This window comes from Nocardioides sp. GCM10027114 (assembly GCF_042659625.1).
Lineage (GTDB): Bacteria > Actinomycetota > Actinomycetes > Propionibacteriales > Nocardioidaceae > Nocardioides.
Map to the genome: position 1 here is coordinate 137,942 of NZ_JBHSSS010000022.1, position 54,187 is coordinate 192,128.

Sequence of the window (54,187 nt, forward strand, 5' to 3'; positions counted from 1 at the left end):
CCTGGTGGCCGCCGTGGACTGGCAGCGGCTGGTCGTGCTCGCCGTCGCCGCAGCCGTGGTGCTGGGCGCGGTCGCGCTGGCCAGCGCGGGGCTGACCGTGCGCGGCGCCCGCGGCGCTACCTTGCGGGAGACCGCTCGCTGACGGCGGTCTCCGGCGCCGGGCCCTGGGCCCCGGAGACCGGAGTCGTCAGGGCCAGGTAGTTCCAGCCCAGCCCCACGGCCAGCATCGCCAGCGCGGGGCGCAGGCGGCGCAGGCGGGTCGTGGGGGTCATGCCCAGCAGGCTAGGCCGGTCCCGGCCGCCCCGGGACCGTTTCGGGCGGGACCCGGGACCTTGTACCCGCCCCGGAGCGTGTCGCCGGTCTGGACGGCTGGCGGTCGCCCGGGCCGAGCCCTTGTCCGGCGCCGACCCTCGACGTACTGTCGCGATATTCAGACGATATTCAGACGATATATCGCGACGGTGTCGCGACACGGTCGGGAGGGATCGGGATGGGACACGGACACGGGTTCAACCGGCAGTGGGCACGGCACGTCGAGCAGCCGTGGGGGATGCACGGCCAGCGGGGCGGCTGGGGCGGCTGGGAGAGCGGCTTCGGTGGCGGCTGGGGTGACTGGGGCGGCCGGTCGAGCCGGCCGGGCCCGCCGCCGTGGGTGGCCGGCCTGTTCGGCCTCGCCCAGACCGAGAGCGGCCAGCGCGGGCCGCGGGTGCGGCGCGGCGACGTCCGCTCCGCCATCCTCGACGTGCTGCGCGAGGACGCAATGAACGGCTACCAGGTGATGTCGCAGATCGCCGAGCGCACCGGCGGCGCGTGGAAGCCCAGCCCCGGCTCGGTCTACCCGACCATCCAGCAGCTCGAGGACGAGGGCCTCATCGAGGCCGTCGACGGGTCGGGCCAGCGCAAGCTCAAGCCGACCCACGCCGGCTGGGAGTACATCAACGAGCACGCCGACGAGCTCGCCGCGGTCTGGGAGCCGTTCGCCGGGCCGCGCGGCAGCGAGGGCCGGGAGGGGCGCGAGGGGGGCGCGGACTTCTCCTCGCTCAAGCCCGAGATCGGCCAGGTCATGAACGCCGTGTGGCAGATCATCACCACCGGCACCGACCAGCAGCGGCGGGCCGCCATCGACGTGCTCGTCGACACCCGCCGCCGGCTCTACGGCATCCTCGCGGAGGGAGAGGCGGAATGACCGGGTCGTGGGGCCACTCGCGGGGCGGCACGCCCGACCCCTGGGACCGCCGCCAGCAGCGGCCGTGGGGTCAGGTGCCGTGGGCCCAGAACCCGTGGAACCAGCACCTGCGCATCGGTGACGCCGAGCGCGAGCGCGCGGCCGCGGAGCTGGCCGAGCACTACGCGGCCGGCCGGATCACCACCGAGGAGCACTCCGAGCGGCTCGACCAGATCTGGGGCGCCCGGACCCCGGCCGACCTCGCGCCGGTCTTCGCGGACCTGCCCCGCGGCGACCGGCCGCCGTGGGTGCCGCCGGGCGCCCCGGTCGGCCACCACGCGCGCCCGTCCCCGCCCCGGCGGCGCGGCGGCGTCCCGGCGCCGCTGGTCATGCTGTTCGTCGTGCTGCTCCTGGTGACGGTGGTGACCCACCTGCCGGTGATCCTCATCGCCGTGGCGCTGTGGTTCCTGCTCAGCCGCGCGGGGCGCTGGCGCTGACGGTCTCCCCGGCCGGTACCCCGAGCAGCTCGCCCAGCCACGCGAAGCAGGCCGCGACGTCGGCGGGCAGGTCCTCCTCGAGGTAGCGCAGCCCGAAGTCGTGGCGCCACGGGCAGTGCCGGGCCCGGAGCTCGCCGGCCAGCGGGTCCAGCCCGAAGCGGAGGAACAGGCCGACCCCCTCGGCGAGGCGGCCGCGGGCCAACGACCGCCGCACCAGCCACTCCCCGGTGGCCCAGCGCTGCCGGCGCTGCTCCGTCGCCTGTGCCGCGCCCTCGGCGAGCGCGGCATCGTCGTCGTTCCTGAGCACCAGCAGCCCGTTCGGGTCGGGCAGCACCAGCGGCGTGCCGTGCCGGCGGACGTCCACGTGCCGGTGCTCGTCGGAGCTGGAGAACACGCACAGGTCCACCAGGCGGGTCGGCTCGGCCGGCAGCTCCCACAAGTGGTCGACGTCGAGGTCGGCGCGCGGCTGCGGCCGGGCGGGGTCTGCACGCCCGCAGCCTGGCACTCGCCCGGGGAGCGATGGCCTGCCGATTCCGGCGGCCGCGTCCCACCGCGAGACCCCGGGGTTTCGACCGGTCGGGCGCCGGGCAATGATCTGCGTCGGTCGATCCTCGGGAGGTTCCATGTCCGACCAGATGTCCGAGCCAGCCACCGGCTCGCGCCCACCACGACCCACGTCCTCGACGCGGCGCACCTGGCTGCTCATCGGCCTCGTGCTCAGCCCGGCCGTCGTGCTGCCGCTGCTGGTGCCGCTCTTCGACTCGGTCGAGCCGACCCTGCTCGGCTTCCCGTTCTACTTCTGGTTCCAGATGGCGCTGATCCCGGTGGCGGTCGTGCTCACCGTGATCGCCTACTACCTCGCCAAGGGCGCCGACCGGCGCGAGCGGGCCGCGCGTGAGCAGGAGGCCCGCCGGTGAACGACGTCAGCACGGTCGCGTTCAGCGTCTTCATCTTCTTCTTCCTGCTGGTCACGGTCCTCGGCTTCGCCGCGTCGAGGTGGCGGCGGGCGCAGGAGCTCGACAACCTCGACGAGTGGGGGCTCGGCGGCCGCGGGTTCGGCACCTTCATCGCCTGGTTCCTCATCGGCGGCGACCTCTACACGGCGTACACGTTCGTGGCGGTGCCCGCGCTGCTGTACGCCGGCAGCGCGATCGGCTTCTTCGCGGTGCCGTACACGATCGTGGTCTACCCGCTGATCTTCATGTTCCTGCCGCGGCTCTGGTCGGTCTCGCACCGGCACGGCTACGTCACGCCGGCCGACTTCGTGCAGGGCCGCTACGACAGCCGGCCGCTCGCGCTGGCGATCGCGCTGACCGGCATCCTCGCGACGATGCCCTACATCGCGCTGCAGCTGGTGGGCATCGAGGTGGTGCTCGAGGTCATGGGCATCGGCTCCGAGGAGAGCAGCTGGCTGGTCAACCACATCCCGCTGTTCGTCGCGTTCACCGTGCTGGCCGCCTACACCTACTCGTCCGGGCTGCGGGCGCCGGCGCTGATCGCGTTCGTCAAGGACACGCTGATCTACCTTGTCATCTTCGTGGCGATCCTCTACATCCCCTCGCAGGTCGGCGGCTGGGACGCGATCTTCGCCGCGGCCACCGACAGCTTCGACTCGTTCAACAGCGAGAACGCGTCCGCCATCGCGAACGGCGAGGCGGCGCCGAAGAGCGCGATCCCCGCGCCGCTGCTGCACTGGGCCTACGCATCGCTGGCGCTCGGCTCGGCGCTGGCGCTGTTCATGTACCCGCACTCGGTCACCGCGGTGCTCTCGACGCGGGAGCGCTCGGTGATCCGGCGCAACGCGGCGCTGCTGCCGGCGTACTCCTTCCTGCTCGGCCTGCTCGCGCTGCTCGGCTTCGTCGCCATCGCCGCGGGCGTCCAGGTGTCGAACCCGCAGCACGCCGTGCCACAGCTGTTCGAGGACCAGTTCCCCGACTGGTTCGCCGGCGTCGCCTTCGCGGCGATCGCGATCGGTGCACTCGTCCCGGCGGCGATCATGTCGATCGCGGCCGCCAACCTGTGGACTCGCAACGTCTACAAGGCCTTCATCAACCGCGCCGCCACCCCGGCGCAGGAGGCGCAGCAGTCCAAGGTCGCCTCGCTGCTGGTGAAGTTCGGCGCGCTGGCGTTCGTGCTGTTCGTGTCGACGACCTACGCCCTCGACCTGCAGCTGCTCGGCGGCGTCTGGATCCTGCAGACCTTCCCGGCGATCGTCGTGGGCCTCTACACCCGGTTCTTCCACCGGTGGGCGCTGCTCGCCGGCTGGGCGGTCGGCATGCTCTACGGCACCGTCACCGCCTACGCCAACCCGAAGATCGGCCAGCCGGGCAGCCACTTCGGCAGCCCGCTGAACGAGTTCCCGTTCACCGACACGCTCGTCTACATCGGGTTCACGGCGCTCATCCTCAACGTCATCGTCAGCGTGGTGCTGACGCTGGCGTTCCGGGCGGCCGGGGTCGACGAGGGGGTCGACCAGACCCGCCCCGTGGACTACCGGGCCGACGCCGGCGACGAGGGCGTCGAGGAGGACCTCGACCCGTTCGAGACCACCGCCCACGCGTAGTCGGGGGCTGCGGCTTCACCAAGGTCCCGTGGTGTACCCGCACTTCCCGTGGTTTCTGCACCACGGGAGGCGCGGGTTCGACCACATACCGTGGTGAAGCCGCAGCGCTAGGGTCGAGCACGTGACCGGCACCCCGTCGTTCGAGCTCGGGCAGGACCTGCTCGACCTGCGCGCGTGGGTCCACGAGTTCGCGGCGAACGTCGTCCGGCCGGCGGCGGCGGAGTGGGACGAACGCGAGGAGTTTCCCTGGCCGGTGCTGGAGGAGGCCGCGAAGATCGGGCTCTACTCCCTCGACTTCTTCGCCACCCAGGCCTACGAGGAGACCGGGCTCGGGATCCCGGTCGCCATGGAGGAGCTCTTCTGGGGCGACGCCGGGATCGGCCTCTGCATCGTCGGCACGGCGCTGGCCGCCGCGGGGGTCCGCGCCAACGGCACCGACGAGCAGGTCATGGAGTGGGTGCCGCAGATGTTCGGCGGCCCGGGCGACCTGAAGCTGGCGGCGTTCTGCTCGTCCGAGCCCGACGCCGGCAGCGACGTCGGCGCGATGCGCACCCGCGCGACGTACGACGAGGCGACCGACGAGTGGGTCCTCGACGGCACCAAGACCTGGGCCACCCACGGCGGCATCGCCGACGTGCATGTGGTCACCTGCGTGGTCGACCCGGAGCTGCGGGCCCGCGGGCAGGCGAGCTTCGTGGTGCCGCCGGGCACGCCCGGGCTGAGCCAGGGGCAGAAGTTCCACAAGCACGGCATCCGCGCCTCGCACACCGCCGAGGTGGTCCTCGACGACGTGCGTGTCCCCGGCCGCTGCCTGCTCGGCGGCAAGGAGAAGCTCGACGAGCGGCTCGCCCGCGCCCGGGAGGGCTCCGGCAGCGGCCGTAGCCAGCCGTCGATGGCGACCTTCGAACGGACCCGCCCATCGGTCGGCGCGCAGGCGGTCGGCATCGCCCGCGCGGCGTACGAGGTGGCGCTCGACTACGCGCAGACGCGCGAGCAGTTCGACAGACCGATCATCGAGAACCAGGGGATCGCCTTCCAGCTGGCCGACATGGCCACCTCGATCGAGGCGTCCCGGCTGCTGGTGTGGCGGGCGGCGTGGATGGCCCGGCACGGCGAACGGTTCCACCGGGCCGAGGGGTCGATGTCCAAGCTCTTCGCCGGCGAGACGGCAGTCAAGGTGACTGGGCAGGCGATGCAGATCCTCGGCGGCAACGGCTACACCCGTGAGTACCCGGTCGAGCGGATGGCCCGCGACGCCCGCATCTACACGATCTTCGAGGGCACCTCGGAGATCCAGCGACTCGTCATCGCCCGCACGATCTCGGGCGCCCCCATCCGGTGAGGGGGGAGAAGCGCCGCGCGAGGTTCCGCGGGTCCATCGCCGGGGTCGGCTCGACCTCGGGCACCCGGGTGGTCGTCGGCCACTGGCCGGTGACCCCCTACGGCCCGTTCTCGGACGCCATGGTCGCGACGGTGACGGGCCACCGGGTGCTGCTGGCGCCGACCCAGCAGGTGGCGGACTTCATCGCCGAGACCTACCTCTTCGACGAGGTGCGGGTGGAGCCGTTCGAGGCGGCCGCGTCGAGCGACGGCTGGCGCGTCCGGGCGGCGTCGCTGTCGCTGGACCTCACGCTCGGGTCGCGGACCCCCGTCGGGTGGGCGCTGCGGGCGGTCCCGGCCCGGCTCGCGGAGTCGCCGGCGTGGTGCGCGGTCACCGACCCGGTCGCCCGGTTCGTGATGCGCGGGGTGCGGACCCGCGGCACCGCCCGCGAGGGCAGGCGTGAGTGGTACGGCGCCACCGACAGCATCGCGGTCACCTCGCTGGCCGGCTCCTTCGACGGCGCCGCCCTGGGGACCCTGGCCCCGGTCGACCCGCCCCCGCGCTTCGGCTTCTCGTCGGCGCCGCGACGGCCGTCGGTCACCCGGGTGGTCACGACCGTCGAGCTGGCATCCGGCGTCAGTGGGTGAGCTTCAGCCCCACGACGCAGCCGACGATCCCGGCCAGCAGCAGAACCCGCGCCACGGTCACCGGCTCGCCGCCGGTCGCCATCGCATAGGCGGCGGTGAGGGTGGCGCCGATCCCCACCCACACGGCGTACGACGTGCCGACCGGCAGCTCCTTCATCGCCCAGCCCAGCCCGGCCATGCTCAGCACGAGCGCGACGCCGAAGACGACGGAGGGGACGGGGCGGCTGAGGCCGTCGGAGCGGTCGAGCGCGGTGGCCCACACCGCCTCGAGGACTCCTGACAGCACGAGGACGAACCACGACATGGTCACTCCCGAAGGTCGCCGTCTTGTCGCTGACCGGGTACGGCGCCGCTCGTCCGGGGGCCCGCGGACGAGGCCCTGCCGGGCAGGGTCGCACGCCCGGCCCGGCGGGGCAATTCCAGATCAACCGGTCAGTCGGGGTCGGCCGGGGTCAGCCGGCCCCGGGACCGGTCCGGGCGGCCGGGCTCCCCGAGGGAGGCCGCGCCGCGCGGGCGACCTTGCGGTCGGTGAGCAGGATCCACACCGCGAGCGCGACGCCGGCGAGCACCGCGAAGAGGAAGCAGACCATGGCGAGCGCCGGGTAGCCGAGGAGCCGCTGCTCGGTCTCCACCCGCATCATCAGCGCCGCGCCGAGCACGGTGGCGCCGATGATGATGCCGAGGGTGACCCGGTTCGCGACCCGGTGCAGCACCCGGTGCAGCCGTTCCTCGTCCAGCGCCCGCACCCGGACCGTGAGCTCGCCGTCGGCGAGGCTGTCGAGGATCTGGTTGCCCCGCTTGGGGAGGAGCGTCGCGAACTCCTTGGCCTCGATGGCGGCCGCCATCACCCCGGCCGGGCTGACGCTGAGGCCGCTCGTCAGCAGGTGGGTCAGGTTGTCGCGGATCGCGCAGGCGGGGTCGAAGTCCGGGTGGAGGTGGAGGGTCGACTGGTCGAGGTTGAGCAGCGCCTTGCCGATCATGGACATCTCCGCCGGCGGCCGCAGCCCGTGCCCCCCGCTGGTGCGGCTCAGCTCGACCAGCACCGCACCGACCTGCTGGTCGGGGCCGGCCGCGGCGGCCTCGGTGACCAGGTGGGACACCTCGGCGCGGAAGGCGGCCGGGTCGTACTCCGGCAGCGGGTGGCCGAGCCCGGCGAGGATGCCGGCGGCCTCCTCGCCGTCGCCGTCCCCGATCGCGAGCAGCAGCTTGAGCACGCGCTCCTGGATCCGGGGCGGGACCGCCGAGACCATCCCGAGGTCGAGCAGCGCCAGCCGGCCGTCGTCGGTGAGGACGAGGTTGCCCGGGTGCGGGTCGGCGTGCAGCACGCCGTGGTCGAGCATCAGCGTCAGGTAGCAGCGGAACAGCTGGTCGACGATCGGCTCCGTGTCGGTGTCGAGGATCCCCAGTGGGCCGACGTCGGTGACCTTGCGCCCCTCGATCCGCTCCATGGTCAGCACCCGCGAGGAGGAGTGGGTCAGGATCGGCTCCGGCACCACGAGCAGGTCGTAGCCCTTCGTCAGGTCCCGGAACTTCAGCAGGTTCCGCGCCTCGCGCCGGTAGTCGAGCTCGCCGGACAACGACCGCCGGAACTGCGCGAGCAGCTGCTCGAAGCCGAACCGGCGGCCGGCCTCGGTGTGCCGGTCGGCCAGCCCGGCGAGCCGGGCGAGGGTCTCCATGTCCTCGCGGGCGACCTTCCGCGCCTCGGGGCGCTGCACCTTGACGACCACCTTGCGGCCGCTGGGCAGCGTGGCCCGGTGCACCTGCCCGAGGGAGGCGGCCGCGAACGGTACGGTCTCGAAGTCGGCGAAGAGGTGCCGCACCCGGCCGCCGAGCTCGGCCTCGATGATCTCCTCGACGTCCTCGAACGGGAACGGCTCGGCGTCGTCCTGCAGCCGCGCCAGTGCGGTGGTGTACGCCGGCGGCAGCAGGTCGAAGCGCGTCGACAGCAGCTGGCCGAGCTTGATGAAGGTCGGCCCGAGCTCCTCGAGGTCGCAGGCGAAGGCCTCCGCCTGCTCGCGGTTCCCCGCCGGGGGCTCGGCGTCCACGGCGAACTCGTCGAGCTCCATCCCGGTGACCAGGTCGGAGCGGCCGTGGCGCAGCAGCAGCCGGGCCAGCGCGGCGTACCGGGCGAGGCGGGGCGTCGAGGTGTCGGCGTCCATGCCCACGCCTGTTCCCAGCAACGGCGGGTCCCAAGCATGCCCGCGGCGATCCGGCGTTCCCGGTGGGTTGTCGGCCCGCGGGCTACAGGTCGATCGCGCGGTTCACCCAGGTCGACGTGACGACCATGCCGACCTTCTCGTAGACCGCGCGGGCGCCCGCCCGGGTGTCGGTCGAGAGGTAGCAGCGCACCGCGCCGTGCTCCCGGGCCCGGGCGAAGGCGTCGGCGAGCATCGCGGTGGCCAGCCCGCGGCCCCGGTGGTCGCGGCGGACGGCGATCTTCGCGACGTACCCACTGTCACCGCTGAGGTGCACGTGGGTGGCCCCGACGAGGGTGCCGTCACCGGTCTCCAGCAGTCGGAGGTTCCACGGCGCGTAGCTCGCCCGGCCCCAGACCCGCGCCCCGAAGTCCTCGAGGCCCTGCCGGTCGCGGTCGGCCCACTCGAGGAAGGCGTCCTCGATGAGCGTCCACGCGGCTTCGCGGTCGGCCTCGGCGGCGTCGCGGATCCGGAAGCCGTCGGGCAGCGGCTGCGGCACGATCTCGGCGCCCTCGGGCAGCTCGAGGTCCCAGGCGGTCCAGCGGACCCCGTAGCCGAGGTCGGCCATCAGCCGGTCGGCGGCGCTGCCCTCGGGGACCTGCGCGCCGATCCGGGTCGAGCCCGCGGCCCGCGCCTTCTGCTGGACCCAGTGCGCGAGCGCGGTGCCGATGCCGCGGCCCTGGTGCTCCGGGTGCACGGCGGTGTACGCCGTGTCCGGACCGGCGAGGTCGGCGTACGCGACCAGGGTGTCGCCGGCGAAGACCCCGACGGTGCTGGCCGTGATGTCGTAGCTCGGCACCTGCCAGTCGCTGACGATGTCCTCGAGGGTCAGGTCGGGCTCGCCGAGGTCGACGGTCTCCTCGGCGGCGACGACGGCGTGCACCGCCTCGGCGTCGTCGAGGGTCAGCGGCCGGCTGGTGAGGCCGGCCGGCAGGGCCAGTGCCGGGGCCTGTGCCGGGGCCTGGGCGGAGGCGCTCATCGGTGGCCGTCCAGGGCGCCGTCGAGGGAGATCGCGCGGTTGACCCAGGTCGAGGTGACCTTCATGCCGACCTTCTCGTAGAGCGCGAGCGCGCCGGTGCGCGAGTCGGTCGAGAGCCCGGCCCGTGGTGCGCCGTGCTCGCGGGCGACCCGGAAGGCGTCGACGAGCAGTGCCTGGGCGAGCCCCTTGCCGCGCTGGTCGCGGCGGGTGGCGAGCCGGTCGACGTACCCCTCGTCGCCGGCCTTGAGCACGAAGCACATGGCGACCACGTCGCCGGCGGGGTCAGTGACGGCGCGGAGGTTCCACGGCTCGAAGCCGGGGCGGTCGATGGTGGCGGAGCGCCACTGCTCGAACGTGTCGCGCTCGCGCGAGGTCCACTCGAGGAAGGCATCCTCCTGGACCGCGTAGCACTGCTCGTAGCGGGTCGGATCGGCCTCGCCGACGGCGTACCCCTCGGGCAGCGGGCGGTCGGGGATGCTGGCGCCCTCGGGGAGCTCGAGCACCCAGCTGGTCCACCGGACGTGGTAGCCGAGGGCCTCGAGCAGGCGGTCGCCGCCGGAGCCCTGCGGCACCGGCATGCCGACCTCGGTCCAGCCGTGCTCGGCGGCTCGCTCCCGCATCCAGCGGGCGAGGGCGGTGCCGAGGCCGCGGCCGCGGTGGTCGGGGACGACGGCGGCGTCGCCGCGGGTGCTGGTGGAGACGTCGGCGAAGGCGACCAGGGTGTCACCAGCGAAGATGCCGACGGAGTTCTCGGAGACGTCGTACCCGGGCCGCTGCCAGTCGGCCACGATGTCGGCCTCCTCGATGGCGACCTCGCCGGTGTCCGCCAGATCCTGGGCGGCGATCACGGCGGTCACGGCGGCCTCGTCACCGTGCGCCAGCGGGCGCACGGTGTAGGTCCCGGCGAGGTCGACGGGGAGGGTGAGGGATCGGGTCATGCCGACCATGGTGCGGTCGCTCCCGCTCGGCCGGCACCCGATTTATCGCCGGGACGACGCTGACCCGTCCGAAACTGCGCGCTGACCCGCCCGAAGCTTTCGGGCGGGTCAGCGTCGGCAGGGCATGGTCAGGCGTTGCGGACGGCCGAGACGTCGAACTCGAGCTTGATCTTCTCGGAGACGAGGACGCCGCCGGTCTCGAGGACGGCGTTCCAGGTCAGGCCCCAGTCCTTGCGGTTGATGGTGGTCGAGCCCTCGAAGCCGACGCGGGTCGAGCCCCAGGGGTCCTGCGCCGAGCCGGCCTCCTCGAAGAGGACCGTGACCGGCTTGGTGACGTCCTTGATGGTCAGGTCGCCGGTGATCGCCCACTCCGAACCGTCGCGCTCGACCTTGGTGGAGACGAAGCGGATGGTCGGGTAGGCCTCGGCGTCGAAGAAGTCGCCGGAGACGAGGTGGCCGTCGCGGTCGGCGACGCCGGTGTCCACGCTGGCGACCTTGATGGTCAGGTCGACCTTGGAGTTCGCGGGGGTCGCGGTGTCGATGACGGCCGTGCCCTCGAAGTCCTTGAAGGCACCGCGCACGGTGGTGACCATCGCGTGGCGGGCCGAGAAGCCGAGGCGGGTGTGGGTGGTGTCGAGGGTGTACTCGCCCGAGATGTCCTCGAGGGCCGTGGTGCCGGCGTCGAAGACGCGGGGGGCCTCGGCGACGGCGGACTTGCGGCTGAAGATGCTCATGGTGGTTGCTCCTGGAGGGGGTCCGTTCAGTGGTTGAACTTTCAAGCGTCTGAAACGGACCGCGGTCCGGATGCATTCCGGTGGAGTGCCTGGTCTGGACGTGACCCCGGTCACAGTACCGGGGGCGCCCGTAGGATCGCCGCGATGATCGACCCGCTCCAGACCGCGCTGATCGCGTTCTCCCTGCTGCTCGCCGCCGTCGCCACGGCGTACGTCGTGCTGAACCGGACGACGGGTCCGGTGCTGCTGTGGATGCTGGTGATCCTCGAGATCGGCCTGCTCGTGCAGGCGGTCGTGGGGATCGCGCAGTTCGTCGGCGGCGACCGCGACGTCAACGGTCTCGTCTTCGTCGGCTACCTGCTCGGCACGCTGTTCTTCGTGCCCGCTGCCGCCATCTGGGCGCTCGGCGAGCGGAGCCGCGCCGGCACCGCCGCGCTCATCGTGCTGGGCCTGGTCGTGCCGGTCCTGGTGCTGCGGGTGCAGCAGGTCTGGAGCGCAGGTGCCTGAGCCGACCGCCCCGGCCGCCCGGACCGACCAGGGGCTGGGCCGGGTCCTCGTCCTCGTCTACGCCGTCTTCGCGATCTCGGCGACCGGCCGGTCCACGGTGCAGCTGCTGCAGAAGGCCGACGAGGCACCGCTCGCCTACGGCCTGTCCGGCTTCGCCGCGGCCGTGTACGTCGTCGCCACGGTCTGCCTCGCCCGGCCCGGACCGTTCACCACCCGGCTGGCCTGGGCCGCGGTCGTCCTCGAGCTCGTCGGGGTCGTCGTGGTCGGCGCGCTGACGATCGCCGTGCCGGACCTGTTCCCGGACGACACGGTGTGGTCGCGGTTCGGCAGCGGCTACGGCTACGTGCCGGCGGCGCTGCCGCTGCTGGGCCTCGCCTGGCTGTGGCGGACGGCGCCGCTCAGCGGAACGCCGGCTCGCCGGTGAGCGCCTGCCCGATGACGAGCTGGTGCACCTCGGAGGTGCCCTCGTAGGTCAGCACCGACTCGAGGTTGTTGGCGTGCCGCAGCGGCGGGTGGTCGAGCGTGATCCCGGCCGCGCCCAAGAGGGTGCGGCACTCGCGGGCGATCGCCAGCGCCTCGCGGGTGCTGTTGAGCTTGCCGACGCTGACGGCCTGCGGCGTGAGCCGGCCCTGCTCCTTGAGACGGCCGAGGTGCAGCGCGAGCAGCTGCGCCTTCGCCAGCTCCACGGTCATGTCGGCCAGCTTGGCCTGGGTGAGCTGGAAACCCGCCAGCCGACGGCCGAAGATCTCCCGCTCCCGCACGTAGGCGACGGTGGTCTCCAGGCAGTCGCGGGCCGCGCCGAGGGCGCCGAAGACGATCCCGAACCGGGCCTCGGTCAGGCACGACAACGGGGCCGACAGTCCGACGGCGCCCGGGAGCACGGCGTCGGCGGGCAGGCGCACCCCGTCGAGCGCGAGCTCGCTGGTGACCGAGGCACGCAGCGAGAGCTTGTGCTCGAGCGCGGTGGCGGTGAAGCCGGGCGTGTCGGTCGGCACGACGAAGCCGCGGATCCCCTCGTCGGTGCGGGCCCACACCAAGGCGACGTCGGCGACCGAGCCGTTGGTGATCCACAGCTTGGTGCCGTCGAGGACCCAGTCGCCGCCGGCGTCGCGCCGGGCCCGGGTCCGCATCGCGCCGGGGTCGGACCCCGCCTCGGGCTCGGTCAGCCCGAAGCAGCCGATGGCCTCGCCGGCCGCCATCCGCGGCAGCCAGGTGTCCTTGTGCTCGTCGGAGCCGTGCTTCCACAGCGCGTACATCGCCAGCGACCCCTGCACGCTGACGATCGAGCGCAGCCCGGAGTCGCCGGCCTCGAGCTCCTGGCAGGCCAGGCCGTACGCCGTGGCGCTGGTGCCGGCGCAGCCGTAGCCGGTGAGGTGCATCCCGAGCAGGCCGAGGGCGCCGAACTCCTTGGCGAGCTCGCGGACCGGGACGTCGCCGGACTCGAACCAGTCGCCGATCCGCGGGCGGAGCCGGTCGTCGACGAGGCGGCGCACGGTCTCGCGGATCGCGCGCTCGTCGTCGGCGAGCAGCGAGTCGGTGTCGACGAGGTCCAGCGGGGCGCGCTCGGTCATGCGCCCATCCTGCCGGGCGGGTCAGTGAGCCTGGGTCAGGCGTGCGTCATGCGGCGTGGGCGGGGGTGTGGCGCCGGTGGTCGGCCGTCGCGGCCAGGGGTGCCTGCGTGCGGGCTGCAGGGGCGACGCTCCACCGCATTTCGAACCGGGTCCGACCGTCATTCCCGGTCACCGGAACCCAACGCATGACGAGGGCCCCCTGAGCCACCTGCGATTCCTGCATCTGACACCTCCCGTTCACCTTCTGTTCACCAACTATAGACCCTCCCCACGCCGACGTCCGCAGGACCCCCGAACTCGGCGGGTCCGCCCCACCCGGCACCCAGGATCGGCCCCTTGCTGCGACAGGTCGCTCCACCCACGCGGGGCCACGTGAGGGCGACTCCCCGGCTCCACCGCGAGCTGCCACCAGTTCCCCTCGCCAACCCGCCGAGCTGCCACCAGTTGCCGACGTACCGCCGTGGTCACGACGCCAAGGCAAAGATATCTGCCCGATTTCGGGCAGGAAGTTGCGGGAAGGGGCCTGGGTTCGCCACGCTCTCGGGGTGCGGGTCGAGCAGGAGCTGGTCGAGCGGGTCACGGCGAGCACCGGGCTGGCGCCCGGTGAGGCGGCGCGGGTGGTGGAGGACGTCCTGGCGTTCTACGCCGAGCCGGTCGAGGAGTACGTCCGCCGCCGCCACGCCCAGCTGAAGACGTACGGCGCGCGCAACGGCGAGATCTTCGCCCGGCTGGCCGACGAGCTGCAGCACCGCCTGGTGGCGGCGCCGCGGCTCACCGAGCGGCAGCTGCGGCGGCTCATCTACGGGTGAGCGGCAGGGACCACAGGGAACGACGAGAGGGGACGAACGACATGTGCGGAATCGTGGGGTACATCGGCGGGCAGCAGGCCGCGCCGATCCTGGTCGAGGGACTGACCCGGCTGGAGCACCGGGGTTACGACTCGGCCGGCGTGGCGGTGCTCGGCAGCAGCGGGCTGCGGACGGCCAAGCGGGCCGGCCGGGTCCGGGACCTGGCGGACGAGCTGCCGAAGCGGTTCGCCGGCAAGGTCGGCGTCGGCCACACCCGCTGGGCCACCCACGGCCCGGCGAACGACGTCAACGCCCACCCGCACACCGACACCAGCGGCCGGGTCGCCGTGGTCCACAACGGCATCATCGACAACGCCGCCACGCTGCGGCGGCGACTGAGCGACCGGGGCGTGGAGCTGGTCTCCGACACCGACACCGAGGTGGTTGCCCACCTCGTCGCCGCCTCCGACGCCGACACCCTCGAGGGCCGGGTCCGCGACGCGATCGCCCAGATCGACGGCACCTACGGCATCGCGGTCGTGCACGCCGACTTCCCCGACCGGATCGTCGTCGCCCGCAACGGCAGCCCACTGATCGTCGGGGTGGGGGACCGCGAGATGTTCGTGGCCTCCGACCTCGCCGCGCTGGTGCGCCACACCACGACCGTCGCCCACCTCGAGGACGGCGAGCTCGCGACCCTGACCGCATCGGGCTTCACCACCTTCCGCGAGGACCTCAGTGCGACGGGTACCGAGGCCACGCAGCTCGACATCGACCCCTCCATCTACGACGCCGGCGACCACGACTCCTACATGCACAAGGAGATGCTCGAGCAGCCCGAGTCGGCGGAGCGGGTGCTCCGCGGCCGGCTCGACGAGAAGTTCGGTACCGCCCACCTCGGCGGCCTCAACATGGACGCCCGCGAGACCCGCGCGATCCGCCGGGTGAAGATCCTCGGCTGCGGGTCGGCGTACTACGTCGGCCAGATGGGCGCCTCCCTGATCGAGGAGCTGGCGCGGATCCCCGCCGACGCCGAGGCGGCCAGCGAGTTCCGCTACCGCAACCCGATCATCGAGCCCGACACGCTCTACGTCGCGGTGAGCCAGTCCGGCGAGACCCTGGACACCCTGCTGGCGGTCCAGGAGATCCGCCGCAAGGGCGGCCGGGTCGTCGGCCTCGTCAACGTCGTCGGCAGCGCCATCGCCCGCGAGTGCGACGGCGGCATCTACCTGCACGCCGGCCCCGAGGTCGCGGTCGCCTCCACCAAGGCGCTCACCAACATGTTCCTCGGCTTCGCGCTGCTCGCGCTGCAGCTCGGCCGGGTGCGGGACCTGTCGATCGCCGACGGCCGCCGGCTCATCGCCGGGCTGCAGGCGATCCCCGGCCAGGTCGCCGAGGTGCTCGCCCAGGAGGAGCGGCTCGCCGAGGTCGCGAGGGAGCTGTCGAAGGCGGAGAGCCTGTTCTTCGTCGGCCGGGTGCGCGGTTTCCCGGTCGCGCGTGAGGGGGCGCAGAAGTTCAAGGAGATCTCCTACCGGCACGCCGAGGCCTACCAGACCTCCGAGCTCAAGCACGGCCCGCTGGCGCTGATCTCCCCGGAGGTGCCGACGGTCGCGATCGTCCCCGAGGACGAGCTCGCCGACCGCAACGCCGGCGCGCTGCACGAGATCGCCGCCCGCGGCGGCCCGCTCGTGGTCGTCACCCACGAGGGCGTCGACCTCGGGGGGCTCGAGGCCACCCGGATCGACGTGCCCCGCAACGAGCGGGAGCTCGACCCGATCCTGCTGACGCTGCCGCTGCAGCTGCTCGCCTACCACGCGGCGCTGCACCTCGGCCACGACATCGACAAGCCGCGCAACCTCGCCAAGTCGGTCACCGTCGAGTAGCCGGGCCCCTCGAGGGGTCCTCTCGCGGGGGCCAGGAGGGCCCGCCGCCGCAGGGGTAGTGACGGACGTCGCCGCGACGACGAATCACACCCCCGGGCGTGCGGGCCCTACCGTGGTGTGCATGTCTGACGCGCCCGATGCCCCCGAGATCACCTTCGACGACCTCGGGCTCGACGACCGCGTCCTCAAGGCCCTCAAGGAGGTCGGCTACGAGACGCCGTCCCCGATCCAGGCCGCCACCATCCCGACCCTGCTCGACGGCCGCGACGTCGTCGGCCTCGCGCAGACCGGCACCGGCAAGACCGCGGCGTTCGCGCTGCCGGTCCTCTCGCGCCTCGACGTGAAGCAGAAGAGCCCGCAGGCGCTCGTCCTCGCGCCCACGCGCGAGCTCGCGCTGCAGGTCTGCGAGGCGTTCGAGCGGTACGCCGCCCACCTGCGCGGCGTCCACGTCCTGCCGGTCTACGGCGGTCAGGGGTACGGCGTACAGCTCTCGGCCCTGCGCCGGGGCGTCCACATCGTCGTCGGCACCCCCGGCCGGATCATGGACCACCTGGAGAAGGGCACCCTCGACCTCTCCGAGCTGCGCTACCTCGTCCTCGACGAGGCCGACGAGATGCTCAACATGGGCTTCGCCGAGGACGTCGAGACGATCCTCGCCAGCACCCCCGCGGAGAAGCAGGTGGCGCTGTTCTCGGCGACCATGCCGTCGACGATCCGCCGGATGTCGAAGCAGTACCTCAACGATCCGGCCGAGATCACGGTCAAGAACCGCACCGCCACCGCCGCGAACATCAAGCAGCGCTACCTGATGGTGTCCTACCCGCAGAAGGTGGACGCGCTGACCCGGATCCTCGAGGTCGAGAACTTCGAGGCGACCATCGTCTTCGTCCGTACCAAGAACGAGACCGAGACCGTCGCCGAGAAGCTGCGCGCCCGAGGCTTCTCCGCCGCCGCGATCAACGGCGACGTCGCGCAGCAGCAGCGCGAGCGGACCGTCAACCAGCTCAAGGACGGCAAGCTCGACATCCTCGTCGCCACCGACGTGGCCGCCCGCGGCCTCGACGTCGAGCGGATCAGCCACGTCATCAACTTCGACATCCCGACCGACCCGGAGTCCTACGTGCACCGGATCGGCCGCACCGGCCGCGCCGGCCGCAGCGGCGACGCGATCTCGTTCGTCACCCCGCGCGAGCGCTACCTGCTCCGGTCCATCGAGAAGACGACGAAGTCGACGCTCGAGGAGATGCCGCTGCCGTCGGTGGAGGACGTCAACGTCACCCGCCTCGCGCGGTTCGACGACGCCATCACCGCGGCACTCGCCGACCAGGAGAAGGTCGCCTTCTTCCGCGACGTGGTCGACCACTACGTCCGCAACCACGACGTGCCCGCCGGCGACGTCGCGGCCGCGCTGGCCGTCGTGCAGCAGGGCGGCACCCCGCTGCTGATGGAGCCCGAGCCCGAGCGGCCCGCGCGTCGCGAGCGCCCGGACCGCGACGGCGGCGACCGCGGCGGCCGTCCGGGTCGTGGTGACCGGGGCGACCGTGGTGACCGCGGCCCCGCCGAGGGGATGGCGGTCTACCGGATCTCCGTCGGCAAGCGGCACAAGGTCGAGCCACGCCAGATCGTCGGCGCGATCGCCAACGAGGGCGGCCTGAACCGCGGCGACTTCGGCAACATCACCATCCGGCCGGACTTCTCGCTGGTCGAGCTGCCCGCCGACCTGCCGCCCGGCACCGAGGACCGGCTCTCCGGCACCCGCATCTCCGGCAAGCTGATCGAGCTGCAGCGCGACCAGGGCCGCCCGCCGCACCGCGGTGGCGACCGCGGACGCGGCCCCCGCGCCGGTGGCCGCCCCGACACCCGCAAGAAGCCGCGCCACAAGGACCGCTGAGGCCTGCACCCGCTGATGCCTGGGCCCGCCGCCGACCGGCGGCGGGCGGTTCGGCGGCTGCTGGTACAACTTCGCCCCATGGGGGCTCGTCGTTCGACCGCACTCGCCGCGCTGGCGCTCGTCCCGGGCCTGCTCGCCGGCTGCTCGTTCGGTGACGACGGACCGGAGATCGTCGGACCCGACTTCTCCGAGGTCTCAGAGCAGCTCGCCGACGGCTTGTCGCGCGGCAAGCTCGGCCGGGTCCCGTACGCCGACGGCGTCACCGCCCTGCAGGCGAAGGACGACTACGACGCCGTCCTCGAGGGCATGGGCGGGCTGGACCCGATCGTGATCGCCGCCGGGACCGGGCCGCTCGACGAGGAGACGCTGACCGTCCCGGTCACCCTGTCGTGGCAGTGGCCGGTCGGCGAGCAGGAGTGGTCCTACGAGACCGACCTGTCGCTCGAGCTGGAGGCCGACCGCTGGGTCGTCCCGTGGTCACGCGCCCTCATCGAGCCGTCGCTGGCCGACGGCGACGTCCTCGAGCTGCGCCGGTCGCTGCCCGAGCGGGCCGACATCAGGGGCGCAGGCGGGCTGGCGCTGGTCGCCGACCGCCCGGTCGTCCGGTTCGGCATCGACCGCTCCCAGGTCGGCGCCGTGAAGGCCGGCGCCGCCGCGAGGCGGCTCGCGCAGCTGCTCGGCATCGACGCGAAGTCCTACGCCGAGCGCGTCACCGCGGCCGGCGACCTCGCGTTCGTCGAGGGCATCGTCTACCGCCGCGACGAGGTGCCGTCGCGGGTGCTCGGCGGCTACGACCGGATCCCCGGTGCGCTGGCCGTCACGGGCGAGCTGCCGCTGGCGCCGAGCCGCGAGTTCGCGGCCCCCATCCTCGGCCGGGTGGGCGAGGTGACCGCCGAGATGATCGAGAAGGAGCCCGACCTCTACTCCGTCGGTGACCGGGCGGGGGTGTCCGGGTTGCAGGCGCGGTACGACGAGCAGCTGCGCGGCACGCCCGGCGTGACCGTGGTGGCGGTGCCCTCGGCGGAGGCGTCCGGGGACGAGTCCTCCGACGGCGGGTCCGGGGAGGAGGCCGAGGAGCGGGAGCTCTTCCGCGAGCCGCCGGTCAAGGGCCGGCCGCTCAAGCTGACGCTCGACATCGACCTGCAGCTCGCGGCTGAGCGGCTGCTCGCCGGGGTGGGTCCCGCCAGCGCGCTGGTGGCGCTGCGACCCTCGGACGGCCACGTCCTCGCTGCGGCCAACGGCCCCGGCAACGACGGCTACAACATGGCCACCTTCGGCCAGTTCGCGCCGGGCTCGACCTTCAAGGCGGTCAGCTCGCTGGCGCTGCTCCGCGCCGGGCTCACCCCGGAGTCGACCGTGCGCTGCACCGACTCCGTCGTGGTCGACGGCAAGCGGTTCGAGAACTACGACGACTACCCCGCCTCCGGGCTGGGCCGGATCAGTCTGCGCACCGCGATCGCCAACTCCTGCAACACCGCGCTGATCGCCGCGGCCGACCGGCTCGGGGAGGGCGACCTCGCCGACGCCGCCGCGTCGCTCGGCCTCGGGGTCGACCACGACCTCGGCTTCCCGGCGTACTTCGGCCAGGTCGAGCCGCCCGCGTCGGCCACCCAGAAGGCCGCCGACATGATCGGCCAGGGCAAGGTCCTGGCCTCGCCGATGGCGATGGCCGCCGTCGTCGGGTCGGTCCAGTCCGGGAAGACCGTGCTGCCGCGGCTGGTGAAGGGCTGGTCGCAGCGGCAGCAGGCCGCCCCCGAGCTCACCGGGCAGGAGGCGGCCGCCCTGCGCGACCTGCTCCGCGCGGTGGTGACCTCCGGCAGCGGCCGGTTCCTCGCCGACGTCCCCGGCCAGCCGGTGATCGGCAAGACCGGCACCGCCGAGTTCGAGCGCGACGGCAGGCTCCGCAACCACGCCTGGATGGTCGCCGCCCAGGGCGACCTCGCCGTCGCGGTGTTCGTCGAGGAGGGCCAGTCCGGCTCCGGCACCGCCGGCCCGATCCTCGAGGCGTTCCTCCGCCAGGTCCCGTAGTCAGGCAGGGGGCGCGGGGAGCAGCAGTCACCGCGAGCTGCCAGCAGTTGCCCCCGGATCAACGCCGAGTGGTCCCCAGTTGCACGTGAAACCAGGCCGAGCTGCCACGAGTTACCCACGGGGCGGGACAACTGGCGACAGCACGGCGTACGGCGTGGGGGAACTGCTGGCAGCTCGGCGTACGGCGGGGGTGAACTGCTGGCAGCTCGCGGGTCAGCGCTCGCGCGGGGGGACCTTGGCGGCGACGTCCTCGGGCATCGGCTCGTAGTGGGCGAAGGTGCGGGTGAAGGTGCCGGCGCCGTGGGAGGCCGAGCGCAGGTCGACGGCGTAGTGGACCAGCTCGGTCTGCGGGACCTCCGCCTTGACGAGGGTGCGGTCCTCGCCGACCTTGTCCGTGCCGAGCACCCGGGCCCGCCGCGACGACAGGTCGCTCATCACGCCGCCCACCTGGTCGTCGGGGATGATCACGTCGACGGTGTCGTAGGGCTCGAGCAGCGTCACCGTGGTGGCCTCAGCCGCCTCCCGCAGCGCCAGCGCGCCCGCGGTCTGGAAGGCCATGTCGGAGGAGTCGACGCTGTGGGCCTTGCCGTCGGTGAGCGTCACCCGGAGGTCGACCACGGGGTAGCCGGCGCGCACGCCCTTCTCCATCTGCGCACGGACCCCCTTCTCGACGCTGGGGATGAACTGCCGCGGCACCGCACCGCCGACGACCTTGTCGACGAACTCGAAGCCGGAGCCCTCGGGCAGCGGCTCGACGGTGATGTCGCAGACGGCGTACTGGCCGTGACCGCCGGACTGCTTGACGTGCCGCCCCTTGCCCTCGGCCGGGCCGGCGAAGGTCTCGCGCAGCGACACGATGAACGGCTCGGTGTCGACGTTGACGCCGTACCGGCCGGCGAGCCGCTCCAGCGCGACGTCGGCGTGCGCCTCGCCCATGCACCACAGCACGAGCTGGTGGGTCTCGGCGTTGTTCTCGATCCGCAGGCTCGGGTCCTCGGCGGCAAGCCGCGACAGCGCCTGCGACAGCTTGTCCTCGTCTGCCTTGCTGCGCGCCACCACCGCGACCGGCAGCAGCGGCTCGGGCAGCGACCACGGCATCAGCACCCGCGGCTCCTCGACCGGCGAGAGGGTGTCGCCGGTCTCGGCGCGGGTGAGCCGGCCGATCGCGCAGATGTCGCCGGCGACCACCTGCGAGGCGGTCACCTGGTGGCGGCCGAACGGGTGGCCGAGCGCACCGAGCCGCTCGTCCTCGTCGTGGTCCTCGTGGCCGGCGCCGGCGCCGAAGAACGACGTGAAGTGGCCGGAGACGTGCACCGGCTGGTCGGGCCGCAGCGTGCCGGAGAAGACGCGGGCGATGCTGAGCCGGCCGACGTAGGGGTCGCTGGTGGTCTTCACGATCTCGGCGACCAGCGGCCCGTCCGGGTCGCAGGCGATCGCGCCCGCGGCGGCGCCGGCGGGGGTGAAGACCTGCGGCGACGGGTGCTCCGCGGGGGAGGGGAACGCACTGGTCATCAGGTCGAGCAGCTCGGTGCAGCCGACCCCGGTGACCGAGCAGACGGGGACGACGGGGAAGAACGTCGCCCGGGCGACCGCGCGCTCGAGGTCCTCGACGAGCACCTTCTCGTCGACCTCCTCGCCGCCGAGGTAGCGGTCCATCAGCGTCTCGTCCTCGGACTCCTCGATGACGCCCTCGATCAGGCTGCCCCGCATCTCCTCGACCACCGGGTCGTCGGAGGAGCCGGGGGCGAGCAGGCCCGTGAGAGAGACGACGTCCCCGCCCTCTCGGACGGGGACGTAGAGCGGCATCACCTTGTCGCCGAAGGCCGCCTGGGCCTGGCCGAGGACCCCGTCGTAGTCGGCCCTCGCCTGGTCGAGCTTCGTGACGATCACCGCTCTCGGCATGCCGACGTCGGCGCACTCGCGCCACAGCGCACGGGTCGCGTCGTCGACGCCCTCGTTGGCGGCGACCACGAACAGCGCGCACTCCGCGGCCCGCAGGCCGGCGCGCACCTCGCCCACGAAGTCGGCGTACCCGGGGGTGTCGATCAGGTTGACCTTGGTGCCGGCGTGCACCAGCGGGCAGACCGCGAGGGAGACGGACCGCTCGTGCGACTGCTCGGACTCCTCGAAGTCGGACACGGTGGTGCCGTCACGGACCGAGCCGGCCCGGTTCAGGGCTCCGGCGGAGGCGAGCAGCGTCTCGACGAGCGTGGTCTTGCCGGACCCACCCGGTCCGACGAGGACGACGTTGCGGATCCGGTCCGGGCTGCTCGCCTCCAGATCCTGGCCCGTTGGTCTCCGTGCGCTGCCCTTGTCCGCCATCGCCGTACCTCCTGCGGGTCAGGTTTCTCCTGTTCGCCGCGTTGCACAAGAGCCGGATGGGGGAAGCGACGAGGTTGTCCCGAAAGCGCGCGAAAGCCTGTCCGGGGCGTCGCGGGCTGACTAACCTGTTCGGGATGTCTCGGGTCATCGGTCGCGTGACCCTGCTCGGTGAGGTCCACGGGCTGCTGGTGCAGGGGCGCTCGGTCGCGCTCGCGGGTCCGCCCGGCATCGGCCTCAGCGCCCTCCTCGACGCCGTAGAGTCCGCCCTCGCCGGCCACGACGGCCCGGCCGACCCGGCCGACCGGGGCGAGACCGTGCTGCGGGCCAGCGGCGCCGCCGCCGAGCAGTCGCTCGCGTACGCCGTGCTGCAGGACCTGCTCGACCAGGTGCCGGGCCCGTTGCCGGACGCGCTGGCCGGCAACCGGCTGATGGGGCGGCAGGTCGACCCGGCCGTCGCCGACGAGGACCGCGCCGCCGTCGCCTTCGGCGTGCTCGAGGTGCTCGCCGGCCTCGCCACCGCGGAGCGGCCGGTGGTGCTGCTCCTCGACGACGCCCACTGGTTCGATGCCGAGTCGGTCGCCGCGCTCCGATTCGCAGTACGCCGCCTCACCGACCGGGTCCGGGTCGTCGCGGCGGTGGGGCGCGGCGACGGGGTCGACCTCACCGGCTTCACCCGCATCGATGTGCCGCCACTGGCGGCGGCCGACACCGTCGACCTGCTCACCCCGCACGGCCTGCCCGCCCACACCGCGCACCGGCTCCACGTCGAGTCCGGCGGCGTGCCGGCGCTGGCGCTCGCGCTCGCCGGCGCGGTCGCGGCCACGCCGGAGCTCCTCGGCCGGCCCACCCCGCTGCCCGCGAGCGTGGAGCAGGTGGCGCGGCAACGGTTCCTCGACCAGCCGGCGGAGGTCCGCAACACGCTGGGGTACGCCGCGCTGCTGCACCGGCCGACCGTCCGCCACCTCGAGCGGGCCGGCCGGGTCGGCGCCGAGGCGCACCTGCGGGCCGCGGCGGCCGCCGGCCTGGTGGCCTGCGCGGGGGACGAGGTGCGGTTCACCCCGCCGACGCTGCGCCGGATCGTGGTCGGGCTGGCCCCCGAGGTGTGCCGGGCCGAGCTGCACGCCGAGCTGGCCGTGGTCGCCCCGACCGTGGGGGAGCGGCTGCGCCATCGCGCCCTCGCCGACCCCCGCCCCGACGCGACCCTGGCCACCGAGCTCGCGTCGGCCGCCGCCGACTGCGTCGCCACCGGGGCCCGCGAGCTGGCGACCGAGCTGTTCGTCCTGGCCGCCGACCGGGCGCCGTGCGAGCTGGCCGCCGAGCGCACCGAGTGGCTCGCCACCGCGATCGAGACCGGCGCGCCGGGCAACCACGCCGAGCTGGTGCACCGGGCGCTGCGCGACCTGCAGGAGAGCCCGGCGACGCCGGCGCAGCTGGTGCGGGTGCGGCTCGCGCTGCTCGAGCTCGCCGGGTCCGGAATGGCGGCGATGGACGAGGCGCTGACCACCGCGCTGGCCGACGCCGCCGACGACGACGTGCTGGTCTCGATGGTGCTGTTGCAGCGGGCCCGGGTCGCGCTGATGGAGTCCGACGCCGTGGTCGCCGCCCGCCACGCCGCCCAGGCGGTCCGGCTGCTGCGCCGCTCCGGGTCGCCCGCCGACCTGGCCGCCGGGCTGACGACGCTGGCGGTCGCCACGCGGTGGACCGGCCGCGGCGACCATGACGCGCTGATCGCCGAGGCGCTGGCGCTGCCCGACGCCGACCCGCCCGCGCTGGTGCACCTCACTCCGGCGTACACCGCCGCCCGCTTCGCGATGTACGACGACCGGCTCGACGAGGCGTGGACCGCGCTGCTCCGGATGCTCGGCCGGGTCGACCGGGGCGCCGGCACCGACCAGCTCCACCTGCTGCGCTCGCTGGTCGAGGTCGCGGCCCGGTCGGGCCGCTGCGCGGAGGCGGTCGCGTACGCCGAGCGGGCGGCCCGGATCGGCGAGGAGTTCGGCCTCGACCCGCACCCCGGCTGGTTCGTCTCCGCGCTGGCCGAGCTCGCCGGCGGCGACTTCGGCCGCGCGGCCGCGCTCGCCGAGCGGGGCGCGAGCGCGGCGGAGGAGCGCGGCGACGTGCGCTACCTGCAGCGCCACCTGCTGGTGCTCGGCAGCGCCCGGCTGCGGACCGGCGACGCCGAGGGCTCGCGGACCGCGCTGGAGCGGCTGGCCCTGATGGAGGCGGCCGGCGGGTGCAGCGACCCGACCGTGCACCGGTGGCAGCCCGAGCTGGCGACCGCGCTGGTCGTCACCGGCCGGCTCGAGCAGGCGGAGACCTTGCTCGACCGGGCCCGCCGGGCCCTGGACGGGCGGCCCGGCACCGACGGCGTCGCCGCCCAGCTCGACCGCGCCGAGGCCCACCTGCTCGCCGCCCGCGGCGACCTGGACGGCGCCGCGATCCTGCTGGACCGGGCCGAGAAGGTCTGCCGCGACCTCGGGCTGCGGCTCGACGAGGGTCGGGTGCTGGTGGGCCGCGCCCAGCTCGACCGGCGCCGCCGCCGGCACGCCGCCGCCCGGGCCGGGCTGGAGCAGGCCCGCGACCACTTCCGCTCTCTTCGCGCGACTCCGTGGGTGGCGGCGGTCGAGGCGGAGCTGGGCGGTCAGCCGGCCGGGCCCGGCGACCCGGCCGACGCCGACCCCGCGCCCGACGGGCTCACCCCGACCGAGGCCCGGGTCGCTGCCGAGGTGGCCCGCGGCGCCAGCAACCGCGAGATCGCGGAGCGGCTGTTCGTGAGCGTGAAGACCGTCGAGTCGACGCTGACGCGGGTCTACCGCAAGCTCGGCGTGCGGTCCCGGACGCAGCTCGCGACCCGGGTCGGCGTACCGGCCGCGGACTGACCCGCGACCGGTCGCCGGCGACCCGGGAACCAGCCCGCAGAAGGGTCCGGAAACCGAGGAACCCCTCGCTGCATGGGGTCAGCAAGGGGTTCTGCCGGCCCAGGGGTAGCCCCCTCGGTCGACCGGTTCAATCCTCGCAGTCGGGACTTCCCCGTGTCAGCGGTTTCCCGATCTGGTCTGGAGTGCGAGGCTGGCCGCATGACCGGACTCGACCTCCTGGCCGCCACCAAGGGCGGGCTCTACATCGACGGCACCTGGCGCGAGGCCAACAGCGGGGAGCGCTTCGACGTGCTCGACCCGGCCGACGGCTCGGTGATCACCGACGTCGCGGACGCCTCGCCGCTCGACGCGATGGACGCGCTGGACGCCGCGGTGGCCGCGCAGGCGGACTGGGCGGCGACCCCGCCGCGGGAGCGCTCGGAAATCCTGCGCAAGGCTTTCGAGCTGCTCACCGCGCGCGCCGACGACTTCGCGCACCTGATGAGCCTGGAGATGGGCAAGACCGTCGCCGAGGCGAAGGGCGAGGTGACCTACGGGGCGGAGTTCTTCCGTTGGTTCGCCGAGGAGGCGGTGCGGATCCACGGCCGCTGGATGACGGCGCCGGCCGGCAACACCCGGCTGCTGACGCTGAAGAAGCCGGTCGGGCCGTGCCTGTTCATCACGCCGTGGAACTTCCCGCTCGCGATGGGCACCCGCAAGATCGGCCCGGCGGTCGCCGCCGGCTGCACGATGGTGGTGAAGCCGGCCGAGCTGACGCCGCTGACGATGCTGGCGTTGACTGCGCTGATGGAGGAGGCCGGGCTGCCCGCCGGCGTGCTCAACGTCGTGACCACCACGAACTCCAAGGACCTCAGCAAGACGCTGATGGCCGACGACCGGCTGCGGAAGGTCTCGTTCACCGGCTCCACCGAGGTCGGCAAGGTGCTGGTGCGGCAGTCGGCCGACGAGCTGCAGCGGGTGTCGATGGAGCTCGGCGGCAACGCGCCGTTCCTGGTCTTCGAGGACGCCGACGTCGACGCCGCGGTCGAGGGCGCGATGGTCGCCAAGATGCGGAACATGGGCGAGGCCTGCACGTCCGCCAACCGGTTCCTCGTGCACCGCGACGTGGCGCAGGAGTTCGCCGACAAGCTCGGCAAGCGGATGGGTGCGCTCGAGGTCGGCCGCGGCCAGGACGAGGGCGTCGACGTCGGCCCGCTCATCGACGAGAACGCTGTCGACTCGGTCAGCGAGCTCGTCACCGACGCCGTCCACGACGGCGCGACGCTGGTGTGCGGCGGGAAGCGGGTCGACGGGCCCGGCCACTTCTACCCACCGACGGTGCTGCTCGACGTACCGGCCGAGGCGCGGATCAACGACGTGGAGATCTTCGGGCCGGTCGCGCCGATCACGACGTTCACCGAGGAGTCCGAGGCGGTCGAGCGGGCCAACGCCACCGAGTACGGCCTGGTCTCCTACGTCTACACCCGCGACGTCGGCCGCACGATCCGGCTGGCGGAGTCGCTGCAGTTCGGCATGGTCGGCCTCAACACCGGGCTGGTGTCGAACCCGGCCGCGCCGTTCGGCGGCGTCAAGGCCAGCGGCTTCGGCCGCGAGGGCGGGTTCGAGGGCATCGAGGAGTACCTCGAGACCACCTACGTGGCGCTGCCGGCGGAGTAGCCGCAGCCCGCGGGGTCAGCCGGCATCGACGGCCGCTGCGTTGATGACCTCGACCGCCGCAGCCACCTGCTCGTCGCGCAGGTCCTGGAGGACGATCCGGCCGGGCCTTGCCTGGACCACGAGGTGGTGGTTCTTCATAAGCCCGAACATCACCGGCTTGGGGAAGTCGATCGCGACGAGGACCTCCTCCATGGCCACCTCGTAGATGGTTGGCTTCCTGGCCGTGAGGCCTTCCAGGCGTTGCACGACCAGCCGCCTCGGGGTGACGAGCAGCATGCACGAGGGACCGAACTTCTGCTCCATGTCCGCGTAGTCGACGCACCAGAGCAGCTCCTCGTCAGGTTCGAGCCAGGCCAGGGCCGCCTCGAGATGCACGTCGAGCGGCTCGTTGCCGCCGTTGCGCTTGCTCATGGCGCTGATGTCGGCGGCGGTCACTCTCGTCACGGCCCACCCCGCTCCTGCTGCGACTGGGCGACCTCCCGTGCCGCCGCGGCGGCCGCCCTTTCGGCCTGCCAGGCCAGCAGGTCCGCCTCGGCCGCCGCCGCCGAGGCCTCCTCGGCCTGCTGGACCTCGGCCGCCTTCTCCGCGAGGTCGTTCTTGACCTCCTGCACGTAGGTCTCGCCCTGGAGGAAGCCCGCCATGCGTGCAGCCTGGTCGGCGTCGGCATTCATCGCCGCGTCCATGGCGGCGCCGGCCTGCTCGAGACCCGGGGTGGGCAGGTCGGGGGCGAGGCCCTCGGCGGCCGCGACCTCGGCGTACGTCGCCGAGGCCTCCTGCATCACCCCGGACGTGTAGTCGAGGACGCCCTGGGTGGCCGGAGAGATCGGGTCGACGCCGAACGGGTCCGGCAGCGGTACGGTGCCCGGTCCTGCGCCGGCGGCCACCTCGTCCAGGCCGGTCCCGAGGTCGGGCAGGCCGAGGTCGTCGAGCTCGGCCCCGAGGTCGTCCTCCATGCCGTCGAAGATGCTCATGTCCCGTCTCCCTTCAACTCGCTGCGGGTCCGCACCTGGCGGGCTGCGCCCCTGGTCGAGGCCCGGACCCCCTTTGTCGTGACCTTGGCGGTGCCGACCGCCAGCCGGCCGGCGAGCCGGGCCGTCTTGCGGGTCTCCTGGGCCGTCACCGCCCAGGTGACACCCGGCGCACCCACCGCCACGCCGTAGTAGGCACGCCGGTGGCGGCGGTCGACCATCGCGAGCCGTTCGGCGTAGGCGTCGCCGCGCTCCCGCAGCCCCTGCTCGCCCGCTGCCATGAGCTCGGCGCGCTGGAGCTCCGCGTGCACCTCGTGGCCGAGGGTGCAGCCGCGCTCGAGGGCGAGGTCCGCACACCGAGCGGCCTCGTGTGCCTGGCCGGCGCGCAGGTGGGCCTGGGCCGCCGTGGCGCAGGGGCGGCCGTCGGCGGGGGCCGCCGCGGCGGCGAGGTCGGCCAGGCGCACGGCATCGTCGTACATACCCTGCACCAGGTACACCCGCGCGCACACGTGCAGCGCCTCCGCGTCCGTGGGGTCGGCGTGCACGCGGCCTGCGGCGCCGGCAAAGGCGGCGCGCAGCAGCCGGAGGTGCGGCGGCTCTGCCCGGGTGGCGCCGAGCCCGACGGCCACCTTGGTGGCCGCGCGCAGCGCGACCGACCCCGGGTTCGCCACGGTCTGCGCGGCCCGGACGGCCAGCATCTCCCGCCGGGTTCGAAGGAGGGCCTCCGCGAGCCACAGCGCGCGCTGCGGGTCCGCCGGGTCAGCGCGCAGACGCTTCCGGAGCGTCGGTACGCCATGGCGAGCGGCGACCGCCTCCAGGGTGAGGCCGACGAGGGGAAGGGCCTGGATCTCCGACACGGCCCGGCGGGCGCCCTCACCGAGCCGCCGGCCGCCCGACGTGGCGCCCGCCCGGTCCAGAGCCCGCTCCCCGGCCCGCCGGGTGCCATCCGCCGCCCGCCGGGTCGAGGAGCCGACGGCGTCGCGGGCCCGGGTGTAGCGCGCCTCACCCACGGCTCCGGACAGGCGCTCCTCCCCGGCACGGGCTGCGGAGGCCACTCGGTCCTGCGCGTCCTTCGCTGCGGCCCTGGCCCGGTCGATGAGTCCCACGTGCGTCTCCAGCGGTGCGGCCCGAGCCCACGGTCGAGATGGCATGAGATGCGCCCCGCGCGGTACGCGTCTATCGAGGGTGCAACTGCCTGCGGCGGTTGTCCATCGTCAAGTCCCCCATCGTGGGGACGGGTCCCGGGGCGTCACGCCGCAGGTAGTGTCGGTCCGGCCACCACCCCGTGGCGGGAGGAGCCAGATGTCTGAGCCGACTGCAGTCCGCGGAGCGTTCGACGTGCGGCGGGCGGGGGTGCTGCTGCACGTCACCTCGCTGCCGGGCGGCCGGCTGGGCGCGGAGGCGGAGCGGTTCGTCGACTTCCTGGCGGACGCGGGCTGCACGGTGTGGCAGGTGCTGCCGCTGGTGCCGACGCACGCGGAGGTGCCCTCGCCGTACGACGCCACCTCGGCGATGGCCTGCAACCCGGACCTGATCAGCGAGGAGCAGCAGGCCGAGCTGGGGCTGGACGAGCCGGCGCACCTCGGCGAGGTGGAGCGGGCCTCGTTCGAGCGCTGGTGCGACGCGCAGGCGGACTGGCTGGAGCCGTTCGTGGAGTTCACCGCGCTGCGCGAGCTCCACGACGACGCCCCGTGGCTGGGCTGGCCGGCGCCGCTGCGCGACCGGGACCCGGGCGCGGTCGAGAAGGCGCTGGCGCCGCTGGCGGACCGGCTGACGGAGCTGCGGTTCGAGCAGTGGGTCTTCGACGTGCAGTGGCAGCGGCTGCGGGGGTACGCCGCGGCGAAGGGCGTGCTGTTCTTCGGCGACCTGCCGATCTTCGTGTCGCTGGACAGTGCCGACGTGTGGGCGTCGCGGGAGCTGTTCAAGCTGGACGAGGCGGGCCGGCCGATCACGGTGACCGGCTGCCCGCCGGACTACTTCGCCGAGGACGGCCAGCGGTGGAACAACCCGCACTACGACTGGGAGGCGATGGCCGCCGACGGCTATGCCTGGTGGCGGCGCCGGATCGCGCGGCAGCGCGAGCTCTTCGACCTGGTCCGGATCGACCACTTCCGCGGCTTCGAGGCCGCCTGGCACGTGCCACTCGAGGCGGAGACCGCTCGCGAGGGCTGGTGGGTCCCCGGCCCGCGCGCCGACATCCTGTCCGCGCTGGTCGACGCCGCCGGGGTTGGTTCCTTGGTGGCCGAGGACCTCGGGCTGATCACGCCGGAGGTCAACGAGCTGCGGGAGCGGTTCGACGTGCCCGGGATGAAGGTGCTCCAGTTCGCCTTCGACGGCGACCCGGACAACCTCTACCTGCCGCACCAGCACGGCGAGCACTCCGTCGTCTACACCGGCACCCACGACAACGACACCACGCTGGGCTGGTGGTCGGAGGTGGACGAGTCGACCCGGTCCCGGGTCCGCGACCTGCTGCCGGACCCGGACGAGGACATGCCCTGGGCGTTCATTCGCCTGGCCATGACCTCGACCGCCCGGCTCGCGGTCGTCCCGGCCCAGGACCTGCTCGGCCTCGGCAGCGAGAGCCGGATGAACACCCCCGGCACGGCCGCCGGGAACTGGTCGTGGCAGGCGCCGGAGGGTGTGTTCGACGACGATCTCGCCGCCCGGCTGCGGTCGGTGGTGGAGTCAGCGTCCCGTCGGCAGTGATCGGCGGCTCACGTCGGCGGCTGCGACGAGGCAGCGTGGTGGAGAAGCGCCTCGACCATCCACCGCTGGAGCTCGTTGACCTCACCAGGTGACAGCTCGGCGACGTCGCTGAGCCAAACGCGGGTCTCGATGCCGCAGGCGGCACGCAGGGCCAGTGCGAGCCGGTGCAGTCCCTCGTCGCCGAGATCGTCGGCCGCGGGGGCGAGGGCCTCGACGAACCAGGGGATGGCGCGGCCCTGGCGCAGGGGCAGGTCGTGCGGCGTCGACCCCAGGGACAGACGGAGCATCGCGCGCTGCTGCTCCTCGTTCTCCTGCACACGCGCGATCACGAACTCGGCGACGGCGCCCACCCGTTCGAGGATGTCGGACGGAGCGGGGTCCGGGAGGACCGACGTCGCCGTCGTCTCCGGGTAGGCCGCCGCGAGGAGCTCCGCCTGCGAGGGGAAGTAGCGGTACGCCGTGGTGCGCGAGATCCCGGCGGCCTCGGCGACTTCCTCGACCCGAGGAGTGTCGCCCGCGCCCATGAGCTCGCGCGCGGTCGCGATGAGCAGGTCTCGGGTGCGCTGCTTCTGCCGGGTACGGCCGGACTCGTGATAGCTCGTTGACACGGGATTCATGGTATGCCAGTCTCGTTATGGGACTGCAGTCCCATAAAGAGTTGGGAGCGTCAGATGGCCGAACAGACAATGCTCGAGCCCGTGGTCCGTCGCGCCGGCGAGGGTGAGAAGCGCTGGTTCTTCGGCGGCGGGGTCTTCACCTGGAAGCTCGGAAGTGCCGACGGGGACATCAGCCTTGTCGAGGTCGAGATGGTCCAGGGCAAGTGGACGCCGGTCCACACCCACCCGGTGTCGGAGTCGATGTGGGTGCTGACCGGCCGGATCCGCTACCGCATCCACGACGACGAGCACGACCTCGGCGCCGGCGACTTCGTGATGGTCCCGGCGGGGGTGCCGCACGCCTTCACGGTGGAGAGTCCGACGGCGACGGTGCTCGGCATCCAGCCGACGTGCGAGTGCGAGCCGTTCTACCGCGGCGCCAGCGAGCCCCTGGAGGGGTCGGCGTGCGTCGTCGACTTCGCGCGGCTGGCTCGCAGCGCGCAGGAGAACGGCGGCATCGAGATCGTCGGAGCCCCGCCGCCCTAGGTCGGTACGAACCCGGTCGCCCCGGCCCGCTCAGAGGAACTCGCCCGGGTCGAACTCGTCGATCGGGATGATCCGGACCCGCGGCAGCTGCGCGTTGAACGCCTGCACGTCGTACTCGAGGTCGAAGGTCTCGAGGCCCTCGTCGACCAGCTCGACGAAGCCGGCGTTGCGGAACTCGACGAAGCCGATGACCCCCACGCGACGCCCGTCGAGGAGCTCGCTGATCGGCTCCACGAAGTCGCCGTCGTTGCTGACCAGCAGCACGTCGGCGTCGCGGCGGCGGATCTCGGCGAGGGTGCGGTCGATCGCGATGTCGACGACCTTCTCGGCGCTGCCGCCGGACAGGGCGATCGGGCGGTAGCCGATGGCCAGCAGGGCCTGGACGAACGCCATCGGCAGCTCGTGGTTCACCGCGAGGAAGAACAGCCCCTGCGCCGGCTGGCCCCAGCGCTCCCGGGCGAACTGCAGCAGGCGCTCCCACCGCGGGCGCTCCTCGGGGCGGGGGCGGCGGCCGAGGATCGAGGTGCCGAGTGTGGCGTCGATGTTCTCGCCGTCGACGAGGATGTAGGTGGTGCGCGAGGCCTCGGCCATGGCCCGACAGTACGGCAGCGACCGTCACCGCACCGCCGTACGTCGTCGGTGATCCGGTCCGGTGGATCGAGCCGGTCGCCCCATGGATCCTGGCGCGCTCGGCTGATAGGCAGGGTCGTGGAAGTTGGCTGACCCAGATCCCGGAGCCGGGAGGAGCCACGCATGGCTGGACGTGTTCAAGCCGTCGCCTTCGACGTGCTCGAGACCCTGCTGGACCTGGACCCCATCGGTGAGCGGCTCGAGGAGGTCGGACAGGCCGCCGACGTGCTCGGGCCGTTCTTCATGCGGTTCCAGCGCGACGCGATGGCGCTGACACTGGCGGGGGATGTCGCGGACTTCACCGCCACGGCGCGCCAGGCGCTGCGGACCTAGACGCAGCAGGCCATGTCGGAGGACGCCATCGCCCACGTCCTGGAGGGCTTCGCCAAGGTCCCGGCGTTTCCCGACGCCGGCCCCGCGATGCGCCGGCTCTCCGCGGCGGGGGTGGCCATCGGCTGCCTGACCGTCGGCGACCCGGACAACACCCGCTCGTTCCTGACCGGCGCGGGGCTCGACGAGTACGTCGACCAGGTCGTGACGTCCGACGTCGTCGGCGTCTGGAAGCCGGCGCCGGCCGTCTACCACCACACAGCCGAGGCGCTCGGTTGTGAGCTGGACCGGATGGCGCTGGTCGCGGTGCACGCCTGGGACTGCCACGGCGCCAAGCGCGCCGGTGCCCTGGCCGGCTGGTGCTCCCGGCTCGAGGGAGAGCCCGGCGACGTGTTCCTCCCGGCGGACGTCCGGGGCGACGACCTGGTCGAGGTCGCGGACGGGCTGCTGGAGCTCTGACCGCCCTGTCGGCGAACGCCGATAGCGTCGGGCCACACAAGCGGGGCCGCTCCGAGGCGGCGGAGGACGGGAGATCAATGACCGGGCACCGAATCGAGCTGGAGCAGTTGGTGCAGGCGCGCCCCGAGCGGGTGTGGGAGGTGCTGACCGACGTCGAGCACGCCGACCAGACGCTCCGTGGCGTCGAGCGCGTCGAGATGCTGACCGAGGGCCCGTACGACGTCGGCACCACCTGGCGGGAGACCCGCAGGATGTTCGGCAAGGAGGCGACCGAGCAGCTGAAGGTCACTGCGGTCGAGCCCCCGGCGCGCACGGTCGTCGAGGCCGATTCGGGCGGCGTCCACTACGTCACCGAGTTCACGCTCACCCCGACCTCGAGCGACGCCACGAGACTGACCATGACGTTCGCGGCGGCGCAGGCGGACCCCGGTCCGCTGCACAAGGTGATGTGGCTGCTCTTCGGCCGGCTCGGCATGAAGGCCACCCGCAAGATCATGGTTCAGGACCTGCAGGACATCGCCGCCGCTGCCCAGCGGACCTAGCGTGCGGTTCCGGCGCCGCCACAGCGGAGGCGGTGGTCGGAGCCGCGTCAGGAGCAGTGGGGGCAGCCACCCACGACCGGCAGCTCCATGAAGCACGAGGGACACACTGCTCCCGCCGCCCTGGACTGGCCGCCAAGGTCTCTTCGGTCACCGCCGCCACTGCCGGCGCACGTCTGGCAGGCCGGCAGGGACTGCATCTGCTCCGGCGACGCCAGGTAGGGCCGGGGGCCGAGGGGCACACCGTCGGAGTCCCGGTACCAGTGGACGCAGTCCTCGTGGTGCCGCATGCGGGGCGCGGCGCCGGTCGGCACACCCGTGTCCGGGTTGACCGGGTCCTTGACCCACGCCAAGCCCGGGAAGTCCACCTCATGTGTCATGGCGGGATGCTGGGGCCGGTCCCCGTCGGGTGCTGGAGATTTCTCCCCCTGCCACCGGGGGACGGTCGCTCCTCACCCAAGGGCGCCCAGGTCGCAGCGGGCCCGGCTGTGGTCGTCGACCCGACCGGCCCACACCACTCCGCCGTCGTCGCACACCGCCACCTCGAACGCCATGCCGTCGCGCACGGCGCGGAGCCGGTCCACCTGGTCCTCCACGACCTGCCAGCCCGCGGCCGGTAACGCGGCGCGGTAGTGGTCGAGGACGTCGACGTCCTCGGTCAGTCGGAACCAGCGGTCGCAGCCGCCGACCCCGCTGGCACCCCCGCCGCCGAAGAGCCCGACGTGCTCGATCGAGTCGAACGCCGCCTCGGACCGCCGCGCGGCGCGGGCCCCGACCCCTCCGCCGAACCAACGCGAGCCGCACTCCGGCGAGTCGGCGTACTGGGACTCGAGCTTTCTCTGGAGCGCCGCCGGGGTGACGACGAGCGTGCCGAGCACCATGAGTGCGGGGAGCGCGACAGCGGTCAGTCGCATCCAGCGGCGATTGGCGACCACGGCGGCGACGAGGGCGGCGGTGGTGACGATCACGAGGGCCAGACCACCCACTCCGGCCTCGCCGTACCCGCCTGCCCAGGCCTCGAAGGTCGTGTCGGTGATGTTTCCGTAGTCGGCGATCAGGCCGTAGTGGACGGCCACGCCGAAGCCGGCGAGCCCGGCCTCGGCCGCCAGCAGTGCGACGGCGGTGACGGTGCGTCCAGTGCTCATGAGCCGAGGATCGGGGCGGGTCCGGTGCGGTGTCGTGAGCACTCGTACTCGAATGTCCTTGCCGTTGCAGCGGCGCCGGTTTTCACCCGGTCCGGCAGGCTGGATCCCAGCGACCAGTCCGGGGCCGGTCGGGGACCGGTCAGATTGCGAGGCCAACCATGACGCAGACCGTCCTGATCACCGGTGCGAGCTCCGGCATCGGCCGGGCCTCGGCGGCCCTCTTCGCCGACCGCGGCTGGAACGTCGTCGCCACCATGCGCGATCCTGACGACGGAGCTGACCTTGCCGACGGCGACCGCGTGCTGGTCACGCGCCTCGACCTGCTGGACAGCGACAGCATCGGCTCGGCAGTCGCCGCGGGACTGGACCGGTTCGGCGCCATCGACGTCTTGCTCAACAACGCGGGGTACGGCGCCTACGGGCCGCTCGAGGCCACGCCGATGCCCGTCATCCGACGCCAGTTCGACGTCAACGTCTTCGGGCTCATCGAGACCATCCAGGCCGTGCTGCCCGGGATGCGGGCGCGGCGGAGCGGAGTCATCGTAAACGTCTCCTCGGTGGGCGGTCGCATGACCTACCCCTTGGGCACGCTCTACCACGGCTCCAAGTGGGCGGTGGAGGGCCTGTCGGAGGCCCTGCACTACGAGCTCTCGACCCTCGGCATCCGGGTGAAGATCGTCGAGCCGGGCGGGGTGAGGACCGACTTCGGCGGACGCTCGTTCGTGTTCACCCACGACCCCGCGCTCGCGGACTACCAGCCGCTGGTCGACGCGGCGGCCGCGGCGATCGAGGCGGGGACGCCCAGCGGCAGCCAGGAGCCCGAGGAGGTCGCCGAGGTCATCTTCGCGGCGGCCACCGACGGCACCTCGCAGCTGCGGTACGTCTCCGGGGACGGTGCCAAGGCGCTCCTCGCCACCCGCTACTCGGCCGAGCAGGACGAGCAGTTCGTGGCCGGTATGCGTGCCCAGTTCGGGCTGTAGCGCGCGTCGGCCGGCGACCCTGCCGGCGCGGCGGTACCCGTCTCGTGCCCGGGACGGCGCCTTGGCGAGGATGCGGGCATGGAGATCCACGCCGACGTCACCAAGACCTACTCCGACTTCCTCGGCTACCTCGAGGCCGAGGGGGCCCGGGGCACCTGCTTCGAGGAGTGGACGACCGGCGTGCTCGGCGACCCGGAGGTACAGGAGTGGCTGGGGACGCTGCCGGAGCCGAAGCGGCAGCCCAACCTGGTGTTTGCGGCGGCGCGGTGGCACGGCGTACCCGCCCCCGGCCCGTACGCCGGCCTCCGGGACGCGCTGCTCGGCGACGACGGCGCGATCCGGGAGACCATCCTGAGCCGGTCCACGCAGACCAACGAGGTCGGCCGGCTGGCCACGCTGACCCCGGCGTTCGCGCAAGTGGCCGGCGACGAGCCGGTCGCGCTGATCGAGGTCGGCGCCAGCGCCGGGCTCTGCCTCTACCCCGACCGCTGGTCCTACGCGTGGCACACCACCGCAGGCACGGTCCGGGCGGGCGAGGGGCCGACGCTGGAGTGCCGGGTCGACGGCGCCTTCCCGACGGAGATCACGGCCCCGGCCGTCGCGTGGCGGGGCGGGGTCGACCTCAACCCCGGCGACGTCGACGACTCCGACCAGATGGCGTGGCTGACGAACCTCGTCTTCCCCGAGGAGGAGGACCGCCGCGAGCGGCTCGGCACCGCCATCGGGATCGCCCGCACCGACCCGCCCCACCTCGTGAAGGGCGACCTGCTCGACGAGCTGCCGCGGCTGGTCGACGAGGCGAGCGAGCACGGCCGGGTGGTGGTCTTCCACAGTGCGGTGATCGCCTACCTCGAAGAAGCCGACCGGCGCCGCTACTTCGACCTGGTCTCCGGGCTGGTCGCCGACGGCCGCTGCCACTGGGTCTCAAACGAGGGCAAGCGGGTGCTGCCCGAGGTCACCGCCACCGGCCCGGAGATCCCCGAGGAGCGGCAGACGTTCGTGCTCGGCGTCGACGGGCAGGCCGTCGCGTGGACCCACGGGCACGGCCGCACGATGACCTGGCTCGGACCCGCGTAGCCGTAGCGCAGGCCGAGCGCCTTCAGCAGCGGGCGCTGCGCCGCTCCATCAGCACCGTGTCGCGCCACTCCCCGTCGAGCTGCGCGATCCGCGACCGCACCGCGAGGGTGCGGTAGCCGGCCGAGCGGTGCAGCGCGAGGCTGGCCCGGTTCTCCGGAAAGATCGAGGTCTGCAGCGTCCACATCCCGGCGGCGTCGGCCTCGTTGACCTGCGTGTAGAGCAGCGCCTTCCCGACGCCCCGGCCCTGCGCGTCGGCGGTGACGTACACCGACGTCTCACCGACTCCGGCGTAGCACTCGCGGCTGGAGACCGGCATGACCGCGGTCCAGCCGACCACCCGGTCGTCGAGCTCGGCGACCCAGGCCAGGTCCGGCAGCCACTTGGCGCGCAGCTCCTCGGCCGTCGGCAGGGCGGTCTCGAAGGTCGCGTTGCGGGTGGCGAGGCCCTCCGCATAGATGGCGAGCACGGCGTCCAGGTCGGCGTCGGCCACCGGCCGCACGGTCACGTCGGTCGGCAGGTCGGTCGGGCAGCACGGCTGCGAGGCCAGGGTGCCCATCACCACGTCCGCGGCGTGCGGCAGGCCGGTGCAGCAGGCCGCGTTGACAGACACCAGGCTCGAGGTGCCGACCTTGTCGACGACCACGAAGCCCACCCGCCGCAGCAGCTCGACGTGGTGCGAGCAGGTCGACTGGCTGACCCCGAGCCGCTGCGCCAGGTCGCCGACCTTCATCGCCCCCGACGTCGCGGTCGACAGCACGTGCAGCAGCCGCACCCGGGTGGGGTCGCCGAGCAGGGAGAACCACTCGGCGTACTGCTCCGCCGCCGCCACCGACAGGCCGCCGGCGGCAGGGTCGTCGGTGCGCGTGGGGTCGGTGGCGGACCCGGTCGTGGCGGGCGTGGTCGCGGTCATCCGAAATTGCTCCTTGCATTCATCGATGGCGGCCGATACATTCTCCAGCAGTCTTCATCGACCGTCATCGATCATAGCGAAGGAGAACCCCCGTGAACCACCCCGTTGCGATCGTGGGCGCCGGGCCGATCGGCCTGACCGCCGCCGCGTACGCCGCCGAGCGCGGCCTGGACTTCGTCGTCCTCGAGTCCGGCCCCCGCGCCGGTGACGCCGTCGGGGAGTGGGCGCACGTCCGCCTGTTCTCCGCGTGGCGCGAGCTCGTCGACCCCGCTGCCCGCCGCCTTCTCGAGGCAGCCGGGAGCTGGGTCGGCCCCGACGACGACGCCTATCCCACCGGCGGGGAGTGGCGCGAGCGCTACCTCCAGCCCCTCGCCGACCTCCTCGACGCCCACCCACACGGGTCGGTGCGCTACGGCGCCCGCGTCGTCGGGGTCGGCCGCGCCAGCCGCGACCTGATGGTCGACTCGGGCCGCGAGCGCGACCCCTTCGCCGTCCACGTCGACACCGCCGACGGCCGGGAGCGGCTGCTGGCCGGCGCCGTGGTCGACGCCTCGGGCACCTGGCGCCGCCCCAACCCGCTCGGCGCCGACGGCTACCCGGCGCTCGGCGAGGCGGAGCACGCCGACCGCATCGTGCGCGGCACCCCCGACTTCGACGCCCCGGAGGTCGCCGCGCGGTACGCCGGCAAGCACGTGGCGCTCGCCGGCAAGGGCGCCTCCGCCCAGGGGGTGCTCATCGGGTTGGCCCGGCTGGCCGCCGATCACCCGGGCACCCGGGTGTCCTGGTTGCTGCGCCGCCCGGCGGTGGGCGACGCGTTCGGTGGCGGGGACAACGACCAGCTCGAGCAGCGCGGCCGGCTCGGCCAGGCGGCACGCGAGGCCGCGGCGACGGGCGTCGTCGAGCCGGTCACCAGCTTCCGCACCGAGGCGGTCCGGTCCCAGCCCGACGGGCGGCTGACGCTGGTGGCGACCGGCGGCCGGCAGGTCACCGACGTCGACGAGGTGATCGTCGTGACCGGCTTCCGGCCCGACCTCTCCTTCCTGTCCGAGGTCCGGCTCGACCTCGACCCCGCGCTCGGGTCGCCCCGGGTGCTGGCCGACCAGATCCACCCGGACCACCACTCCTGCGGCGACGTCGCCCCGCACGGCCACCGCGAGCTCGCCCAGCCCGAACCGGGCCTGTACCTCGTCGGCATGAAGTCCTACGGCCGGGCGCCGTCGTTCCTCGCGATGACCGGATTCGAGCAGGTCCGCTCCGTGGTCGCGGCCATCGACGGCGACCTCGAGGCGGCCGACCGGGTCGACCTGGTCCTCCCCGCCACCGGGGTCTGCAACGGGGCCGGCGCCTTCGACGGCCTGCCCGACCCGGCCGTCGGCGAGGCCCTCGCCACGGCCGGTGGCGGCTGCTACGGCCCGACGGAGAAGCCGGAGCTCGTCGACGTGGGCCTCCCGGTCCGGTGACCCGCGACGTGCCGGCCCGGGTCCTCGACCCGGGCCCGGCACCGGGCAGTCGCGACGTCGGACCCGCCGGGGACGCGGCCGCCCTCGACCCGGCGGCGCTGCGGCGGGTCGTCGGCGTGCTCGCCCTCAGCCAGATCACCTCGTGGGGCTGCCTCTACTACGGCTTCGCCGCGCTCCAGGCCTCCATCGCCGCCGGCACCGGCTGGTCGGCGGCCCAGGTCACCGGCGCCTGGTCGCTGTCGCAGCTCGTCAGTGCCGGCGTCGGCGTGTGGGTGGGTCGCCACCTCGACGTCCACGGGCCGCGACGGGTGATGACGGCCGGCGCGCTGCTGGCGCTGCCCGGCATGGCCACGGTCGCTGCGGCCCCGTCGCTGCCGGTCTTCTACGTCGGCTGGGTGACGGTCGGCGCCGCGATGGCGGGCACGCTGTACGCCCCCGCCTTCGCCGCGATCACCCGCTGGGCCGGTCCGCACCGGGTCCGGGCGCTGACCGCGATCACTCTCGCAGGCGGTCTCGCCAGCACGGTCTTCGCCCCGCTGGCCGCTGCCGTGGACGCGGCTGCGGGCTGGCGGGTCGCCTTCGTGGTGCTGATGCTGCTGGCGGCCGCGATCACGCTGCCGCTTCACTGGTGGGGGCTGCGCCGACCATGGCCGGCAGACGTCGACGTGCCGAGGTCCCGACGGGCCCGAGCGGCCGGGGTTGCTGTGGCCGGCGGCGGCGCCTCGGCGGCGTTCGTGGCGCTCGCCGCAGCCCACGCGCTGACCGCGTTCGCGGCGTACGCCGTGGTCGTCAACCTAGTGCCGATGCTGCGGGAGCAGGGCGTGGACACCAGGACCGCGGCGCTGGTGCTCGGTCTCGGCGGCGTCGGCCAGGTGCTGGGACGGTTGGGCTACGCGCGGCTCGCGGCGGCCACCAGCGTGACCGGCCGCGCGGTCGTGGTGACGGGGTCCGTCGCGGTGCTCACCGCCGCGCTGGCGGTGGCGCCGCCGCGCACCCCGCTGGTCATTGCCGTGGCCGTGGCGCTGGGCCTCGCCCGGGGCCTGTACACGCTGGTGCAGGCGACCGCGGTCTCGGACCGGTGGGGGACAACGGCGTACGGCCGGTTGAGTGCTCTGCTGCACGCGCCGGCACTGGTCGCGGGCGCCGCGGCCCCGTTCGCCGGTGCCCTGCTCGCGCAGCTCACCGGGTCGTGGGAGGCCGCCTTCCTGGTGCTCGCCGTCGTGGCGGGCGGTGGCGCTGCCCTGCTGCCGCTGGCCCGGCCGCCGGACGCCGGACGCCGGACCCCCTCGCGCCCGTGACCGCTGGTGAGCGGCCTCGTTGGCCCCGGGCATGAGGGACGGACGACGACGGACGATGCGCACCGCGCTGGCGGTGGCCGGCAGCCTCGGGGCCGCGGTCATCGCGGCCGGCCTGTGGGTCGTGGGCCAGGCGCAGTACACAGAGGACTACTGCCGGACCCGCGCACCCCAGCCGGAGGCGCCACCCGGTGTCGAGGGGCTCAGCGGCCGCCCCGGCTACCTCGACGGACCGGTGACCATCCGGTGCGAGTACGACGCGGTCGCCGACGTCGCGGTGGCCGACCCGCTGCCCCTGCTCGGGGCACTGCTGCTCGCGATGCTGGTGCTGGCCATCACCGCGACCAGCCTCCGCTGGGCGCTCCGCCCGACCACCGCCTGAACGCTCAGTCGCAGAGGCGCTCCGAGACATGTGGCTCGGGCCCTGCCTTCGCTTCTGGGGTTTCGAGGCTCGGGCCCGGGGGCCCTCGCACCTCAACCACCGGTGCGTGGTTCGGAGGTTCGGGCCCGGGGGCCCTCGCACCTCAACCACCGGCGGGCCGGGTCAGTTGGCGCCGAACGCCTCGAGCAGCCCGGCCCGGCCGCTGATGCCGAGCTTCTTGTAGATGTTCGACAGGTGCCACTCGACCGCCTTCACGGTGACGTCGAGGGTGGCGGCGATCTCCCGGTTCTTCAGCCCGTCCGCGGCGAGCTCGGCGGCGCGCTGCTCGGTCGAGGTCAGCCCGGCGAGCAGCTCGCGGCGCTGCCGGCACGGCTCCTCGCCGAGCAGCACCAGCTGGCGGGCGATCCGGTCCAGCAGGGGCGGCAGGTCCTCGCGGGCGGCGTACGCCTCCGCGCCGCGCAGCAGCCCGACCGCCTCCTCACGCTCCCGGGCGCTGCCGAACGCGCCGTGCAGCACCAGCAGCGCCGCCAGGTCGGTGGCGATCTGCGCCGACAGCCGCCCGGCCAGGGTGTCGGACAGCGTCGCCACCGCCTCCCGCAGCATCGCCTCCCGGTCCCGGCTGCCCGGGTCGGTGGCAGCGACGGTCCGCAGCGCCTGCGCGACGGCGTACGCCGAGTCGGTGCGGCGGCACAGGTCGAGGTGCGCGTGGGCCAGCAGCCGGGCGTCACGGTGCCGCGACAGCCGGGTCATCGCCAGCGCCGCCCCGGCCCGCCACGGCAGCAGCAGCGGGTCGTCGAAGCCGCCGAGCCCGCAACCGGCCTCGTTGTAGAGCGCCGCCGCGGTGTCGTGGTCGCCGCACGCGGTCGCCAGCTCGGCCAGCGCGTACGACGCCACCGCACCCGTCACGCCGGGCTCGTCCTGCAGCGCGGCCAGCGGCTCCGCGGCCCGGATCGCGCCGGCCAGCTCACCCCGCGCCAGCCGGCACTCGATGAGCACGGCGAGGCCGCCGGTGCGCTCGGCGGCGTGGTGCGCCTTCTCGAGCCGTGCGGCCCGGACCAGCGCCTGCCGGATGCGACCGGAGCGCACGAGCTCACGGCAGGTGCGCAGCTCGTCGCTCGTGGCGACGTCCGGGGCCAGCATGTGCTCAGGCTAGGAATCGCGCGGCACTCGCGAGGGCCGTTCGGCGGGGATTTTGCCCAGCCGTCCCCCAGATGGGGGCTGGTGGTCCGGGGCCCGTCCCAGGAAGCCCACCAGCCGGGCCGACGCGGGTGCCCCGACCGGCACGGCCACCGGCGCGGCGAACCGGGTGACCCGGTCCTCCGGCCCGACCAGCACATGTGCGACCTCGAGCAGCGACTCGGCCAGCGGCTCCGGCACCGGCCGCGCCGGGCTCAGCGACCAGCCGACATCCCAGCCGTGCACGGTCACCTCGAGCGCCGCCATCGCCACCAGCAGACCCGCGCCCAGGGCCAGACCGCCGACCGTCGCCCCGCCCGGCCCGTCGAGGCCCGCGCCGCTGCACGCGGACCGGTCGTCCCGCGCGGACAGCCGCCACGCGCCCAGCAGCGCGCACGCCTTCGCCTGCAGCCGGTCGACCCGCGGCCCGGGCACCAGGCCGGTTGTGGCGGGCGCGAGGTCGACCCGCCCGGTCGCCGCCTCGGTGAAGGTGTCGAGGGAGTCCTCCATGTGCGCCAGCAGGTCGCCCAGCGACCACCCGGCGCACGGCGTCGGCCGGCGCAGGTCGCCCGGCCCCACCTCCGCCAGCGCGGAGCGGGTGTAGTGGAGCGACCGCTCCAGCAGGTCGAGGCCTCCCGCGAGCGTCGCCGCCCGCGGGCCGGTCACCGCGGGCCCGCTGCCCGGTCGAGGAGGGTCTCGCCGACCTCCGCCGGCAGCCGGTCGGGCAGCCCGAACCGGGCGAACAGGTCGGTGTCGAAGAACGCCGCCACGTGCCCCACCCGGTCGCCCTCGAGCTCGAGCACCTGCAGGTGGAACGGCACGAAGTCGCCCGCGGGGGTGCGCATGTAGAGCCCGAACGCCGGCTGGCCGTTGGCGTCGGTGCGCACCATCGGCATGTCGTGGACGCCGCCCGGGCAGCCGGTGTCGATGAGCCGGCCGATGTTCTCCGCGCCGGTGTACCAGCCAGCGAACGGCGGCATCTCCCACACCGCCTCCGCGGTCAGCAGCCCCACGATGGCGTCGATGTCCTTGCGCCAGAAGGCGTCGACGTACCGGTCGAGCAGGTCGGCCTGCTCCGGGCTCAGCTCGGGCGCGACGGTGTCCTCGGTGAGGCCACGGTCGGTGAGGGTGGCGCGGGCCCGCTGCAGCGCGGAGTTGGCGGCGGCGACGCTGGTGCCGAGGGCCTCGGCCACCTCGGTGGCCGACCAGCGGAGTACGTCGCGCAGCAGCAGCACCGCCCGCTGCCGCGCCGGCAGGTGCTGCAGGGCGGCGACGAACGCGAGCCGGATCGAGTCGCGCTCCTCGACCACCACCGCGGCGTCGGGGACCGGCTGCAGCCATGGGATCTCCGGCTGCTCGTCGAGCGGGTCGCCGGCGGTCGAGCCGGGGGCGCCGAGGCCGGTGGGCAGCGGCCGGCGCGGCCTTCCCTCGAGTGAAGTGAGGCAGACATTGGTGGCAATTCGATACAACCAGGTGCGGACCGACGAGCGGCCCTGGAAGTCGCCGGCCGCCTTCCACGCCCGCAGCAGCGTCTCCTGCACCAGGTCCTCGGCCTCGTGGAAGGAGCCGCTCATCCGGTAGCAGTGGGCCAGCAGCTCGCGCTCGTAGCGGCGGGCCAGGGCCTGGAAGTCCTCGAGCTCCGCGTCCGTCTTCTGGCTGGTCTGCTGCTGCGTCTGCTGGGTCGTCACGTCCGCCGTCCTCACTGCCGGATCCCCCTCCGGGCTGCCTGTCCGACCGAGCCCGGGCAGGCCGGTTCAGTCTGTCGTGAGAGACCGACCGGTGTCGACGGCGAAACTCATCGGTGCCCCTGCCCGTCGCCCGGAGGCGGGGTGTGAGGATGCCGGCGTGAGCATGCACGGGGGAGTCGGCCAGCCCGGCGCTGCGCCGCCACTGCCGACGTCGATCTGGGTGGTCGTCTGGGCGTCACTGGCGGGCCAGCTGGTCGCGCTGGGCGCGCGCGGAGGTCGGCAGGACGACGCGGTGTCGTTCGTCGTGTCCGTCGTCCTCGGCGGGCTCGTCGTGGGCTACGTCTCCGCCGGCGTCGTCCGGGCCCGTCCCGTCCGGGTCGTCCTCGCCTGGGTCGTGCTGGGGCTCGCCCTGGTCGCCGAGGTCCTCGGAATCCTCTCGGTCGGCGACGCGGGCCAGGCCGCCTGGTTGATCCTCTCGCTCGCAACCACGGCCGCGGCGCTGGCAGGGCTGGCGGCCTTCAGCAGCTCGGACTGGTACGCCTGGCAGCGCACCCGACCGGCGGCCCGCGAGGGCGCCCCGATCGGCTCCCTGGTCGCGATCGGCGTGCTCGTCGGCGTGCTGGGCGGCCTCATGGGCCCGGTCGACGCCAATGGGATCGACGTGCGCATCAGCGTCGCCGACCGCTGAGCGCCGGGGGAGGGTTCAGCCCTTCCCCGCAGTGGAGACGTCGGCGCAGACAACTGCCCGATTGCCGTCCTGGTCGGCGATCACGGTGAGTGAGGGCGCCTCCGAGTCGTCGACGACGGTCCCACCCGCGGCGAGCGCGGCGGCGATTCGCTGCCCGGCCGCCTCGGGGGCCACGTAGACCTCGACGTGGAACCGCTGCCGGGCGGACGCGGACTCGTCGGACTCGTCGGCGTCGCCGAACCACAGGTTCGGCACCCGTCCCGTTGCGTCCCGGACCTCGTCGCTCGGCGTTCCGCGGCCCTGGGCCCCGGGGTCCCCGGTCAGCAGCGCGGCCCACACCGGGGCGATGGTCGCCGAGCGGGCCGTGTCGAGGCCGAGCTCGATCACGCTGACGGAGGCCGGGTCGGCACTCACCTTGTGGTCGGCGGCGAGCTCGGTGATCCGCCGCGCGAGCTCCACGTCCTTCCGGGTCACCCACTCAACGACGTGCTCGGTGCCCTCGTCGTCGCGGTAGACGGCGTCGTCCGAGCTCAGCTTGAGGTCGACGTACCTCGGTCCGATCGCCACGCGCGGGTGGTGGCCGAGCGCGTCGCCGTCCTCGCCGACGGCAGTGACGAAGCGGGCGGCGGTGCCGAAGTCATCGACCTCGTAGCGGGCGTGCAGGCCCTGCGCCAGCTTGCGCCAGTCGGCAAGGCCGGCCTCGGCGATCTGTTCCCCCGTGAGCATGTCCATGCCCGGGACGCTAGCCCGGATCCGGCTCCGGCGGGGAGGTTCGGTGCTCCGGTGCTCACGGCACCGGGAAGTCCTGCGGCGGGCCCTCGCCGACCACCCCGTCCACCTGCTCGCGGAGCAGGTCGGCGTGGCCGGTGTGGCGGGCGTACTCCTCGATCATGTCTGCCAGCAGCCGGCGCAGGCTCATCCCGTCCGGGGAGGTGTGGTCGAGCCCGCCGTCGGCCAGCGCCGTCGCCAGCGCGTCGCGGGAGCGGTGCACCGCGGCGCCCCAGAGCTCGCGCAGCGCCTCCGGGCTGTCGTCGGCCGCCGTGTCCCAGGCCCAGTCCTCCCAGTCCTGCTCGAGGTCCAGCCGGTCGAACGGCGCCATGGGCGGGCGGCCGGCCAGCCGGGTCTGGAAGTAGAGCTCCTCGACCCAGGCCAGGTGCTTGAGCAGGCCGCCCAGCGTCACGGACGACGGGCCGAGTCGCAGCCGCAGCGCCTCGGGCCCCAGCCCGGCGCACTTCCACGCGAACGTGCGCCGGTTCCGCTCCAGGGTGACCACTGCCGTCGCGACCTCGTCACCGCGCAGGAAGCGCTCGACGTCCCACTCCGGCGGCCGGCCGGGCGTGAAGCCGAAGGTGCTGGTCATGCGGATCGGCCTCCGCCGGCGTGCGAGTGGTGCCTCGGGGCACCGGATGCCGGGTCGACCACGCGGCGCATCACGGTGTGCCCCTTGCCCTTCGGGCGCACGTACTCGAACCCGTGCTCCTCGTACACCGCGCGGGTGCTGTTGTAGAGGAACGAGTTGCCGACCCGACGCCCGTCGGAGAGGTCCTGCGGGTAGCCCTCGACCACTCCGCCGCCGGCCCCGGCGATCAGGTCGAGGGCGCCGCGCAGCGCGAGGCGGGTGAGCCCGCGCCGGCGGTACTCCCGGTCGATGAAGATGCAGGTGATCCGGAAGTCCGGCGGCGGGTCGCCGGCCTTCTCGTAGTCCTTGCGGTGGTGGATGTTCGGCAGCTCCTCCGGCGTCCCGTACTCCGCCCAGGCCACCGCGCGGTCGCCGTCCATCACGAGCGCCGCGTGGGCCGCCCCCTGCTCCACCAGCTTCTTCTTGAGCGCCTTGTTGCCGTCGTACCCCTGGCCGCGCTCGGCGCAGTCGGGGTGGAAGTAGATGCACCAGCACCCGCCGAAGATCCCGTTGTGCCGCTCCACCAGGGCCGCGAACGCGTCCCAGGTCTCGGGTGTCAGCGGCCTGACCTCGAGCTCGTCCCCCATGCGGGCAACCTACGTCCGCGCGCCGGCCCTGTCACCGGTTGCGGGCCGCGGCGGCGAGGTCGAGCGCCCGCCGCGCGGCGGGCAGCGCCCTCTCCCGGTCGGCGGGGACCATCCCGACGCGGGTACGCCGGTCCAGCAGGTCGTCGGCGTCGGCGGCGCCCTCGTGGGTGACGCCGAAGACCAGCTCGGCCAGCGTCACCGGCACGCCGTCGGCGACCGGCGCCAGCAGCGCGTCGTCGTCGAGGCCGGTGACGGCGCGGGCGTTCTCCAGCACCAGCGCGGCGTCGGTGCCGTAGCGGCGGACCAGCCGGCCCGGCAGCTCCAGCGCGGCCAGCCGCTCCCGCGGCGCGGCGCCGGCCAGCGGGAGGGAGTGGGTGCGGCAGGGTCCGGCGTCGAGGCCGGTGGCGTCGACGGCGTCCTCGGCCATCTGCCGGTACGTCGTGAGCTTGCCGCCGACGACCGTCACCACGCCGGTGGCGGAGGGGAGCACCGCGTGCCGGCGGGAGAGGTCGGCGGTCGCCCCGCCGCCCTCCCCGTCCTCGCCGGCGCCACCCGGGTCGCCCGCGCCCGAGGTGTCGAGCAGCGGCCGCAGCCCGGCGTACGCGCCGACCACGTCGGACCGTCGCAGCTGCCGGCCGAACGCCGCCGAGACCACGTCGAGCAGGAAGCCGATCTCCGGCTCGGTCGGCTCGGGGACGTCGGGGACCGGGCCGTCGGCGGGCTCGTCGGTGAGGCCGACGTAGAGGGTGCCGTCGGGCTGGGGGAGGACCATCACGAACCGGCTCGTCGAGCCCGGCACCGGCGCGGTCACCGCGGTCCGCAGCCCGGGCAGGGTGTCGGCGCGGAGCACGGCGTGGGTGCCGCGGGAGGGGCGCAGCCGGACCTCGTCGACCAGGTCGCCGGCCCACACCCCGGCGGCGTTGACCACCGCGCGGGCGGCGACCCGGTGGGTGGCGCCCGTCAGCTCGTCGCGTAGCTCGACCCCGGTGCCCCTGGCGGCGACGACCCGTGCGCGGGTCCGGACGTGGGCGCCGTGGTCGGCAGCGGTGCGGGCGATCGTGGTGACCAGCCGGGCGTCGTCCTCGAGTCGGCCGTCCCAGTAGAGGAGGCCGCCGCGCAGCCCCTCCTCGCGCAGCCCGGGGGCGAGCGCGAGCGCCTCGCGGGCGGAGACCTTGCGGGGCCGGGGCAGCAGGTCGCGGCTGGTGCGGGCGCCACGGCGCAGCAGGTCGCCGGCCACCAGCCCGGCCCGGGCGATGGTGGCCTGGGTGCCGGAGACCGCGGAGGTGAGCGGGATCAGGAACGGCATCGGGTGGGTCAGGTGCGGCGCCGTGACCTCCATCAGGATGCCGCGCTCGACGGCGCTCTCGTGGGCGACGCCGACCTGGCCGTGGGCGAGGTACCGCAGCCCGCCGTGCACGAGCTTCGACGACCACCGCGAGGTGCCCCACGCGAGGTCGAAGGCGTCGACCGCCAGCACCGACAGGCCGCGAGTGACCGCGTCGAGGGCGACGCCGGCACCGGTGACGCCGAGGCCGACCACGACCAGGTCGACGGACTCGGGAACCCCGGTCAGGCCCGGGGTGATCCGGGTCGGGGGGTACGTCGGGACGCTCATCGCGAGCTCACCGCGCCAGCGTCCGTCGCAGCAGCACCCGCAGCTCCTCGTCGAGGTCGGCCTCGGAGACCGCGTCGTCGACCATCGTGTGCGCCGACAGCACGAAGCCGTGGGTGGCCAGCACCACCGCCCGCGCGATCGCGGCCGGGTCGCCGTCGCGGACGGCACCTGCGGCCTGGCCGTCGCGGACCGCCCCCTCGACCAGCGCGAGGATCGCGTCCTGCGACCGGCCGCGGCGCGAGAGCAGGTAGGGCAGCAGCAGCTCCGGGTCCAGCTCGACGATCCGCAGGAACAGCTCGTTGTCGCGCAGCGCCCTCACGGTCGCCGCCACCTGGGCGACCAGCTTCTCGACCGGGTCGGACTCGGCAGGGCCGTCGGGGCCGGCTGCCGCCACCGAGGCGGTCACGACGCCACCCCACTCGCGGGTCATCAGGTCGCCGAGCAGCTGCGGCATGTCGGGCCAGGCGCGGTAGATCGTCATCCGCGAGACGCCCGCCCGGCGGGCCACCTCGGTGAGCGTCGTACGCCGCCAGCCGACGTCGAGGATGCACTCGCGGGCGGCGTCGAGGTAGCCGTCCTGCGGCCCGCCGCCGGAGCCATTGCTGTGACGAAGTGACGCCATGTGTCACACTGTAACGCATGACCCGTGAGATGCACCCGCAGCGCTGGGGCGACGCGGCCGCCGCGAGCCCGCTCCCCGACAACGCCCGCGCCCTGGTCGAGCTGGCCTTCGGCCTCGACGAGCGGCCCGCCCCCGCGCCGGCCGCACCGCCGGCCCGGGCCCTCGACGCCAAGCTCGTGGACGGGCTGCGCGGGATCCTCGGCGACGACGCGGTGCTCACCGACGACGAGACCCGGCGGCTGCGCACCCGCGGCAAGTCCACCCCCGACCTGCTCCGCGCCCGCGAGGGCGACCTGACCGACGCTCCCGACGTGGTGGTGCGGCCGGCGAGCCACGACGAGGTCGCCGCGGTGCTCGCCTTCGCGGTCGACCACCACCTGGCGGTGGTCCCGTTCGGCGGCGGCACCTCCGTCACCGGCGGCCTCGCCGCCCGGCGCGACGGGTACGCCGGGGTCGTCAGCCTCGACCTGGCCCGGATGGACCGGCTGGTCGACGTCGACCCGGTCTCGATGACGGCGACCCTCGAGCCGGGGCTGCGCGGCCCCGAGGCCGAGGCGCTGCTGGCCGAGCACGGTCTGACGCTCGGCCACTTCCCGCAGTCCTTCGAGTACGCCTCCATCGGCGGCTTCGCCGCGACCCGCTCGTCCGGCCAGTCGTCGGCCGGCTACGGCCGGTTCGACGCGATGGTCGTCGGGCTCACCGTCGCCACCCCCGCCGGCCGGCTCGACCTCGGCTCGGCACCCGCCAGCGCCGCCGGCCCCGACCTGCGGCAGCTGCTGCTCGGCTCGGAGGGTGTCCTCGGCGTCATCACGGCGGTGACGGTCCGGGTGCGGAGGCTGCCGGAGGTCAAGATCTACGAGGGCTGGCGCTGGCCGTCGTTCGCCGAGGGCGCCGCCGCGATCCGCACCCTCGCCCAGGCCGGGCTGCAGCCGACCGTGCTGCGGCTCTCCGACGAGTCCGAGACCGCGGTCAACCTGGCCCGGCCCGAGGCGGTCGGCGGCGACTCGGCCGGCGGCTGCCTGATGATCACCGGCTACGAGGGCACCCCGGAGGCCGTCGCGGCGCGTCGCCAGGTCGTCACCGCCGTCCTCGAGGGCCTCGGCGGCACCGCGCTGGGGGAGGAGCCCGGCCAGGCCTGGGCCGAGGGCCGCTTCCGGGCGCCGTACCTGCGCGACGCGCTGCTCGACGTCGGCGTCCTCGTCGAGACCCTCGAGACCGCCACGTTCTGGTCGCGGTTCGAGCAGGTCCACGCCGAGGTGAAGGCCGCGCTGGAGTCGAAGCTCGACTCCGCGCTGGTGCTCTGCCACATCTCCCACGTCTACGAGACCGGCTGCTCGCTCTACTTCACCGTCGCCGCCAAGGAGGCCGACGACCCGGTCGCGCAGTGGTGGGCCGCCAAGGCCGCCGCCAGCGACGCGATCCTCGCCGCCGGCGCCACGATCACCCACCACCACGCCGTCGGCACCGACCACAAGCCGTGGTTCGCCCGCGAGATCGGCGAGGTCGGCGTCGGGATCCTGCGGGCGGTGAAGGCGGAGCTCGACCCGACCGGGATCCTCAACCCGGGGGTGCTGGTCCCGTGACCGCGCCCCGACCCGAGCAGCAGCCCGGCCAGCAGCAGGACCGCCAGGTCCGCAGCTTCTCGTTCCTGGTCAACCCGGCCTCGGGCGGCGGCGCCGCCCCGGAGGCGGTCGTGCCGGTGGCCCGGCTGCTGCGCGACGCCGGCGCGACCGTCGACGTCACCTACTCGCCCGGCCCCCGCGCCACGAAGGACCTGGTCGCCGGGGCCCTGTCCCGCGGCGACGTGGTGGTCTCGGTCGGCGGCGACGGGATGCTGTCGTCGCTGGCCGGAGAGGTCTCCCGCGGGGGCGGCACCCTCGGCGTGCTGCCCGCCGGCCGGGGCAACGACTTCGCCCGGATGCTCGGCCTGCCCGAGGACCCCGAGGGCCAGGCCCGGCTGCTGCTCGAGGGCGAGCCGCGGGCCGTCGACCTGCTGTCGTGGACCCGTGGCGAGGAGACCCGATTCGTCGCCGGCTCCGTCTACGCCGGCCTCGACGCCCGCGCCTCCGCGATCGTCGACCGGGTCCACTGGCTGCCCGGCTCGCTGCAGTACCCGTACGCCGCGGTGGTCTCGCTGGCGACGTACCGCCCCGGCCGCTACCGGGTCAGCGTCGACGGCGAGGAGCGCGAGTACTCCGCCGCCACGGTCGTGGTCGCCAACTCCGCCTACTACGGCAAGGGGATGCGGATCGCGCCCGACGCCTCGGTCGAGGACGGCGTGCTGGACGTGGTCGTCATCGAGGCCGGCTCGCGGCCGGCGCTGGTCCGCGCGCTGCCGACGGTGTACGACGGCCGCCACGTCGACCGCCCCGAGGTCACCGTGCTCACCGGCAGGCGGGTCGAGATCCGCGGCCGCGCCCGCACCCCGATCCCGGTCGGCGGCGACGGCGAGCCACTCGGCAGCCTGCCCGGCCTCACCGAGCCGCCCGCGGTCGTCGAGGTCCTCCCCGGCGCCCTCACCGTGCTGCGGTGACCTAGCGTGTGCGCGTGTCCCGCATCCAGCTGAAGTCAGCGCCGAGCGTGGCGGTTCTGGTGCTGGACGTGGTCGTCCTCATCGTCGCCCTCATCACGGCACTCGATCCGGACGCACCGACGTGGATGCGCGTCATGGGGGCCGTGGTGGCCACGGTCGCGGCCTTGCTCGTCGTCCGCTCCGCGCGGCTGCTGCTCGCAGGACGCCGCGCAACGCAGTAGCCAAACACGCCCGCCGACGTGGGACCCGCGTCAGCCGGACGCGAGCTTCTTCACGACGTACTGGTTGAGGCTCATGCGCTCCTCGGCGGCATGCATGGCCAGGCGGCGGTGGAGGTGCTCGCCGATCCGGACGTTGAAGGTGCCCGAGAACTTGCGCTCGGCCAGGGGCACCGGGACCTTCTCGCCGTTGTCCTCCATGTCCGCGACGACCTCGGTGATCAACCGCTCCAGGCCGTCGATCGCGTCACCGCGCGACTCCTCCAGCCAAGACAGCGACGGGAACTCGAGGCAGGTGGCGACGTACCCGCTGTCTTCGGCGGACCACGTCACCCGATAGGTGTAGTGCCCCACGTCCACCCTGGGACGCTCTGAGGTGGCCATCTACCTCGTCTCCTCTTGGTGCTGCGGCTGACCCGCGCTCTGACCTTGCCACAGCTGCCGCGGGCGACGCAGCCCGTTGGAAGCTGACCGCGGTCTCGTCAGCGGGTGAAGGTCCACACGAGCAGCTCGGTGGGGGACGCGGCGGTCACCGTCAGCCCCGGGTCGTCGGTGATGCGGAAGGCGTCGCCGGCCTGCAGCGGCTCGGCGAGGCTGGAGCGCCCCAGCGACCCGTTCGCCACGAACACGTGCTGCAGCGGGGCGCCGGGCAGCGTCACGTGCTGGCCGGCCTCGAGCCGCGCGACCGACAGCGTCGCGCCCTCGGTGCCGATCGCCAGCGAGGTGCCGGCGCCGGCGACCGGCGTCAGCTCGCCGGTGTGGATCGTCGGCCGCCGCACGTCGTACGACGGCTCCACGTCGTCCTCGTCGGGCGTCAGCCACGCCTGCACGAACCGGGTGGGGCCGGCGTCCTGGGCGGCGACCTCGCCGTGGCGGATGCCGGTGCCGGCGGACTGCACGGCCACCGCGCCCGGCCCGAGCCGCACGGTCTCCTGCCCCTCCTCGGTGTGCTCGACCATCCCGGTGAGCACCCAGGTGACGATCTCGAGGTCGCGGTGCCCGTGGTCGGGGAAGCCGGCGCCCGGCTTGAGCAGGTGGTCGTCGTGGCACAGCAGTGGCCCGAACCCGACGTTGTCCTGGTCGTAGTGCGGCCCGAAGGAGAACGAGTGCCGCGTGCTCCGCCCCTCCTCTCGAGTCACGAATCGGGAACTGCCACGACGTACCTCGACGGTCATGGCAAGAATGATCTCGTGTTCCCGCAACTTCCCCCGGGTTTCCGCCTCGGAACCTCCACCGCGTCGTATCAGATCGAGGGAGCCGTCGACGAGGACGGCAGGGGACCCAGCGTCTGGGACACCTTCTGCGCCGAGCCCGGCCGCATCAAGGACGGCTCGTCGGGCGCCGTCGCCTGCGACCACTACCACCGGTGGGAGGAGGACGTCGCGCTGATGAAGCGGCTCGGCGTCGGCGGCTACCGGCTGTCGGTCGCGTGGCCGCGGATCCAGCCCACGGGCTCCGGCCCGGCCAACCAGAAGGGCCTCGACTTCTACGACCGGCTCCTCGACGGACTGCTCGAGGCCGGCGTGCAGCCGATGGTCACGCTCTTCCACTGGGACCTGCCGCAGGCGCTCGAGGACGACGGCGGCTGGCTCAACCGCGCCACGGTCGACCGGTTCGCCGAGTACGCCGGCATCGTCGGCGAGGCGTTCGCCGACCGGGTCGAGCACTGGGTCCCGGTCAACGAGCCGAACGTCGTGACGCTGCTCGGGTACGGCGAGGGCCGGCACGCGCCCGGCAAGGAGCTGCTGTTCGACGCGCTTCCGGTCGCGCACCACCTGCTCCTCGGCCACGGCCGCGCGGCGGTCGCGCTGCGCGCCGCGGGCGCCGAGAGCGTCGGCTGCGCCAACAACCACGCGCCGATCTGGCCGGCCAGCGACGCCGACGCCGACGTCGGCGCGGCCAAGCTGTTCGACGCGCTGTGGAACGGCATGTTCGCCGAGTCGATGCTGTTCGGCCGGTACCCGTTCGACCTGGCGCCGCTGCTCGAGGAGCTCATCCGCCCCGGCGACCTCGCGACCATCCGGCAGCCCCTGGACTTCTACGGGGTCAACTACTACGGCCCGCTGAAGATCGCGGCCACGCCCGAGGACCAGCCGATCCCGTTCGAGCAGCTCGACGTGCTCGGCTACCCGGTCACCGGCCGTGGCTGGCCGGTCGCGCCGGACGCGCTACGTGAGTGGCTGATCATCTTCCGGTCCCGCTACCGCGCCGCGCTGCCGCCGATCTACATCACCGAGAACGGCTCCTCGTGGCCCGACGAGCCCGGCCCCGACGGCGTCGTCGACGACCAGCGCCGCATCGACTACCTCGAGTCCCACCTCAACGCCGTCGCCACCGCGATCAAGCGCGGCGTCGACATCCGCGGCTACTACTGCTGGTCGCTGCTCGACAACTTCGAGTGGGCCGAGGGCTACACGCAGCGGTTCGGGCTGGTGCACGTCGACTTCGAGACGCAGGAGCGGACGCCCAAGAAGTCGTTCCAGTGGTACGCCGACATGGTCGCGGCGCAGCCGCAGCACGGTGGCTGAGCAGACGCGCACCAGGGCGACCAAGGCAACGTGGTCGTCGTACCGCGAGTCGATCGGCGACCGGTCCGGGCTCTTCGCCGCGCTCGCCGACCGCTGGGCGCCGCGGCGCGCGCTCTACCCGGGCAGCTACGTCGACCTGTCGCCGTCGACCGCGATCCCGTCGGTCACCTACGTCGACACGGACCGGCGGGCCGCCAGGTTCTTCGCCGACAAGGACCGGGTCGGCGCCGAGCTCGCCGGGCGGACCCGCGCCGGTGCGGGCACCGACGTGACCTTCCTGCCCGGCGACTACACCGAGCCGCTCCCGCTGCCGGACGGCGGCTTCGACCTGCTCGTGTCGCTCTACGCCGGGCCGGTCTGGGACCACTGCGCGCGCTACCTCGCGCCGGGCGGGCTGCTGCTCGCGAACACCAGCCACGGCGATGCCTCGCTGGCCGCGCTGGACCCGCGGCTGGCGCTGGTCGCCGCCGTCCGGCACCGCGGCGACCGGTACTCGCTCGACGAGGAGGGGCTCGAGACCTACCTCGTGCCGAAGCGCCCCGA

At 73.8% G+C, this 54,187-nt stretch carries 56 protein-coding genes and 1 riboswitch (1 of these 57 only partly in view); of the genes, 30 read left to right on the plus strand and 26 right to left on the minus strand.

From position 1 onward, the window contains the following. Window positions 1-116: 116 nt before the first annotated feature. A complete protein-coding gene (locus ACFP2E_RS10905; RefSeq protein WP_378524546.1) occupies window positions 117-272 on the minus strand; it encodes a hypothetical protein in 156 nt (51 codons plus the stop codon). Between the two features lie 218 nt (window positions 273-490). On the opposite strand from ACFP2E_RS10905, the gene ACFP2E_RS10910 reads away from it, so the two are divergent. Beyond that, entirely contained in the window at window positions 491-1,186 is a 696-nt protein-coding gene (locus ACFP2E_RS10910) for a PadR family transcriptional regulator (protein WP_378524545.1), read from the plus strand. Further along, a complete protein-coding gene (locus ACFP2E_RS10915; RefSeq protein WP_378524543.1) occupies window positions 1,183-1,662 on the plus strand; it encodes a DUF1707 domain-containing protein in 480 nt (159 codons plus the stop codon). The genes ACFP2E_RS10910 and ACFP2E_RS10915 overlap by 4 nt, the downstream gene beginning before the upstream one ends. Here ACFP2E_RS10915 and ACFP2E_RS10920 read toward each other — a convergent pair. After that, window positions 1,637-2,056 carry a hypothetical protein gene (locus ACFP2E_RS10920; protein ID WP_378524542.1) on the minus strand — a complete coding sequence of 140 codons (420 nt, stop codon included), beginning with the start codon at window positions 2,054-2,056 and terminating at the stop codon, window positions 1,637-1,639. The genes ACFP2E_RS10915 and ACFP2E_RS10920 overlap by 26 nt on opposite strands. Window positions 2,057-2,285: 229 nt before the next feature. Between ACFP2E_RS10920 and ACFP2E_RS10925 the strand changes: the two genes are divergently transcribed. From ACFP2E_RS10925 to ACFP2E_RS10940, 4 genes are all read left to right on the plus strand, one after another. Next, entirely contained in the window at window positions 2,286-2,579 is a 294-nt protein-coding gene (locus tag ACFP2E_RS10925; RefSeq protein WP_378524541.1) for a DUF3311 domain-containing protein, read from the plus strand. Further along, a complete protein-coding gene (gene mctP, locus ACFP2E_RS10930; RefSeq protein ID WP_378524540.1) occupies window positions 2,576-4,225 on the plus strand; it encodes a monocarboxylate uptake permease MctP in 1,650 nt (549 codons plus the stop codon). Before ACFP2E_RS10925 ends, mctP begins: the two co-directional genes overlap by 4 nt. Before the next feature lie 121 nt (window positions 4,226-4,346). Beyond that, window positions 4,347-5,567 (plus strand): acyl-CoA dehydrogenase family protein, encoded by a 1,221-nt coding sequence (locus tag ACFP2E_RS10935; RefSeq protein WP_378524539.1) that lies wholly within the window; start codon window positions 4,347-4,349, stop codon window positions 5,565-5,567. Then, complete coding sequence (locus tag ACFP2E_RS10940; RefSeq protein ID WP_378524538.1) at window positions 5,564-6,193, plus strand: hypothetical protein; 630 nt, start codon at window positions 5,564-5,566, stop codon at window positions 6,191-6,193. The genes ACFP2E_RS10935 and ACFP2E_RS10940 overlap by 4 nt, the downstream gene beginning before the upstream one ends. On the opposite strand, the gene ACFP2E_RS10945 is transcribed toward ACFP2E_RS10940, so the two are convergent. The 5 genes from ACFP2E_RS10945 to ACFP2E_RS10965 all read right to left on the minus strand — a co-directional run bounded on the left by ACFP2E_RS10945 (window position 6,183) and on the right by ACFP2E_RS10965 (window position 11,039). Further along, window positions 6,183-6,497: a DMT family transporter gene (locus ACFP2E_RS10945; RefSeq protein WP_378524537.1), complete on the minus strand. Its 315-nt coding sequence runs from the start codon at window positions 6,495-6,497 to the stop codon at window positions 6,183-6,185. The two genes, ACFP2E_RS10940 and ACFP2E_RS10945, sit on opposite strands and share 11 nt — an antisense overlap. A 12-nt stretch (window positions 6,498-6,509) precedes the next feature. Then, window positions 6,510-6,576: riboswitch (guanidine-III (ykkC-III) riboswitch) on the minus strand. A gap of 69 nt (window positions 6,577-6,645) precedes the next feature. Beyond that, window positions 6,646-8,352 carry an ABC1 kinase family protein gene (locus ACFP2E_RS10950; protein ID WP_378524536.1) on the minus strand — a complete coding sequence of 569 codons (1,707 nt, stop codon included), beginning with the start codon at window positions 8,350-8,352 and terminating at the stop codon, window positions 6,646-6,648. Window positions 8,353-8,434: 82 nt separating this feature from the next. After that, window positions 8,435-9,367 carry a GNAT family N-acetyltransferase gene (locus ACFP2E_RS10955; protein WP_378524535.1) on the minus strand — a complete coding sequence of 311 codons (933 nt, stop codon included), beginning with the start codon at window positions 9,365-9,367 and terminating at the stop codon, window positions 8,435-8,437. Continuing rightward, complete coding sequence (locus tag ACFP2E_RS10960) at window positions 9,364-10,305, minus strand: GNAT family N-acetyltransferase (protein ID WP_378524534.1); 942 nt, start codon at window positions 10,303-10,305, stop codon at window positions 9,364-9,366. The genes ACFP2E_RS10955 and ACFP2E_RS10960 overlap by 4 nt, the downstream gene beginning before the upstream one ends. A 128-nt stretch (window positions 10,306-10,433) precedes the next feature. Beyond that, window positions 10,434-11,039 carry a YceI family protein gene (locus ACFP2E_RS10965; protein WP_378524533.1) on the minus strand — a complete coding sequence of 202 codons (606 nt, stop codon included), beginning with the start codon at window positions 11,037-11,039 and terminating at the stop codon, window positions 10,434-10,436. Between the two features lie 144 nt (window positions 11,040-11,183). On the opposite strand from ACFP2E_RS10965, the gene ACFP2E_RS10970 reads away from it, so the two are divergent. Beyond that, entirely contained in the window at window positions 11,184-11,546 is a 363-nt protein-coding gene (locus ACFP2E_RS10970; protein WP_378524532.1) for a hypothetical protein, read from the plus strand. Continuing rightward, complete coding sequence (locus tag ACFP2E_RS10975) at window positions 11,539-11,970, plus strand: hypothetical protein (protein ID WP_378524531.1); 432 nt, start codon at window positions 11,539-11,541, stop codon at window positions 11,968-11,970. The genes ACFP2E_RS10970 and ACFP2E_RS10975 overlap by 8 nt, the downstream gene beginning before the upstream one ends. Here the strand turns inward: ACFP2E_RS10975 and ACFP2E_RS10980 are convergent. Continuing rightward, window positions 11,945-13,117 carry an acyl-CoA dehydrogenase family protein gene (locus ACFP2E_RS10980; protein WP_378524530.1) on the minus strand — a complete coding sequence of 391 codons (1,173 nt, stop codon included), beginning with the start codon at window positions 13,115-13,117 and terminating at the stop codon, window positions 11,945-11,947. The two genes, ACFP2E_RS10975 and ACFP2E_RS10980, sit on opposite strands and share 26 nt — an antisense overlap. A 545-nt stretch (window positions 13,118-13,662) precedes the next feature. Here ACFP2E_RS10980 and ACFP2E_RS10985 point away from each other — a divergent pair. The 4 genes from ACFP2E_RS10985 (at window position 13,663) to ACFP2E_RS11000 (ending at window position 19,707) form a co-directional block, all read left to right on the plus strand. After that, window positions 13,663-13,926 carry a hypothetical protein gene (locus ACFP2E_RS10985; RefSeq protein ID WP_378524529.1) on the plus strand — a complete coding sequence of 88 codons (264 nt, stop codon included), beginning with the start codon at window positions 13,663-13,665 and terminating at the stop codon, window positions 13,924-13,926. Between the two features lie 41 nt (window positions 13,927-13,967). Further along, window positions 13,968-15,788, plus strand: a complete 1,821-nt coding sequence (gene glmS / locus ACFP2E_RS10990) for a glutamine--fructose-6-phosphate transaminase (isomerizing) (RefSeq protein ID WP_378524528.1) — start codon at window positions 13,968-13,970, stop codon at window positions 15,786-15,788. A 121-nt stretch (window positions 15,789-15,909) separates the two neighbouring features. Beyond that, window positions 15,910-17,679, plus strand: coding sequence for a DEAD/DEAH box helicase (locus tag ACFP2E_RS10995; protein ID WP_378524527.1), 1,770 nt, complete (start codon window positions 15,910-15,912; stop codon window positions 17,677-17,679). A 78-nt stretch (window positions 17,680-17,757) separates the two neighbouring features. Beyond that, window positions 17,758-19,707, plus strand: coding sequence for a penicillin-binding transpeptidase domain-containing protein (locus ACFP2E_RS11000; protein ID WP_378524526.1), 1,950 nt, complete (start codon window positions 17,758-17,760; stop codon window positions 19,705-19,707). Between the two features lie 213 nt (window positions 19,708-19,920). Here ACFP2E_RS11000 and ACFP2E_RS11005 read toward each other — a convergent pair whose 3' ends face one another. After that, entirely contained in the window at window positions 19,921-22,029 is a 2,109-nt protein-coding gene (locus ACFP2E_RS11005; RefSeq protein ID WP_378524525.1) for an elongation factor G-like protein EF-G2, read from the minus strand. Between the two features lie 134 nt (window positions 22,030-22,163). Here ACFP2E_RS11005 and ACFP2E_RS11010 point away from each other — a divergent pair, with 134 nt between their 5' ends. Continuing rightward, window positions 22,164-24,908 carry a LuxR C-terminal-related transcriptional regulator gene (locus ACFP2E_RS11010; protein WP_378524524.1) on the plus strand — a complete coding sequence of 915 codons (2,745 nt, stop codon included), beginning with the start codon at window positions 22,164-22,166 and terminating at the stop codon, window positions 24,906-24,908. Between the two features lie 198 nt (window positions 24,909-25,106). Then, window positions 25,107-26,564: an NAD-dependent succinate-semialdehyde dehydrogenase gene (locus tag ACFP2E_RS11015; RefSeq protein ID WP_378524523.1), complete on the plus strand. Its 1,458-nt coding sequence runs from the start codon at window positions 25,107-25,109 to the stop codon at window positions 26,562-26,564. 15 nt (window positions 26,565-26,579) lie between these two features. On the opposite strand, the gene ACFP2E_RS11020 is transcribed toward ACFP2E_RS11015, so the two are convergent. The 3 genes from ACFP2E_RS11020 to ACFP2E_RS11030 are packed head-to-tail and all read right to left on the minus strand — an operon-like array spanning window position 26,580 to window position 28,638. After that, on the minus strand, window positions 26,580-27,008 hold the full coding sequence (locus ACFP2E_RS11020; protein WP_378539334.1) for a hypothetical protein: 429 nt from the start codon (window positions 27,006-27,008) through the stop codon (window positions 26,580-26,582). Then, a complete protein-coding gene (locus ACFP2E_RS11025; RefSeq protein ID WP_378524521.1) occupies window positions 27,005-27,535 on the minus strand; it encodes a hypothetical protein in 531 nt (176 codons plus the stop codon). Before ACFP2E_RS11025 ends, ACFP2E_RS11020 begins: the two co-directional genes overlap by 4 nt. Then, window positions 27,532-28,638, minus strand: coding sequence for a hypothetical protein (locus ACFP2E_RS11030; RefSeq protein ID WP_378524520.1), 1,107 nt, complete (start codon window positions 28,636-28,638; stop codon window positions 27,532-27,534). Before ACFP2E_RS11030 ends, ACFP2E_RS11025 begins: the two co-directional genes overlap by 4 nt. A gap of 196 nt (window positions 28,639-28,834) precedes the next feature. On the opposite strand from ACFP2E_RS11030, the gene malQ reads away from it, so the two are divergent. Beyond that, window positions 28,835-30,241 (plus strand): 4-alpha-glucanotransferase, encoded by a 1,407-nt coding sequence (gene malQ, locus ACFP2E_RS11035; RefSeq protein WP_378524519.1) that lies wholly within the window; start codon window positions 28,835-28,837, stop codon window positions 30,239-30,241. Window positions 30,242-30,249: 8 nt separating this feature from the next. Here the strand turns inward: malQ and ACFP2E_RS11040 are convergent, their stop codons facing one another. Further along, window positions 30,250-30,849, minus strand: a complete 600-nt coding sequence (locus ACFP2E_RS11040; protein WP_378524518.1) for a TetR/AcrR family transcriptional regulator — start codon at window positions 30,847-30,849, stop codon at window positions 30,250-30,252. Between the two features lie 63 nt (window positions 30,850-30,912). Between ACFP2E_RS11040 and ACFP2E_RS11045 the strand changes: the two genes are divergently transcribed. Next, window positions 30,913-31,383, plus strand: a complete 471-nt coding sequence (locus ACFP2E_RS11045; protein WP_378524517.1) for a cupin domain-containing protein — start codon at window positions 30,913-30,915, stop codon at window positions 31,381-31,383. Between the two features lie 30 nt (window positions 31,384-31,413). On the opposite strand, the gene ACFP2E_RS11050 is transcribed toward ACFP2E_RS11045, so the two are convergent. Beyond that, the gene (locus ACFP2E_RS11050; RefSeq protein WP_378524516.1) at window positions 31,414-31,974 is read right to left on the minus strand and encodes an NYN domain-containing protein; all 561 of its coding nucleotides are present in this window, start codon (window positions 31,972-31,974) and stop codon (window positions 31,414-31,416) included. A gap of 162 nt (window positions 31,975-32,136) precedes the next feature. Here ACFP2E_RS11050 and ACFP2E_RS11055 point away from each other — a divergent pair, with 162 nt between their 5' ends. The 3 genes from ACFP2E_RS11055 (at window position 32,137) to ACFP2E_RS11065 (ending at window position 33,344) form a co-directional block, all read left to right on the plus strand. Continuing rightward, the gene (locus ACFP2E_RS11055) at window positions 32,137-32,346 is read left to right on the plus strand and encodes a hypothetical protein (RefSeq protein WP_378524515.1); all 210 of its coding nucleotides are present in this window, start codon (window positions 32,137-32,139) and stop codon (window positions 32,344-32,346) included. 12 nt (window positions 32,347-32,358) lie between these two features. Continuing rightward, on the plus strand, window positions 32,359-32,802 hold the full coding sequence (locus tag ACFP2E_RS11060; RefSeq protein WP_378524513.1) for an HAD-IA family hydrolase: 444 nt from the start codon (window positions 32,359-32,361) through the stop codon (window positions 32,800-32,802). Between the two features lie 77 nt (window positions 32,803-32,879). Beyond that, window positions 32,880-33,344: an SRPBCC family protein gene (locus ACFP2E_RS11065; RefSeq protein ID WP_378524512.1), complete on the plus strand. Its 465-nt coding sequence runs from the start codon at window positions 32,880-32,882 to the stop codon at window positions 33,342-33,344. A 449-nt stretch (window positions 33,345-33,793) separates the two neighbouring features. Here ACFP2E_RS11065 and ACFP2E_RS11070 read toward each other — a convergent pair whose 3' ends face one another. Further along, window positions 33,794-34,486 (minus strand): hypothetical protein, encoded by a 693-nt coding sequence (locus ACFP2E_RS11070; protein ID WP_378524511.1) that lies wholly within the window; start codon window positions 34,484-34,486, stop codon window positions 33,794-33,796. A gap of 158 nt (window positions 34,487-34,644) precedes the next feature. Here ACFP2E_RS11070 and ACFP2E_RS11075 point away from each other — a divergent pair, with 158 nt between their 5' ends. Together ACFP2E_RS11075 and ACFP2E_RS11080 are read left to right on the plus strand one after the other, a co-directional pair. Next, complete coding sequence (locus ACFP2E_RS11075) at window positions 34,645-35,466, plus strand: SDR family oxidoreductase (RefSeq protein ID WP_378524510.1); 822 nt, start codon at window positions 34,645-34,647, stop codon at window positions 35,464-35,466. 78 nt (window positions 35,467-35,544) lie between these two features. Beyond that, window positions 35,545-36,543 (plus strand): DUF2332 domain-containing protein, encoded by a 999-nt coding sequence (locus ACFP2E_RS11080; RefSeq protein ID WP_378524509.1) that lies wholly within the window; start codon window positions 35,545-35,547, stop codon window positions 36,541-36,543. A 22-nt stretch (window positions 36,544-36,565) separates the two neighbouring features. On the opposite strand, the gene ACFP2E_RS11085 is transcribed toward ACFP2E_RS11080, so the two are convergent. Next, a complete protein-coding gene (locus ACFP2E_RS11085; RefSeq protein ID WP_378524508.1) occupies window positions 36,566-37,453 on the minus strand; it encodes a helix-turn-helix domain-containing GNAT family N-acetyltransferase in 888 nt (295 codons plus the stop codon). A 92-nt stretch (window positions 37,454-37,545) separates the two neighbouring features. Between ACFP2E_RS11085 and ACFP2E_RS11090 the strand changes: the two genes are divergently transcribed. From ACFP2E_RS11090 to ACFP2E_RS11100, 3 genes are read left to right on the plus strand one after another with little or no spacing between them, the layout of a single operon-like run. Beyond that, window positions 37,546-38,913 (plus strand): NAD(P)-binding protein, encoded by a 1,368-nt coding sequence (locus tag ACFP2E_RS11090; RefSeq protein ID WP_378524507.1) that lies wholly within the window; start codon window positions 37,546-37,548, stop codon window positions 38,911-38,913. Further along, window positions 38,910-40,211: an MFS transporter gene (locus ACFP2E_RS11095; RefSeq protein WP_378524506.1), complete on the plus strand. Its 1,302-nt coding sequence runs from the start codon at window positions 38,910-38,912 to the stop codon at window positions 40,209-40,211. Before ACFP2E_RS11090 ends, ACFP2E_RS11095 begins: the two co-directional genes overlap by 4 nt. A gap of 55 nt (window positions 40,212-40,266) precedes the next feature. Continuing rightward, complete coding sequence (locus tag ACFP2E_RS11100; RefSeq protein ID WP_378524505.1) at window positions 40,267-40,590, plus strand: hypothetical protein; 324 nt, start codon at window positions 40,267-40,269, stop codon at window positions 40,588-40,590. A 162-nt stretch (window positions 40,591-40,752) separates the two neighbouring features. Here the strand turns inward: ACFP2E_RS11100 and ACFP2E_RS11105 are convergent, their stop codons facing one another. Genes ACFP2E_RS11105 through ACFP2E_RS11115 form a run of 3 tightly spaced genes read right to left on the minus strand, consistent with a single transcriptional unit; the run spans window position 40,753 to window position 43,454 of the window. Then, the gene (locus ACFP2E_RS11105; protein ID WP_378524504.1) at window positions 40,753-41,730 is read right to left on the minus strand and encodes a LuxR C-terminal-related transcriptional regulator; all 978 of its coding nucleotides are present in this window, start codon (window positions 41,728-41,730) and stop codon (window positions 40,753-40,755) included. A 9-nt stretch (window positions 41,731-41,739) separates the two neighbouring features. Beyond that, complete coding sequence (locus ACFP2E_RS11110) at window positions 41,740-42,432, minus strand: TIGR03086 family metal-binding protein (protein ID WP_378524503.1); 693 nt, start codon at window positions 42,430-42,432, stop codon at window positions 41,740-41,742. Then, a complete protein-coding gene (locus ACFP2E_RS11115; RefSeq protein ID WP_378524502.1) occupies window positions 42,429-43,454 on the minus strand; it encodes a sigma-70 family RNA polymerase sigma factor in 1,026 nt (341 codons plus the stop codon). Before ACFP2E_RS11115 ends, ACFP2E_RS11110 begins: the two co-directional genes overlap by 4 nt. Before the next feature lie 157 nt (window positions 43,455-43,611). On the opposite strand from ACFP2E_RS11115, the gene ACFP2E_RS11120 reads away from it, so the two are divergent. Beyond that, window positions 43,612-44,142 carry a hypothetical protein gene (locus ACFP2E_RS11120; protein WP_378524501.1) on the plus strand — a complete coding sequence of 177 codons (531 nt, stop codon included), beginning with the start codon at window positions 43,612-43,614 and terminating at the stop codon, window positions 44,140-44,142. A gap of 15 nt (window positions 44,143-44,157) precedes the next feature. On the opposite strand, the gene ACFP2E_RS11125 is transcribed toward ACFP2E_RS11120, so the two are convergent. Genes ACFP2E_RS11125 through ACFP2E_RS11145 form a run of 5 tightly spaced genes read right to left on the minus strand, consistent with a single transcriptional unit; the run spans window position 44,158 to window position 48,365 of the window. Next, a complete protein-coding gene (locus ACFP2E_RS11125; protein ID WP_378524500.1) occupies window positions 44,158-44,874 on the minus strand; it encodes a 4a-hydroxytetrahydrobiopterin dehydratase in 717 nt (238 codons plus the stop codon). Window positions 44,875-44,929: 55 nt separating this feature from the next. Continuing rightward, window positions 44,930-45,502, minus strand: a complete 573-nt coding sequence (locus ACFP2E_RS11130) for a DinB family protein (protein WP_378524499.1) — start codon at window positions 45,500-45,502, stop codon at window positions 44,930-44,932. Next, the gene (locus ACFP2E_RS11135) at window positions 45,499-46,128 is read right to left on the minus strand and encodes a GNAT family N-acetyltransferase (protein WP_378524498.1); all 630 of its coding nucleotides are present in this window, start codon (window positions 46,126-46,128) and stop codon (window positions 45,499-45,501) included. Before ACFP2E_RS11135 ends, ACFP2E_RS11130 begins: the two co-directional genes overlap by 4 nt. A gap of 31 nt (window positions 46,129-46,159) precedes the next feature. Further along, window positions 46,160-47,743, minus strand: a complete 1,584-nt coding sequence (locus ACFP2E_RS11140) for a glycerol-3-phosphate dehydrogenase/oxidase (RefSeq protein WP_378524497.1) — start codon at window positions 47,741-47,743, stop codon at window positions 46,160-46,162. Between the two features lie 7 nt (window positions 47,744-47,750). Beyond that, window positions 47,751-48,365, minus strand: a complete 615-nt coding sequence (locus ACFP2E_RS11145) for a TetR/AcrR family transcriptional regulator (RefSeq protein ID WP_378539336.1) — start codon at window positions 48,363-48,365, stop codon at window positions 47,751-47,753. Window positions 48,366-48,382: 17 nt separating this feature from the next. Between ACFP2E_RS11145 and ACFP2E_RS11150 the strand changes: the two genes are divergently transcribed. From ACFP2E_RS11150 to ACFP2E_RS11160, 3 genes are read left to right on the plus strand one after another with little or no spacing between them, the layout of a single operon-like run. After that, complete coding sequence (locus tag ACFP2E_RS11150; RefSeq protein WP_378524495.1) at window positions 48,383-49,948, plus strand: FAD-binding oxidoreductase; 1,566 nt, start codon at window positions 48,383-48,385, stop codon at window positions 49,946-49,948. After that, complete coding sequence (locus ACFP2E_RS11155) at window positions 49,945-50,898, plus strand: diacylglycerol/lipid kinase family protein (protein ID WP_378524494.1); 954 nt, start codon at window positions 49,945-49,947, stop codon at window positions 50,896-50,898. The genes ACFP2E_RS11150 and ACFP2E_RS11155 overlap by 4 nt, the downstream gene beginning before the upstream one ends. Window positions 50,899-50,912: 14 nt before the next feature. Next, window positions 50,913-51,119: a hypothetical protein gene (locus ACFP2E_RS11160; protein ID WP_378524493.1), complete on the plus strand. Its 207-nt coding sequence runs from the start codon at window positions 50,913-50,915 to the stop codon at window positions 51,117-51,119. A 30-nt stretch (window positions 51,120-51,149) separates the two neighbouring features. On the opposite strand, the gene ACFP2E_RS11165 is transcribed toward ACFP2E_RS11160, so the two are convergent. Both ACFP2E_RS11165 and ACFP2E_RS11170 read right to left on the minus strand, forming a co-directional pair. Then, on the minus strand, window positions 51,150-51,449 hold the full coding sequence (locus ACFP2E_RS11165) for a type II toxin-antitoxin system HicB family antitoxin (RefSeq protein WP_378524492.1): 300 nt from the start codon (window positions 51,447-51,449) through the stop codon (window positions 51,150-51,152). 149 nt (window positions 51,450-51,598) lie between these two features. Then, complete coding sequence (locus tag ACFP2E_RS11170; RefSeq protein WP_378524491.1) at window positions 51,599-52,255, minus strand: pirin family protein; 657 nt, start codon at window positions 52,253-52,255, stop codon at window positions 51,599-51,601. A gap of 51 nt (window positions 52,256-52,306) precedes the next feature. Between ACFP2E_RS11170 and ACFP2E_RS11175 the strand changes: the two genes are divergently transcribed. Both ACFP2E_RS11175 and ACFP2E_RS11180 read left to right on the plus strand, forming a co-directional pair. After that, a complete protein-coding gene (locus ACFP2E_RS11175; protein WP_378524490.1) occupies window positions 52,307-53,644 on the plus strand; it encodes a GH1 family beta-glucosidase in 1,338 nt (445 codons plus the stop codon). Next, window positions 53,637-54,187, plus strand: partial view of a hypothetical protein gene (locus ACFP2E_RS11180; RefSeq protein WP_378524489.1) — the 5' portion only. The gene runs 88 nt beyond the window's last position; only the first 551 of its 639 coding nucleotides appear in the window; it begins with the start codon at window positions 53,637-53,639; its stop codon lies beyond the right edge, outside the window. The genes ACFP2E_RS11175 and ACFP2E_RS11180 overlap by 8 nt, the downstream gene beginning before the upstream one ends.

Excerpts from the sequence above, each read along its gene's own strand:
- ACFP2E_RS10960 (WP_378524534.1), bottom strand. The coding sequence starts at position 10,305 with ATGACCCGATCCCTCACCCTCCCCGTCGACCTCGCCGGGACCTACACC.
- ACFP2E_RS10950 (WP_378524536.1), bottom strand. The coding sequence starts at position 8,352 with ATGGACGCCGACACCTCGACGCCCCGCCTCGCCCGGTACGCCGCGCTG.
- ACFP2E_RS11065 (WP_378524512.1), top strand. The coding sequence starts at position 32,880 with ATGACCGGGCACCGAATCGAGCTGGAGCAGTTGGTGCAGGCGCGCCCC.
- glmS (WP_378524528.1), top strand. The coding sequence starts at position 13,968 with ATGTGCGGAATCGTGGGGTACATCGGCGGGCAGCAGGCCGCGCCGATC.
- ACFP2E_RS11075 (WP_378524510.1), top strand. The coding sequence starts at position 34,645 with ATGACGCAGACCGTCCTGATCACCGGTGCGAGCTCCGGCATCGGCCGG.
- ACFP2E_RS11100 (WP_378524505.1), top strand. The coding sequence starts at position 40,267 with ATGCGCACCGCGCTGGCGGTGGCCGGCAGCCTCGGGGCCGCGGTCATC.
- ACFP2E_RS11050 (WP_378524516.1), bottom strand. The coding sequence starts at position 31,974 with ATGGCCGAGGCCTCGCGCACCACCTACATCCTCGTCGACGGCGAGAAC.
- ACFP2E_RS10965 (WP_378524533.1), bottom strand. The coding sequence starts at position 11,039 with ATGAGCATCTTCAGCCGCAAGTCCGCCGTCGCCGAGGCCCCCCGCGTC.
- ACFP2E_RS10995 (WP_378524527.1), top strand. The coding sequence starts at position 15,910 with ATGTCTGACGCGCCCGATGCCCCCGAGATCACCTTCGACGACCTCGGG.
- ACFP2E_RS11045 (WP_378524517.1), top strand. The coding sequence starts at position 30,913 with ATGGCCGAACAGACAATGCTCGAGCCCGTGGTCCGTCGCGCCGGCGAG.
- ACFP2E_RS11010 (WP_378524524.1), top strand. The coding sequence starts at position 22,164 with ATGTCTCGGGTCATCGGTCGCGTGACCCTGCTCGGTGAGGTCCACGGG.
- ACFP2E_RS10910 (WP_378524545.1), top strand. The coding sequence starts at position 491 with ATGGGACACGGACACGGGTTCAACCGGCAGTGGGCACGGCACGTCGAG.
- ACFP2E_RS11105 (WP_378524504.1), bottom strand. The coding sequence starts at position 41,730 with ATGCTGGCCCCGGACGTCGCCACGAGCGACGAGCTGCGCACCTGCCGT.
- ACFP2E_RS11055 (WP_378524515.1), top strand. The coding sequence starts at position 32,137 with ATGGCTGGACGTGTTCAAGCCGTCGCCTTCGACGTGCTCGAGACCCTG.
- ACFP2E_RS11070 (WP_378524511.1), bottom strand. The coding sequence starts at position 34,486 with ATGAGCACTGGACGCACCGTCACCGCCGTCGCACTGCTGGCGGCCGAG.
- malQ (WP_378524519.1), top strand. The coding sequence starts at position 28,835 with ATGTCTGAGCCGACTGCAGTCCGCGGAGCGTTCGACGTGCGGCGGGCG.
- ACFP2E_RS10980 (WP_378524530.1), bottom strand. The coding sequence starts at position 13,117 with ATGACCGAGCGCGCCCCGCTGGACCTCGTCGACACCGACTCGCTGCTC.
- ACFP2E_RS11145 (WP_378539336.1), bottom strand. The coding sequence starts at position 48,365 with ATGGCGTCACTTCGTCACAGCAATGGCTCCGGCGGCGGGCCGCAGGAC.
- ACFP2E_RS11125 (WP_378524500.1), bottom strand. The coding sequence starts at position 44,874 with ATGGACATGCTCACGGGGGAACAGATCGCCGAGGCCGGCCTTGCCGAC.
- ACFP2E_RS11130 (WP_378524499.1), bottom strand. The coding sequence starts at position 45,502 with ATGACCAGCACCTTCGGCTTCACGCCCGGCCGGCCGCCGGAGTGGGAC.
- ACFP2E_RS10925 (WP_378524541.1), top strand. The coding sequence starts at position 2,286 with ATGTCCGACCAGATGTCCGAGCCAGCCACCGGCTCGCGCCCACCACGA.
- ACFP2E_RS11140 (WP_378524497.1), bottom strand. The coding sequence starts at position 47,743 with ATGAGCGTCCCGACGTACCCCCCGACCCGGATCACCCCGGGCCTGACC.
- ACFP2E_RS11085 (WP_378524508.1), bottom strand. The coding sequence starts at position 37,453 with ATGACCGCGACCACGCCCGCCACGACCGGGTCCGCCACCGACCCCACG.
- ACFP2E_RS10955 (WP_378524535.1), bottom strand. The coding sequence starts at position 9,367 with ATGAGCGCCTCCGCCCAGGCCCCGGCACAGGCCCCGGCACTGGCCCTG.
- ACFP2E_RS11060 (WP_378524513.1), top strand. The coding sequence starts at position 32,359 with ATGTCGGAGGACGCCATCGCCCACGTCCTGGAGGGCTTCGCCAAGGTC.
- ACFP2E_RS10915 (WP_378524543.1), top strand. The coding sequence starts at position 1,183 with ATGACCGGGTCGTGGGGCCACTCGCGGGGCGGCACGCCCGACCCCTGG.
- ACFP2E_RS11025 (WP_378524521.1), bottom strand. The coding sequence starts at position 27,535 with ATGAGCATCTTCGACGGCATGGAGGACGACCTCGGGGCCGAGCTCGAC.
- ACFP2E_RS11080 (WP_378524509.1), top strand. The coding sequence starts at position 35,545 with ATGGAGATCCACGCCGACGTCACCAAGACCTACTCCGACTTCCTCGGC.
- ACFP2E_RS10945 (WP_378524537.1), bottom strand. The coding sequence starts at position 6,497 with ATGTCGTGGTTCGTCCTCGTGCTGTCAGGAGTCCTCGAGGCGGTGTGG.
- ACFP2E_RS11150 (WP_378524495.1), top strand. The coding sequence starts at position 48,383 with ATGACCCGTGAGATGCACCCGCAGCGCTGGGGCGACGCGGCCGCCGCG.
- ACFP2E_RS11000 (WP_378524526.1), top strand. The coding sequence starts at position 17,758 with ATGGGGGCTCGTCGTTCGACCGCACTCGCCGCGCTGGCGCTCGTCCCG.
- ACFP2E_RS11015 (WP_378524523.1), top strand. The coding sequence starts at position 25,107 with ATGACCGGACTCGACCTCCTGGCCGCCACCAAGGGCGGGCTCTACATC.
- ACFP2E_RS10970 (WP_378524532.1), top strand. The coding sequence starts at position 11,184 with ATGATCGACCCGCTCCAGACCGCGCTGATCGCGTTCTCCCTGCTGCTC.
- ACFP2E_RS10905 (WP_378524546.1), bottom strand. The coding sequence starts at position 272 with ATGACCCCCACGACCCGCCTGCGCCGCCTGCGCCCCGCGCTGGCGATG.
- ACFP2E_RS11005 (WP_378524525.1), bottom strand. The coding sequence starts at position 22,029 with ATGGCGGACAAGGGCAGCGCACGGAGACCAACGGGCCAGGATCTGGAG.
- ACFP2E_RS11135 (WP_378524498.1), bottom strand. The coding sequence starts at position 46,128 with ATGGGGGACGAGCTCGAGGTCAGGCCGCTGACACCCGAGACCTGGGAC.